This window comes from Sphaerimonospora cavernae (genome assembly GCF_042435035.1).
Taxonomy (GTDB): Bacteria; Actinomycetota; Actinomycetes; order Streptosporangiales; family Streptosporangiaceae; genus Sphaerimonospora; species Sphaerimonospora cavernae.
This window is the reverse complement of record NZ_JBHMQT010000039.1, coordinates 1-46,881: the sequence shown is the minus strand read 5'-3', so window position 1 is coordinate 46,881 and position 46,881 is coordinate 1. Positions and strand designations below refer to the sequence as shown.

32 protein-coding genes are annotated in these 46,881 nt (G+C 68.6%); 19 read left to right on the top strand and 13 right to left on the bottom strand.

Annotated elements, in window-relative coordinates:
* Positions 1 to 786 (top strand): carbohydrate-binding protein (locus ACFHYQ_RS18660; protein WP_394302441.1); only part of this gene is annotated, 786 nt, incomplete at its 5' end.
* Between the two features lie 275 nt (positions 787 to 1,061).
* Positions 1,062 to 3,464, top strand: a complete 2,403-nt coding sequence (locus tag ACFHYQ_RS18655) for a M4 family metallopeptidase (protein WP_394302440.1) — start codon at positions 1,062 to 1,064, stop codon at positions 3,462 to 3,464.
* A 104-nt stretch (positions 3,465 to 3,568) separates the two neighbouring features.
* On the opposite strand, the gene ACFHYQ_RS18650 is transcribed toward ACFHYQ_RS18655, so the two are convergent.
* The 4 genes from ACFHYQ_RS18650 to ACFHYQ_RS18635 form a co-directional block, all read right to left on the bottom strand.
* Positions 3,569 to 4,228: a hypothetical protein gene (locus ACFHYQ_RS18650; RefSeq protein ID WP_394302439.1), complete on the bottom strand. Its 660-nt coding sequence runs from the start codon at positions 4,226 to 4,228 to the stop codon at positions 3,569 to 3,571.
* A gap of 83 nt (positions 4,229 to 4,311) precedes the next feature.
* On the bottom strand, positions 4,312 to 5,010 hold the full coding sequence (locus tag ACFHYQ_RS18645) for a DUF4352 domain-containing protein (protein ID WP_394302438.1): 699 nt from the start codon (positions 5,008 to 5,010) through the stop codon (positions 4,312 to 4,314).
* 178 nt (positions 5,011 to 5,188) lie between these two features.
* Entirely contained in the window at positions 5,189 to 5,803 is a 615-nt protein-coding gene (locus ACFHYQ_RS18640; RefSeq protein WP_394302437.1) for an NYN domain-containing protein, read from the bottom strand.
* A gap of 176 nt (positions 5,804 to 5,979) precedes the next feature.
* Entirely contained in the window at positions 5,980 to 8,925 is a 2,946-nt protein-coding gene (locus tag ACFHYQ_RS18635; RefSeq protein ID WP_394302436.1) for a tetratricopeptide repeat protein, read from the bottom strand.
* Between the two features lie 429 nt (positions 8,926 to 9,354).
* Here ACFHYQ_RS18635 and ACFHYQ_RS18630 point away from each other — a divergent pair, with 429 nt between their 5' ends.
* The 5 genes from ACFHYQ_RS18630 (at position 9,355) to ACFHYQ_RS18610 (ending at position 19,441) form a co-directional block, all read left to right on the top strand.
* Positions 9,355 to 10,374, top strand: a complete 1,020-nt coding sequence (locus ACFHYQ_RS18630) for a serine/threonine-protein kinase (RefSeq protein WP_394302435.1) — start codon at positions 9,355 to 9,357, stop codon at positions 10,372 to 10,374.
* A 61-nt stretch (positions 10,375 to 10,435) separates the two neighbouring features.
* Positions 10,436 to 13,243, top strand: coding sequence for a DEAD/DEAH box helicase (locus ACFHYQ_RS18625; RefSeq protein ID WP_394302434.1), 2,808 nt, complete (start codon positions 10,436 to 10,438; stop codon positions 13,241 to 13,243).
* Entirely contained in the window at positions 13,240 to 18,504 is a 5,265-nt protein-coding gene (locus ACFHYQ_RS18620) for an Eco57I restriction-modification methylase domain-containing protein (RefSeq protein ID WP_394302433.1), read from the top strand. Before ACFHYQ_RS18625 ends, ACFHYQ_RS18620 begins: the two co-directional genes overlap by 4 nt.
* Before the next feature lie 44 nt (positions 18,505 to 18,548).
* Positions 18,549 to 18,674, top strand: coding sequence for a hypothetical protein (locus tag ACFHYQ_RS18615; RefSeq protein WP_394302432.1), 126 nt, complete (start codon positions 18,549 to 18,551; stop codon positions 18,672 to 18,674).
* Entirely contained in the window at positions 18,668 to 19,441 is a 774-nt protein-coding gene (locus tag ACFHYQ_RS18610) for an ATP-binding protein (RefSeq protein WP_394302431.1), read from the top strand. The genes ACFHYQ_RS18615 and ACFHYQ_RS18610 overlap by 7 nt, the downstream gene beginning before the upstream one ends.
* Before the next feature lie 1,655 nt (positions 19,442 to 21,096).
* On the opposite strand, the gene ACFHYQ_RS18605 is transcribed toward ACFHYQ_RS18610, so the two are convergent.
* The gene (locus tag ACFHYQ_RS18605) at positions 21,097 to 21,729 is read right to left on the bottom strand and encodes an NYN domain-containing protein (protein WP_394302430.1); all 633 of its coding nucleotides are present in this window, start codon (positions 21,727 to 21,729) and stop codon (positions 21,097 to 21,099) included.
* A gap of 113 nt (positions 21,730 to 21,842) precedes the next feature.
* Between ACFHYQ_RS18605 and ACFHYQ_RS18600 the strand changes: the two genes are divergently transcribed.
* The 3 genes from ACFHYQ_RS18600 to ACFHYQ_RS18590 are packed head-to-tail and all read left to right on the top strand — an operon-like array spanning position 21,843 to position 31,673.
* Complete coding sequence (locus ACFHYQ_RS18600) at positions 21,843 to 28,496, top strand: DEAD/DEAH box helicase (RefSeq protein WP_394302429.1); 6,654 nt, start codon at positions 21,843 to 21,845, stop codon at positions 28,494 to 28,496.
* A gap of 49 nt (positions 28,497 to 28,545) precedes the next feature.
* On the top strand, positions 28,546 to 30,783 hold the full coding sequence (locus ACFHYQ_RS18595; protein WP_394302428.1) for a UvrD-helicase domain-containing protein: 2,238 nt from the start codon (positions 28,546 to 28,548) through the stop codon (positions 30,781 to 30,783).
* Positions 30,780 to 31,673, top strand: a complete 894-nt coding sequence (locus tag ACFHYQ_RS18590; protein ID WP_394302427.1) for a serine/threonine-protein kinase — start codon at positions 30,780 to 30,782, stop codon at positions 31,671 to 31,673. Before ACFHYQ_RS18595 ends, ACFHYQ_RS18590 begins: the two co-directional genes overlap by 4 nt.
* Before the next feature lie 87 nt (positions 31,674 to 31,760).
* Here ACFHYQ_RS18590 and ACFHYQ_RS18585 read toward each other — a convergent pair whose 3' ends face one another.
* The 3 genes from ACFHYQ_RS18585 to ACFHYQ_RS18575 form a co-directional block, all read right to left on the bottom strand.
* Positions 31,761 to 32,978, bottom strand: coding sequence for a helix-turn-helix domain-containing protein (locus ACFHYQ_RS18585; RefSeq protein ID WP_394302426.1), 1,218 nt, complete (start codon positions 32,976 to 32,978; stop codon positions 31,761 to 31,763).
* Positions 32,979 to 33,168: 190 nt separating this feature from the next.
* Entirely contained in the window at positions 33,169 to 33,885 is a 717-nt protein-coding gene (locus ACFHYQ_RS18580; protein ID WP_394302425.1) for a 5-formyltetrahydrofolate cyclo-ligase, read from the bottom strand.
* Positions 33,886 to 33,900: 15 nt separating this feature from the next.
* On the bottom strand, positions 33,901 to 35,160 hold the full coding sequence (locus ACFHYQ_RS18575) for a helix-turn-helix transcriptional regulator (RefSeq protein WP_394302424.1): 1,260 nt from the start codon (positions 35,158 to 35,160) through the stop codon (positions 33,901 to 33,903).
* Between the two features lie 233 nt (positions 35,161 to 35,393).
* Here ACFHYQ_RS18575 and ACFHYQ_RS18570 point away from each other — a divergent pair, with 233 nt between their 5' ends.
* The 3 genes from ACFHYQ_RS18570 (at position 35,394) to ACFHYQ_RS18560 (ending at position 36,758) form a co-directional block, all read left to right on the top strand.
* Positions 35,394 to 35,630, top strand: coding sequence for a hypothetical protein (locus ACFHYQ_RS18570; protein ID WP_394302423.1), 237 nt, complete (start codon positions 35,394 to 35,396; stop codon positions 35,628 to 35,630).
* Between the two features lie 92 nt (positions 35,631 to 35,722).
* Positions 35,723 to 35,941 carry a hypothetical protein gene (locus ACFHYQ_RS18565; protein WP_394302422.1) on the top strand — a complete coding sequence of 73 codons (219 nt, stop codon included), beginning with the start codon at positions 35,723 to 35,725 and terminating at the stop codon, positions 35,939 to 35,941.
* A 370-nt stretch (positions 35,942 to 36,311) separates the two neighbouring features.
* Positions 36,312 to 36,758, top strand: coding sequence for a hypothetical protein (locus ACFHYQ_RS18560; protein ID WP_394302421.1), 447 nt, complete (start codon positions 36,312 to 36,314; stop codon positions 36,756 to 36,758).
* A 9-nt stretch (positions 36,759 to 36,767) separates the two neighbouring features.
* On the opposite strand, the gene ACFHYQ_RS18555 is transcribed toward ACFHYQ_RS18560, so the two are convergent.
* Positions 36,768 to 38,741, bottom strand: a complete 1,974-nt coding sequence (locus tag ACFHYQ_RS18555; protein WP_394302420.1) for a hypothetical protein — start codon at positions 38,739 to 38,741, stop codon at positions 36,768 to 36,770.
* A 43-nt stretch (positions 38,742 to 38,784) separates the two neighbouring features.
* The gene (locus ACFHYQ_RS18550) at positions 38,785 to 38,970 is read right to left on the bottom strand and encodes a hypothetical protein (protein WP_394302419.1); all 186 of its coding nucleotides are present in this window, start codon (positions 38,968 to 38,970) and stop codon (positions 38,785 to 38,787) included.
* 440 nt (positions 38,971 to 39,410) lie between these two features.
* Between ACFHYQ_RS18550 and ACFHYQ_RS18545 the strand changes: the two genes are divergently transcribed.
* The gene (locus ACFHYQ_RS18545) at positions 39,411 to 39,992 is read left to right on the top strand and encodes a TIGR03086 family metal-binding protein (protein ID WP_394302418.1); all 582 of its coding nucleotides are present in this window, start codon (positions 39,411 to 39,413) and stop codon (positions 39,990 to 39,992) included.
* 108 nt (positions 39,993 to 40,100) lie between these two features.
* On the opposite strand, the gene ACFHYQ_RS18540 is transcribed toward ACFHYQ_RS18545, so the two are convergent.
* The 3 genes from ACFHYQ_RS18540 to ACFHYQ_RS18530 all read right to left on the bottom strand — a co-directional run bounded on the left by ACFHYQ_RS18540 (position 40,101) and on the right by ACFHYQ_RS18530 (position 42,163).
* Positions 40,101 to 40,859: a peptidylprolyl isomerase gene (locus ACFHYQ_RS18540; protein WP_394302417.1), complete on the bottom strand. Its 759-nt coding sequence runs from the start codon at positions 40,857 to 40,859 to the stop codon at positions 40,101 to 40,103.
* 166 nt (positions 40,860 to 41,025) lie between these two features.
* Positions 41,026 to 41,325 carry a DUF2795 domain-containing protein gene (locus tag ACFHYQ_RS18535; RefSeq protein WP_394302416.1) on the bottom strand — a complete coding sequence of 100 codons (300 nt, stop codon included), beginning with the start codon at positions 41,323 to 41,325 and terminating at the stop codon, positions 41,026 to 41,028.
* A gap of 286 nt (positions 41,326 to 41,611) precedes the next feature.
* Positions 41,612 to 42,163: a hypothetical protein gene (locus tag ACFHYQ_RS18530; protein ID WP_394302415.1), complete on the bottom strand. Its 552-nt coding sequence runs from the start codon at positions 42,161 to 42,163 to the stop codon at positions 41,612 to 41,614.
* A 174-nt stretch (positions 42,164 to 42,337) separates the two neighbouring features.
* Between ACFHYQ_RS18530 and ACFHYQ_RS18525 the strand changes: the two genes are divergently transcribed.
* From ACFHYQ_RS18525 to ACFHYQ_RS18505, 5 genes are all read left to right on the top strand, one after another.
* A complete protein-coding gene (locus ACFHYQ_RS18525; protein ID WP_394302414.1) occupies positions 42,338 to 43,906 on the top strand; it encodes a hypothetical protein in 1,569 nt (522 codons plus the stop codon).
* A gap of 243 nt (positions 43,907 to 44,149) precedes the next feature.
* Positions 44,150 to 45,148, top strand: a complete 999-nt coding sequence (locus tag ACFHYQ_RS18520) for a Rieske (2Fe-2S) protein (protein ID WP_394302413.1) — start codon at positions 44,150 to 44,152, stop codon at positions 45,146 to 45,148.
* A complete protein-coding gene (locus ACFHYQ_RS18515) occupies positions 45,145 to 45,735 on the top strand; it encodes a hemerythrin domain-containing protein (RefSeq protein ID WP_394302412.1) in 591 nt (196 codons plus the stop codon). The genes ACFHYQ_RS18520 and ACFHYQ_RS18515 overlap by 4 nt, the downstream gene beginning before the upstream one ends.
* Before the next feature lie 11 nt (positions 45,736 to 45,746).
* A complete protein-coding gene (locus tag ACFHYQ_RS18510) occupies positions 45,747 to 46,244 on the top strand; it encodes a hypothetical protein (protein WP_394302411.1) in 498 nt (165 codons plus the stop codon).
* Between the two features lie 44 nt (positions 46,245 to 46,288).
* Positions 46,289 to 46,881, top strand: a 593-nt coding sequence (locus ACFHYQ_RS18505; protein WP_394302410.1) for a cytochrome b/b6 domain-containing protein, incomplete at its 3' end; no start/stop codon positions are given.

Sequence of the window (46,881 nt, the reverse complement as noted above, 5' to 3'; positions counted from 1 at the left end):
ACGGCAGGCCCGAGCAACGACTTCTCCGTTTCGGTGAGCCCGAGCTCCGGCAGCGTCCAGGCGGGCCAGTCGGTCACGACCCGGGTCAACACCGCCGTCACCGGCGGCAGCGCCCAGTCGATCACGCTGAGCACGCGTTCGCTGCCCAGCGGCGTGACCGCGTCGTTCAACCCCACCACCGTCACCGCCGGCCAGTCCTCCACACTGACCCTGTCCGCATCGTCGACCGCCCCGGGCGGCACCCGCCAGGTGACGATCGTCGGCACCGCCGGCTCGACCACCCACGAGGCGAACTACTCCCTCACCGTGGGCAACGACCAGCCGCCGCCGACGAACGACTTCTCGGTGTCGGTGAGCCCGTCGTCGGCCACCGTGCAGGCCGGTCAGTCGGCGAGCGCGACCCTCAGCACCCGGGTGACCAGCGGCAGTGCGCAGTCCGTGACGTTGTCGGCCAGCGCGCCCTCCGGGGTGACGGTGTCGTTCAGTCCGGCCACGATCACCGCCGGGCAGTCGTCCACGGTGTCGATCGCCACGTCCTCGACCACCACGGCGGGGAACTACACGATCAACATCAACGCGGCCGGCTCCTCGGCCACCCACTCGGCGGCGTTCTCGCTGACCGTCAACGGCGGCGGCGGCGGGGAGACCACCTGGGCGACCTGGACGCCGTACACCGCGGGCGACGTCGTGACCTACGACGGCGTGCGCTACCGGTGCATCCAGTCGCACACCTCGCTGCCCGGTTGGGAGCCGCCGATCGTTCCCGCCCTCTGGCAGCGGCTGTAACAACCGTGACCAGCGAATCTGATCGATGACGGGCGGGCGGCCATCCAGGCCGCCCGCCCAGGCCGTCAACGGACACGCCGCCATAGCGCCCGCTACATACCAAGCTTCGATATTTAGCGCCGAGTTTCGTACCTGTTGGTGCTTTTCAACAGGTTGATCCATATCTCGAAGATATGGAAAATTGGAGGGTTTCCTGACAGGTGATCTTGATGTCTGCTTGGGGGCTGGTCCGACTGTTCGGACCGTTCACCCCCCATGCAGAGGAGTCACCAAGCGTGAATCCCACGATGAGGTCGGGGGCCGTCGCGGTGCTGGCCGCGGTCACCCTGACCACCGCCTCGCTGACGGCGGTGCCCGCCGCCTCGGCGGCAACCGGCGCCAAGGCCGCCGGTGCTCAGGCCACCGCTCCCACGCCGCCGCCGGCCTTCGCTCCGCCGAACGCCCAGGAGCGCAGGAACGCCCAGACCAGCGCCGACAAAGCCCTGTCCGCGAACCCGTCCAAGCTGCTGCGTAAGTCGGGCAACGACAAGTTCAAGCTGCTGCGCAGCGTCGCGGGCACCCGCGGCCTGCAGTACCTGACCTACCAGCGCACCCACCGCGGCCTGCCGGTCTACGGCGGTGAGGTGGTGGTCGCCACCGACAAGACCGGTCAGAGCGTCGACACCGTCGTCACCGGCCAGCAGGCCACGGTGGACGTCGACACCAAGGCCACGGTGACCGCGGCGGCGGCGACGGCCACCGCCCGTGCGCAGCTGGCCTCCGTGGAGGAGGCGGCCACCCCCGCCCTGCTCGTGCACGCGACGACCGACACTCCCCGCCTGGCCTGGGAGGTCGTGGTAACCGGCACCTCCAAGCAGGGCGGCCCCAGCGTGCTGCACGTGTACGTGGACGCCAAGGACGGGTCGGTGATCGACACCGTCGACGACGTCCGCGAGGGCACCGGCAACGGCAAGTACAACGGCCGGGTGACGATCGACACCTCCGGGTCCGGCAGCTCGTACTCGATGACCGACCCCAAGCGGCCGGGGCTGCGCTGTGGCGGGCAGAACGGCGCGGCCTACACCAAGAGCAGCGACACCTGGGGCAACGGCTCGGGCACCGACCTGGAGACCGCCTGCGTCGACGCGATGTACGCCGCGCAGACCGAGTGGAACATGCTGCGCGACTGGCTGGGCCGCAACGGCACGAACGGCTCGGGCAGTTCGTTCCCGGCGCGGGTGGGCCTGGCCGACGTCAACGCCTACTGGAACGGCTCCTACACCAACTTCGGCCGCAACCAGGCCAACAACGGTCAGGCCACCTCGATGGACGTGGTCGGCCATGAGTACGGCCACGCGATCTTCCAGTTCTCCGGCTCGGGCGGAGCGGGCAGCGGCAACGAGGCAGGCGGGCTGAACGAGTCCACCGGCGACATCTTCGGCGCGCTGACCGAGCACTACGCCAACAACCCCAACGACCCGCCGGACTACCTGGTGGGCGAGTCGGTCAACCTCGCCGGGCGCGGCCCGATCCGCAACATGTACAACCCGAGCGCGCTGGGCGACCCCAACTGCTACAGCTCCTCGATCCCCAGCACCGAGGTGCACTCGGCGGCCGGCCCGCAGAACCACTGGTTCTACCTGCTGGCCGAGGGCAGCAACCCCGGCGGCGGCAAGCCGACCAGCCCGACCTGCAACAGCACGACGCTGACCGGGATCGGCATCCAGAAGGCCGGTCAGATCTTCATGGGCGGCCTCAACCTCAAGACCGCTCCGTGGACCCACGCCAAGGCGCGGGTGGCCACGCTGCGGTCGGCGCTGCAGCTGTTCCCGGGCGGCTGCACGGAGTTCAACGCGGTCAAGGCGGCCTGGGCCGCGGTCAGCGTCAACGCCCAGTCCGGTGAGCCGACCTGTACGGCAGGCCCGAGCAGCGACTTCTCCGTTTCGCTCAGCCCGAGCTCCGGCAGCGTCCAGGCCGGTCAGTCGGTCACGACCCGGGTCAACACCGCGGTCACCGGCGGCAGCGCCCAGTCGGTCAGCCTGAGCACGCGTTCGCTGCCCAGCGGCGTGACCGCGTCGTTCAGCCCGGCCACGGTCACCGCGGGCCAGTCCTCCACACTGACGCTCTCCGCCTCCTCCGGCGCGGCGGGCGGCACCTACCAGGTGACCGTCGTCGGCACCGCCGGCTCGACCACCCACGAGGCGAACTACTCCCTCACCGTCAGCGGCGGCCAGCCGTCGCAGAACGACTTCTCGGTGTCGGTGAACCCGTCGTCCGCCTCGGTGCAGGCCGGAAAGTCGGCCAGCGCGACCCTCAGCACCAAGGTGACCAGCGGCAGTGCGCAGTCGCTCACGCTGTCGGCCGGCGCGCCCTCAGGCGTGACGGTGTCGTTCAGCCCGGCCACGATCACCGCCGGGCAGTCGTCCACGGTGACGATCGCCGCATCCTCGGCCACCGCGGCGGGGACCTACACGATCAGCCTCAACGCGGCCGGCACGGTCAGTCACGCGGCGTCGTTCTCGCTGACCGTCACCGGCGGTGGCGGCGGTGGCGGCGGGACCGCCTGGGCGACCTACACCTCCTACAAGGTGGGCGACGTCGTGACCTACAACGGTGTGAGCTACCGGTGCCTCCAGGCGCACACGTCCATGCCCGGCTGGGAGCCGTCCAACGTTCCCGCCCTCTGGCAGCGGCTCTGAGTGTGGCGCTGAGCAGCGACGCTGACCAGAAGTGCTGATCAGCGGTTCAGATGAATGACTGGGCGGGCGGCCATCCGGGGCTGCCCGCCCAGGCGTTTCCCGGCTCAGTTCCGGGTCAGGGTCCAGGCGCCGTCGGCGCGGACGGTTACGAGGCGGGTGCCGGTGGGGAGCACGACCTTCCCCCGATAGCGGCCGATCTCGTTGATGAGGAGGTCGGAGAACGAGCCGAGCCGGGTGTGGCCGTGGACGATGAAGTTCGCCTCGCCGTCGTGCGCGGCGTGCATCGTGCGCAGGCCACGGGTGGGGGAGAGCTTGAGCACCTGGTCGCCCTGGCCGCGGATCGTCGCGCCGCACCAGCAGCGGGCCTTCTGGACAGGCAGGAAGGTCGCCGTCCAACGACCGTCGGCCCTGATCTCCAGCCCGATCGTGCCCTTGGTGCCGTAGTCGTTGTACAGGACCGTCCCGTCGTACCGGCCGATCTCGTTGACCAGGTACTCCCCGGTCTTGCCCCGGGGATCGATCGTGTGGACGATGAAGTTCGACTCGCCGTCGTGTGTGAGGCGGATGAGTCCGGGTTGCTTTGTGGCGCGGATGCGGATGACGTCGTCGCCGACGCCGCGGAACCGGGTGGCGGCCTGGGCGCTTGCCTCGGTGCCAGCCCGGGTGTTGATCTGGGTGTTGACCTGGATAGCGGCCTCGGCGGTGGCCGGGGTCGTGAGCGCGGCCGTGGTCAGGGTCAGTACGGCGATCATGCGGCGGATCATGTGCTTCTCCTCTGGGAGGGGGTACGGACGTCGCTTGGGTATGAGGGTCGCTCGGGTGGCGCGATCAGCGACTCGGGCAGGCGTCAGCGCAGGGTGACGGTGACCCCGCCGGAGAAGAACGAGTCGTGCAGCTCGATAGACTTGATCTTGAAGTCCTTCGGCACGTCGAAGATCAGGATGCCGTTCACGGTGTTGCCGGGGTTGATGTTGTTGAGGAAGGCGTTGGAATCCTTCATCCCGATGGCGGCGCCGGAGTCGGCGTCGAACTGCCGGCCCTGGGCGTCGATGAGCTTCTGGGCCGAGCCGGTGAACATCTGGGCCTTGTCGCCGATGTTCTTCACGTTCAGGTGGACCAGGACGTACTGCCCCTGCGCCTTGGAGACCATGAACCCCTCGCCCACCTGCGACAGGCCCTTCTCCACCTTGGTGACCTTGAAGGCGAACTTGCCGTCCTTGACCAGGTCGCCGATGCCGGGGGTCTTCGGCTTATCGGCCTGCTTGGGCTTGTCCGCCGCCTTGTCCGCCGCCTTGTCCGCCGGCTTGGCGGAGGTGCCGTTCGAGGTGGCGGTGGTCGTGGTGTCGCTGTCGCCGCCGGACCCGCCGCCGCTGAAGATCGCCGCCAGCACGATGATGCCCATGAGGACACCGGCGCTGATCAGCACGGCCTTGAGGCAACCGCCACCCTTCTTCTGCACGATCACGGTCTGCGGGTACGGCTGCGCGGCCTGCTGGTAAGGCTGCGCCGGGCCGTACGGACCGGGGTGTTGCTGGTTGCTGTGCACGAGGCCTCCAGAACGGGGGACGGGTATGGCGGCAGGGCCCTACGGCACACGCTGAGCGCCACGGCACAGCCACCATCGTGTAGACAACCAGCATTACAGCAGATTGTGAACTGAGAACACAAGTCAAATTATGGAAACAAGGAGACTGCCGCCATCAAGGGGTGGTTGGTGGGAGGCCTCAGGCGTGCGGTCTGCTGTAATCGGTGGGGTCGAGGAAGGCCCGGTAGTCACTCTCATCAAGCCAGCGACACCAGGGGCTCGACGTACCGTCGATCCGCAGCCGGCCTCCGCCGCCACGCCATGCCGCGACCTCGATGTGCCCGCACTTGAGCCCCTGCACAGCCTCGATCGCCGGCACCAGATCCGTGTCGCCGCTCAACACGACTCCGACGTCGTAGGAGTCGTCGACGGCGGCCAGCCTGAGGACGTCGACAGCCAGCGCCACATCGATGCCCTTCTCAACGGCAGGTTCATGCGGCCATCTGGTCGGATACCGCAGCGGTCGTCGTCTTACCAGCACTTTGGGGGAGCGGGTCCAAGCGTCCGATTGCCGATCGTTGGCGGCTGCCGCAGCAGGCTGCCGACGCGGGTTTGGTGCGCCACGATAGATCCGGACCTGAGCGAGTCGACTGGGGTAACCGTTTGTGGTGCGCTTTTGAACGATCAGTTGGCCGAGCCTGTATGGATCGATATGGCCGTTGGCGGGATGGGTGCCTCGCGGCCAGAAGGCTCGGAGAGCAGAACCATGAACATTTTGGTAGTCCATGAAGACTACGACACGTGCGGGGGCCACTACTCTGTGATACCAGAACGTGGCTCGCTCCACATAGAAAAGTCCCCGCCAGTCCCGGAGGAGGGCGGGGAAGAATCTCCTTCACGATACACCACTCGGCTGTCGGTGTCGAGCTGACCGGGACACTTCGTAGTCGACGTGTCACAGAATCGGCTGGTGGGCCTTGCCGTACGGGGTCAGTCCTCGGTGGGGAGGGCGGCGCGGAGGGTGGCGGTCCGGTCGCGGACGGCGTCCGCCTCGGCGTGGCCGAGGACGGTCAGCAGCTCGCCCAGGTGATCGAGCGCGGTGACCAGCGAGGGGCGGTGGCTCGGGTCGTGAGCGGCTCGCCGCTCCATGATCTCGACGCACCTCCTCTGGTACGGCAGCGCGTCCAGGTCCCGGCCGGCGTCGCGCAGATAGCCGCCCAGCCGGTCGAGCACCACGGCCAGCGCTCCGAGGAAGACATCCGGATCGGCCGAAGCGCCCGCCTCGAAGATCTCGACCACCTCGCGCTGCGCGGCGGCGGCCTCGCCGGGGCTGCCCTGCCGGGACAGGAGGGTCGCCATCGAGTCGAGCACGTGGGCGTACGGCATCGAGTCGGCGTCCGGATGCTGGATCACGTGGATTTCCCACAGCGCGGCGGCCCGGTCCAGGTGCCGCCGGGCATGGTCGAGCAGGCCGATGCCGAGGAGCTCCTGCGCCACGTCGTTGAGCGTCCGCACGGTGTGGGTCAGATCCTCCTGCACCTCGGTCAGCCGCTCCACCGTGGCTTCGGTGTCCCGGCCGAGGCAGGTCAGGATGAACAGCCGCCGGTGCAGCGAGCCGACGAGGCGATCGGTGTCGCCGAGCCCGGCCCAGATGTCGGCCGCCCGTTCGGTGTGCGGCAGCGCCTCCCGGTGAGCGCCCTTCTCGCAGAGGCGTTCGGCCAGGCTGTCGATGGTCTTCGCCAGCTTCGGCAGGTACGGCTCCGGCCGCTGGAGTGCCAGGTCCTCCAGGATCTCCATGGCCTCGTGCAGCATGCCGAGCGCGTCCTCGTCGTCGTTCTCACCGGTGTCGCCGTGTTCGTCGCCGTGTTCGTCGCCAGCCGCCTCGGCCGTACGATCGCTGAGCATGCGAAGCGCGTGCGCCAGCCCGGCGCGGTCGCCGGCCTCGCGGTAGAGGTCGACGGACAGCCGCAGCGTCGACAGGCACTCGTCGAGCCCGCCGGTACGCCACAGGTAGACGCCGAGGGAGAGCCAGGCGGAGGCGAGCCGGGACCGGAAGCCGACCGGGTCGTGCTGGATCAGCTCGCCATAGAGGGAGACCGACCGCCGCATCAGCGTCAGCGAGCGGTCGAGCCGATCCGTCATCTCGTGATAGCGGCTGAGACTGTGCAGCGTGGCGGCCAACTGCTCGCCGCGATCCGTGTCGCCCGGCCGGTAGGCCCGCTCCAGCAGGCTGACGGCCCGATCCAGGCTGGTGATCGCGTGCTCGAACTGGCGTGCCTCCTCCCAGATGCCGCCCAGCAGGCGCAGCGCGTCGGCGAGGTCGAGGTCCCACTCGGCGCCCCCCTCGTCGTACAGGCGCTGGTAGATCTCGGCGGACTCGCGCGCGCGGGCCAGCGCGTCGTCGATCCGCCCGCATACCCGCGAGGTGACCGCCGCGTTGAAGAGCACGTGCGCCAGCCCGGGCAGGTCCCCGGCCGTGCGGAACAGATCGATCGCGTCGGCCATGGCGGCGGCCGAGGCGTCGTGATCACCGTCCGTGTGCAGGTATGTGCCGAGTGCCCGGAGAGCGTCGGCCAGCCGTGGGTCCCCGGCCTGACGGTAGAGCTCGGCGGATCGCTTCGCCTCCGTGGCCGCGCGTGCCGCCTGGCCGTTCTCGGCGAGCCGCTCGGCGAGGCAGCCGTACGCCTGGGCGAGGTTGACCGCGTGTGATCCGTCCCGCTCGACCAGGTCCCGATAATGCTTGACCGCCTCCTCGGTGGCGTAGACGGCCTTGGCGCCGCGCCCGGCCGCGGTGTACCGGATGCCCAGGTTGACCAGGTCGATCGCCAGATCGGGCAGGTGCCGGCCGGGGTCGGCCGCGACGAGGTCGCGGTCGATGTCGACGGCCTCGAGCATGACCTCCAGCGCCTCCTCCACCTCCTGAAGGCGGCCGAGCACATCGGACAGCCGCCGCAGGTGGGCGGCCCGCAGGTCCGATCGGGGCGCGTCCAGGGCGAGCGCCTCGTCCAGGCAGTCGCGGGCCTGCGCCCACTGGCCGAGGTTGCCGTGCCGTACGGCGAGGCCGCCCCAGGCCAGGCCGAGCGTGACCTGGTCGGAGGGGTCGTCGCGCGCGGCGTCCAGCGCCTGCCGGGACGCCTCCAGCGCCGCGGTCAGGTCACCCGCCAGGTGGTGGATGTCGCTCAGGATGTTGAGCGTGAAGGCGACCTCGAAGGAGACGCCGACGTGACGGAACCACTCGACGGCCTTCTCGGCGACGGTGACCGCCTCCGCGTGGCTGCCCGTCTGGCTGAGCATCCGTGCCCGCAGCCGCAGCGCCAGGGCGTACGGCTCGGCGGACCACTCCTCCTCCAGCGGATCGAGCGCTTTCACGAGCCGGTCGGCGACCCGCAGCGCGGCGAGCGGCCGGTCGAGGCGGACGAGCAGTTCGGCGAGCGGCTCGGCCTCGGCGGTGGCCGCACGCCAGCGGGCCTCGCTGCGCCGGTCTTCCCGGAGCCGGTCTTCCCGGCGCGGGGCTTCGCGGCGTCTGGCGAGCCGGATCATGCCGTCGAAGGCCTGACGCCGCAGGGCCAGGGCCTCCTTCAGGTCACCGAGAGCGGTGAGGGGGGAGGCCAGCCTGCTCATCGCCACGGCGATCGCGAACTCGTCGCCCGTACGCCGATGGAGGTTCAGCGCCAGACGGCGTACGTCACGCTCGTCGGCGGCCCGATCTCGCGAGGCCAGACGATCGCCGAGCGCACCGAGCCACCCGAGAAGCTCGGCCTCCACGAACGCGGGCACCTCGATGACCAGCTGTTCGGGCCCGGCGATGTCGTCGTCGTCCAGTCGGGCGCACAGGTCGCCGAGCGCCCGTACGACGTCGGCGTCGAACCACTCGAACGACTCGGGCCGCTCGGCGGCGAGGTCCTGGTACTGGCGGATGAGGTGACCGATCGACATGCCCGGGGGACCTATTCCTTCTCACCTGGAACGTGATATTTGACGGATCATCGCGCAGATCACCACGAGATGTACAGATCCATCTGTAGCAGGAAGATTACCAGGTTGTTCATTGTGAATTCAATACACAAATCACCGTGATAGGGTTCCGCCTTGAGGGTGCCGGTGAAGCGGGGGAGCCGGAGCTTCGATGATGAGCCAAGGGTAGGCCATGGCCTGCGGCATAGATCGAAATCATATTGTTACTTCTGTTCACAGACGCATGTGTGTAGACCTGTCTGCACTGACCGGTTACTGTTGCCTGACGTGCGGTGAAGGTGGGGGCCTGATCACTTTGGGGCCGGAACGGACACCTCAAGGAGTGAGGCGGCGTATCCTGGGCGCGCCCTGGTGCGTTGCCCCCGGACGTCGCGGTAGAGGCAGGTGAGCATGGATCCCCTGGACCGCTCCGATCCCACCCGGATCGGCGGTGCCACCTTGCGCGGACGGCTCGGTTCCGGAGGCATGGGCCGGGTCTTCTACGGCGTCACCGACGATTACGAGCAGGTCGCCGTAAAGATCATCCGTGAGGATCTGCTCGGCCACGCCGAGCCCCGCGCCAGATTCGCCCGGGAGATCGACGCCCTGCGGACCGTACGGGGGCCGCACGTCGCCGCCCTGATCGACGCCTCCGGCGAGGATGAGGAGCGGCCCTGGCTCGCTGTGGAGTTCGTCCGCGGCCTGAGCCTGAAGGAGTTCATCGACAGCCGCGGCCCGCTCGGCGACGAGCACGCCGCGACGCTCGGCGTCCTGCTGGCGTCCGCGCTGGGCGACATCCACGCGGCCGGCCTGCTCCACCGCGACCTCAAGCCCGGAAACATCCTGCTCGGCAGGGACGGGGCGAAGGTCATCGACCTGGGCCTGGTCGCCCTCGCCGACGGCCCGACCGACCTGACCACGACCACCTCGACGCTCGGCACGCCCGCGTGCATGTCGCCCGAGCAGGCCAACACTCCCAAGAACGTCACCGCCGCCACCGATGTCTACGCACTCGGCGCGACGCTGATGTTCGCGTTGACGAAGCACTACCCCTACGACGGCAAGACCGTCGCGGCGCTGTTCATGAACATCATCAGCCCCGAAGTGGAGCCGGACCTCACCGGCGTCCCCGCGGAGTTCGCGCCGCTCATCGCCGCGATGCTGGCCCACGACCCGGCCGACCGCCCCACCGTGCCGGAGGCGTACGAGCGGCTCAAGGAGTTGGCGACCGCGGATGGGATCTCGCTGCCGGTGGCCGTACGCCGCTTCGCCGTGGCCACCTACGTCGAGCGGGAGACCGACCCGCAGGACCCCGCCCCGCCTGCCCGGCCGCGCCCTCGTGACCTGTCCGAGGTCGTCGTGCCCGGGTCGGTGGTCGCGCGGCTCGCCGACCGTCTCCGCGGCGCGTACGCCGCCGGCGCCCGCCTCTGACCAGCGCCCGTCTCTGACCAGCGCCCGCCTCTGACCAGTGTCCGTTTCCAAGAGGAGAACCGTGACCGAGACCTCGTTCCCGCCCGGCGCCCGGATCGAAGTCCGGGACGCCGAGTGGATCGTCCGGACCTGCGCGCAGCTCGCCTCGGGCGGCGACGAGCCCAGGTACAAGATCACGGCGGTCGGCGCCTCGGAGTTCGTCCGCGACGAGGACGCGGTCTTCTTCACCGACCTGGACGAGGTGGGCCTGCTTCGGCCCGAGGAGACCGTCTTGGAGCAGGACAGGACGCCACGCTTCGCGCAGAGCCGCCTCTTCATCGAGGCCGTCCTGCGCCGGACCCCGCTCCCACAGACGGAGAAGGGCCTCGCGCTCGCCGACCGGTTCCTCCTCGACCCGCTGCCCTACCAGCGGCGCCCCGCCGAGCTCGCGCTGAAGGGCCTGCGACCGCGCATCCTGATCGCGGACGTCGTCGGTCTCGGCAAGACCCTGGAGATCGGCCTCATCCTCGCCGAGCTGATCCGGCGCGGCCGCGGCGACCGCATCCTCGTCGTGACACCGCAGCAGGTGCTCGAGCAGTTCCAGCACGAGCTGTGGACGCGGTTCTCCATCCCGCTGATCCGGCTCGACTCGGTCGGCATCGAGCGGATCCAGCGGGAGATCCCGGCGGGCCGCAACCCGTTCACCTACTACAAGCGGATCATCGTCTCGGTCGACACGCTCAAGAACGAGGGCAGGTACGGCCAGCACCTGGAGAGGATGGACTGGGACGCGGTCGTCATCGACGAGTCGCACAACCTGATCGGCGAGAGCAGCCTGCGCAACAAGCTCGCCAGGCTGCTGGCCCGCAAGACCGACGCGCTGCTGCTGGCCAGCGCCACCCCGCACAACGGCAACAGCGAGTCGTTCGCCGAACTGATCCGCATGCTCGACCCCGCCGCGATCGCCGACGACAAGCACTACTCGGCCAAGGACATCGAGCACCTCTACATGCGCCGCACCAAGATCAGCCCTGAGGTGCGCGACCAGATGGGCGCGAAGTGGCCCGACCGCGGCCCCTCCGTCCCGGTGCGGTGCGCCGCCACCCCCGCCGAGGAGAAGATCTTCGAAGAGCTCACCCAGGTCTGGCTCGCAGGGGACCGGCGCGCCGGCGGCCCGGTCGTCGACGCCAAGCACCGGCTCTTCCCCTACACGCTGCTCAAGGCGTTCCTCTCCTCGCACAAGGCGCTGGCCAAGACGGTCGAGAACCGGTCCAAGAACGCCAAGGAGCCCCGCGAGATCGAGGCGCTGAAGACTCTCGCCGACCTGACCGCGCGGATGACCGACGACGACTCGGCCAAACTCGACGCCCTCGTCCGCGTGCTCCGGGACGAGATCGGCGTACGGGCGGGCGGCCAGACCCGGGCCGTGGTCTTCTCCGAGAGCGTCGAGACGGTCAGGTGGCTGGCCGGGGTCCTGCCCAAGCGGCTCGGCCTGACCGGTAAGGGCGCGGTCGAGATGATGCTCGGCAACGGCATGTCCGACCAGCAGCAGCAAGAGATCATTGAGCGCTTCGGGCTCTCCGACAGCCCCGTCCGCCTGCTGGTGACCACCGACGTGACCTCCGAGGGCGTCAACCTCCACCGGCAGTGCCACCACCTGGTCCACTACGACGTGCCCTGGAGCCTCATCCGGATCGAGCAGCGCAACGGCCGCATCGACCGCTACGGTCAGACCGAGCAGCCGCGGTTCCGGGCGCTCATCCTCACCTCGGGCGTCGAGGGAGCCAAGGACGACCGGACCGTCGCCGAGAAGCTCCTCGACAAGGAGGAGACCGCGCACCGCGGTCTCGGTACGGCCGAGGCCGTCACCGGCGAATATCGCGCCGAGCGCGAGGAGCGCCGCCTCATCCAGGACCTCCTCGCCGGCAAGTCCGTGGAACAGTCCCTCGCCGAGCAGCAGGCCGACGACCCCTTCGCCGACCTGTTCGGCTCCGTCGACGGCGGCGTCACGGGCGGCGACACCCTCCGCGCTGACGTGCCCCGGTTATTCGACGGCTCGGAGGCGTTCATCAAGGAGGCCGTCGACACGCTCGGGCTGCTCAAGGGCCTTGAGGACGACGGCACGATGCTCGCCTTCGAGCCGCCGCCGGACCTCGCCCACCGCCTGTCCGCGCTGCCCTCCGACTATCTGCGCACCCACGACGTCCGCAAGCGGATGAAGGTCACCTTCGACCGCGCGGAGGCCCGGCGGAAGCTCGACGAGGCCCGCAGGACCAAGACGATGTGGCCGGAGATCGCCTACCTCTCCGATCTGCACCCCATGGTCGACTGGGTGACCGACAAGGTTCTGGTACGGCTCGGCCGCCAGAAGGCGCCGGTCGTCACCGCCCAGGTCGACGAGCCGACCTTCCTCATCCAGGGCATCTACTCCAACCGGCTGGGGCAGCCGACCGTGGTCGAATGGATGGCGGTGACGTGTGGAGGCGCCTCCGCACGTGTGCTCGACCGGAAGATGACCGACGTCCTCGCCGCGGCCGGCGTCGGCCCCAAGATGATCAACACGGGCCAGGCGATCGACCTCCGGCCCCTCCAGGAGCGGGTGCCCCAGGCGGTCGCGACCGCCCGCGCCCACCTGGAGGAGCGCCGCTCGGCCTACGAAAGGCAGGTCGTCGGGCCGCTCGACTCCTACCGGAGCCGGCTCGATGAGTGGCAGCAGCTCACCCTCGACGGCGTGCACGCCTCCCAGCGCGGACGCAAGGAGCAGCGCGTCCGCGAGACCGTCGATCGGCAGCAGCGCCTGCTCGACTCCCTCAAAATCACCGGGGAGCCGCTGCTGCGGGTCCTCGCCGTACTCGTTCCTCAGGACGGACCACAGGACGGAAACCGATGAGCTTCGACTCGCTGGTCAACCGCGGCGACTACTTCTCGGCCCACTACCTGGCCGAGGTGCTGCCCAAGGACCTGAAGAAGTCCGGCGGCCTGTTCGCCCGCTGGAACGAGCAGGAGAAGGCCGGGCACCGCACCCCGCGCAAGGGGCTGCGCGCGCTCGCCAAGCAGTACTTCGCCGACCGGCCGTACTTCGCGGACATGGACGACCGGCTGCGCGACGGCGAGGTGCCGGCCCCTGACCTGAGCGCTGACGAGGGTGCCGAGTGGCGCAAGGAGCTGGGCGAGCTCCACGGCGCGGTGCTGCGCGCCCTCGGCTACGAGGCGAGCCCGCGTGAGCTGGCCGTGGAACGGGCGGGCAAGGACTACGTCGTCGAGGTCGCCTACGCCGACCGGCACCTGGTCGCGATCGAGTGCGGCTGGGCCGCCGACGTGGACGCCGCCCTCGACGACGACCGGGCCGGGCGGCTGCTCGCCCCGCTCAGGCTCGACAACACCGAGGAGATCACCTCCGGCACCAGGCTCGCCTCCTGGCTGCTGACCGCCGAGGAGGCGCCGCGCTACGTGCTCATCCTCGCCGGCGGCGTGGTCGTGCTCGCCGACCGCGCGGTCTGGGGCGAGGGCCGCTATCTCGCGGTCAGCCTCGACGTCGCGCTCGGCCGGGGCAACGAGGCCGAGCTGGGCACGATCGCCGCGCTGTTCGGCGCCGACTCGCTGCTGCCGCCGGAGGAGGGCGGCGCCGAACCGCTCGCCGAGCTGCTCGACCGGTCCCGCGGTCACGCGGTCGGCGTCTCCAGGGAGCTGCGCGACGGCCTGAAGGACTCGGTTGAGCTGATCGCCAACGAGGTGCTCGCCCGCGTCCGCGCCCAGGGCGTACGGCCCGAGCAGATCATGGAGTCGGCCGCTCTGGCGAAGCAGCTGGGCCGCGAGTCGCTGCGCTACCTCTATCGGATCCTGTTCCTGCTGTACGCCGAGGCCCGCCCGGAGTTGGGCATCCTGCCGACGGACGACGAGGACTACGTCAGGGGCTACAGCCTGGCCCGCCTGGGCGACCTGGTGGTGCGCGACCTGACGGGAGAGGAGGCGCGGGGCTCCTTCCATCTCTACGAGTCGCTCAACCTGCTCTTCCGCATGGTCAACCGCGGCCACCGGCCTCGACTGGGCGCCGAGCCCGAGGGCTCGGAGGGGGAGGGCCTGCGGTTCGAGCCGCTCCGCTCCGACCTGTTCGAGCCGAAGGCGATCAAGCTCATCGGCCGGAACGCGATCTCCCTGGATGATGACGACCCGGATGGGTTGCGCATCGACACCCGGCTGCGCAACGAGACGCTCCACGAGGTGCTGCGCAAGCTCATGCTCACCAAGGGGCGCAAGAAGGAGCGTGGCGGGTTCATCTCGTACGCCCAGCTCGGCATCAACCAGCTCGGTGCGGTGTATGAGGGCCTGATGTCCTACACCGGGTTCATCGCCACCGAGGAGCTGTACGAGGTCGCCAAGGGCGGCGACCCGAAGGACGGCTCGTGGCTGATCCCGGCCTCGAAGGTGGACGACTATCCGTCGGAGGTATTCGTACACGCGGTGGACGAGGACGGGAACAAGCTCGATGAGTACAAGCGCTATCGCGAGGGCTCGTACGTCTACCGCCTGGCCGGCCGCGACCGGGAGACCAGCGCCTCCTACTACACCCCCGAGTCGCTGACCCGGGTCACCGTACAGCTCGCACTTCAGCACCGCCTCGACCAGGACGACACGGTCACCCCGGCCCAGGAGATCCTGAAGTGGACGATCTGCGAGCCCGCCCTGGGCTCCGGCGCGTTCCTCAACGAGGCGATCAACCAGGTCGCCGCCGAGTATCTCAAGCGCCGCCAGCAGGAGCTGGGCGTCTCGATCGACCCGGAGCGGTACGAGGAGGAGCTGCAGAAGGTCAAGGCGTACGTCGCGCTGCACAACTCTTATGGCGTCGACCTCAACGAGACCGCGATCGAGCTGGCCGAGGTCTCCCTCTGGCTCAACGTCATGCACCCCGGCCTGCAGGCACCCTGGTTCGGCCTCCACCTGCGCCGCGGCAACTCGCTCATCGGCGCGGGCCGCCGCGTGTACGGCGCTGCTTCGTTGACCAAGGGGACGTGGCTGAAGGAGGCTCCCGAGGACCTGCCGTTCTCGGCGGGGGAGCTGCCGGCGGGCAAGGTCCACCACTTCCTGCTGCCCGCCGAGGGCTGGGGCGCGGTCTCCGGAGCCAAGGAGGCCAAGGAGCTGGCTCCCGAGCAGGTGAACCGGCTCAAGGCCTGGCGTAAGCAGATCCACAAGAGCGTCTCCGAGAAGAAGAAGCAGGGCCAGAAGCACACCCAGCTCGAGCGCCTCCAGGCGTTGTCGAAGCGGGCCGAATACCTGTGGGATCTGGTCATCCAGCGGTTGCAGCTCTCCGAGAAGGAGATCAGCCGCAGGATTGAGGTCTGGGGTGCTGAAGAGGGCTGGATCGAGCAGCCGGAGAACGCGGTGCCCAAAGAGAAGGTCTACGACGACCTGACCGCGCCGGGCACACCGTACTGGCGGCTGAAGAAGGTCATGGATGCCTGGTGTGCGCTGTGGTTCTGGCCGCTGGACAAGGCGGGTCTGCTCGACGGTTCGGATGAGGTCTATGCGCGCCCACTCCCGGCGGTAGACGCGCATCCGGCACCAACTGCGCTTACGGGAAGTGTTTTCGCTGCTTCGCATGGCGCAAACGGCGCAGCCATCGGCGTTTCGATGGGCGTCTCTGAGGCTGGGCAGGTTTATACGACGGCCTCCCTGTTCGATGACGGTGAGGGGGAAGAGACCGACCTCGGCCCGAACGCTGCGGCACTGCGGAAGTCCGCTGTCGTGACCACGCTCAGCAAGGCGGATAAGGAAGCCAGAGCCGCGCGTGCGGCAGCCAACGCGGCCAAGAAGGCGGCGGCGCTGGAACCTTTCCGTCCAGTGATCCCGCTCGCGAACCTCGACGACTGGCTTGACTTCGCCGAAGCCATGCTCGGCCGGCTGGACGTCGACTACGGCGAGACTGACGACCAGAAGGGTCTGGCCACCATCTTCACCAATCTGGCGGAGATGGAGCACCACGAGGACGACATCGTCGGCTGGATGCGGATGGAATCCCACGGCCGATTGTCGGAACGCTTCCCGTGGTTCGACGAGATCGAGGGCGAGAACGGCATCGCGAAGCAACAGGGCTTCTTCCACTGGGAACTCCAGTTCGCCCAGGTCTTCACCAACGGCGGCTTCGACCTCCAAGTCGGCAACCCCCCCTGGGTCCGTCCCCGTTGGGTTGAGGCATCTATTCTTGCAGAGCTCGAACCATGGTTTGTTCTGACGGAGAAGCCCTCTACGGCTGAATGGAAGCGGTATAAGGATTCGGCTCTCCTGGGTGAAAATGAGCGTAGTTACTACTTAGAAGAAGCCGCCTCGATGGCCGGAACTCTCGAGATGTTGGGTGCATCTTCGATGTATCCGCTCCTGGCGCGGACCCAGCCGGACCTATATCGAGCATTTATGTGTCGCATCTGGTCGCACCTCCACCGTTCTGGAACGGCGGGCCTTGTCCATCCTGATACCCACTTCAGTGGCGTCAATGAAGGTGCGTTGCGCGCCGCCGCTTATGAGCACCTCCGATTCCATGCACATTTCGTTAATGAATTGAATCTATTTGAGGAAATAGATCACCGCGTCCATTTTGGCATGCACATATATGGCGGCGCGCGGCCCATTGGATTTGAAACATTGAATTACATTTATAGGCCCGAGGCTATCCTCGCCTCTCTTCATCATGATGGAGGGGGGGAGGTGCCGGGGGTCAAGAGGCATGGTGTGTGGGATGTGCGCCCTCATCGAGCGCGTCTCATACGCGTAAACAGCGAGGTCCTGGCGGAATGGCGACGAGTTGTCGGAGCGGCAGGTGTGCCGGTAGATGAGACACCTCTTCTTTACCCTGTAACCATGGCGGAAGCAGGTGCGGCAGAAGCGCTTGCTAATTACGGTCATGCTCTAAATGATTATGGCCCGCAGGTCAGTCGTGGCTTTGATGAGGCGAGAGCGCGTGCAGCAGGACTAATTTGCTGGAATAATGAGGTGCCTGAGTCTCTGCAAAGTGTAGTTCTGCAGGGGCCGCACTTTGTCCAGGCAACTCCGTATAACAAGCAGCCGAACATTCCTTGTCGTAACAACTTGGACTGGTCGGCATGGGATCTCGCCGATCTTCCGCCCGATGCCGTTCCCGTCTCCAATTACGACCGTTCCTGTAGCGAAGAGAGGTATCGGGAAGCGAAGGATCGGTGGGTCGATCATTCCAAGCTAACTAAACTCCGGGAGGCCTCAACTGGGGCCCGAGAAACTGGGAAGCCAAGGGTGGGGCCAGGTGGGGCGCCCGACTCGAATGTGGAGACTGAACTAACCGAGCAGGCAAGGCGCCCATATACCGAGTTTTATCGACTGGCTTGGCGAGCTATGGTTCCCCTGACCAATGAGCGTTCGCTGTTCGCCGCACTCATCCCCCCTGGCCCTGCACATGTGCACACAGTTCATACCTTGGCGTTGCCTGATAATCGAGGTACCGTGCTCGCCGGGGGATTCTGGGCGGCGCTGCCGCTTGACTACATTTTGCGAATCACCGGGCGGGGGCACCTTCAGTACGCTGAGGCTAATGCGATGCCAGCCGCAGACCCCGACCATCCGCTGGCCGCGGCGCTGCTGCTCCGCACGCTACGCCTTAACTGCCTGACCAACGCCTACGCTCCGCTCTGGGCCGAGCTGTACGACCTGGCCTGGACCGACGAGCAGTGGGCTGCCGACTGGCCAGGGTTGAAGCCGCTCGGGGACCCGGCCGCCGTCACTCCGGAGTGGGTATACGCCACTCCGCTTCGTACCGAACGGGAGCGCCGGGCCGCGTTGGTCGAGCTGGACGCGCTGGTCGCGCTCTGGCTCGGTATGACCGCCGAGCAGCTCGTCGCGATCTACCGTTCCCGCTACCCGGTCCTTTCCGACTACGAGGCGCAGATCTGGTTCGACGCGAACGGGCGGAAGATCGCGGGCAACCACAACACCTACGGATACGGCCAGACCAAGCAGCACTTCGAGCAGCTCATGGCCCACCTCGACCCCGAGACCAACGGGCCCGTCCCCGAGGGGTACACAGCGCCGTTCTACAAGGCCGACCGGGAGGCCGAGTACCGCCAGGCCCACGCCGTCTTCTCTGAGCGCCTCCGCCAGGCCCGCGTCGCCCAAGTTGAGGCCCGGTGAGGGTCTCCTTACTGTTGTCGGACGGGGGCGGCACAATGAGTGCCATGACCACAGACCTCGCCGACCTGCTCGGGGACCAGGAGAGCACCGCCCTGGAGTTCGAGCAGTCCTTCTCCAGCCGAGACAAGATCGGGCAAGAGGTCTGCCGCGAGAGGACGAGCGCGTGCTGACGGAGCGTCGCAGTGCCCTCGACGGTCCGTTCGACGGACGGAGCGTTCCGGGCAGCATGGTTGACGATCTGGATCTGCGGCTGTTCCGGTCGACCTACTTGCCCTCTGTGGTCCCGGCCGATGCCATCGAGGAGGACGGCCGGCCGGAAGAGCTCAAGCTCGCATGCGTCCGAATGACCGATCTTGCGGGCACCCCGACGGTTCTTGGGCTGCTGGTTCTCGGGCTTGACCCCAGCGCGTTCATCCCCGGCGCATATGTGCAGTTCGTCCGATACGACGGCACCGGGCCGGAAGCCCCCATCGCCGACGATCAGGAAATCAGGCGCAACATCGTCGACATTGCCGGCCGTCTCGACGCTCTACTGCGCGGTCACATCCACACCCGGGTCGTCGAAGTGGACGGGTTCCGCGAGCGGCAGCAGCCGGATTATCCGTTCGCGGCCCTGCGTGAGGTCTGCATGAACGCGATCATGCATCGCAACTATGAGACCTCCCACGCCCCAGTACGCATCCTCTGGTTCACCGACCGGATCGAGGTGACCAACCTGGGCGGACCGTATGGGCAGGTGCGTCCGGACAACTTCGACCGGGTGTGCGATTACCGCAATCCTTCGCTGGCTGCCGCGATGAAGTCGCTCGGATACGTCAACAGGTTCGGCCGGGGGATCGGCCGGATCCAGGCGGCCCTCCGAGAGAACGGCAACCCGGACGCGGAGTTCCTCATTGACGACGTGTCGTGGTCGGTGATCCTGAGGAGGGCCACATGATCTCGGTGGCGCTCTCCAACAACAAGGGCGGCGCGGGCAAGACGGCCCTTACGAAACACACTTGCTCGATCACTTTCAGTGAGGCATGCTCTGTGATGCCGCACCCCCGGTGGGTGCCGGAAGCAGGGGTCGGGATCACCGATGGAATCGGGTGCCCGGCCCCCGCGCCCTACCCGTCACTCCGGATCTCAGGGTCGGTTTTCAGGAAGTGCACGTCAGGGGAGGCCCTGACCAGTGCAATTGCACTTCCCGGGAAACGATCCCGTGTCTTCGGCAGGGCTTTCCCCGCCTCTGGGCCCCTTCCGCCCCTCGGCCATGATCTGCCGGTAACGGGCGGACAGCTCGCTCTCTCCACTTTCGCCTTTCCCCACCCAGGGGAAGCGCCGCCGTACGGCCTCGTAGTCAATGGGTTCGTCATCGTTCATTTCTTCAGCGTAGACAGGCGACTCACGCAAAGTGAGTTGACGGATACGCATGGAAGCCGGTTTGCTGGTGTCAACCGCGCCACCGAACTCGTGTCGGTGGTTGAAGGCCTCGCCCACCGGACGGGGCCTCACTCCTTTTTCCTGGCCGCGCCGACCTGTGAAGTCGATGCGGAGACGCCGGCCGGACTGAGGGAGACGGAGCGCGGCCCGTTCGGGGCCGTGAAGTGGGGCCGTGTTAACCTCCGCAGGTGGTGGCCCGGCTTCCGCGCCTCTCATCTGTTGATTGGTCTCGTCCCGGACGCCGCTTGCCCGCCCGCGTCCGGTCCTGCATCTTCTGAGCCAAACAATGGCTCTCGTGAGCATGTCGTGACGTCCCGATTTGTTCCGCTTTCGGACCCCCAAGCGGCAGTGATATCAGAAAGTCAGTTGCCGGCCACGTTCAGTTCTCGGTCTAATGGGGTGCAGATACTGCTCATCCGTTTCGACGGATGGGCGCCGGATACAGTACGCAGTCCGTCTGGCGTGCTTGGTGTATCCGGTGGATCCCCCGCCATGCCATGGCCGTGGACGAGATCCCGTCGATCCTGTGCGCACAGGATGGGATGCATCCACGCGGTCAGGGGGAGGGGGTGGGGGCGTCTGGACGGACGCGGAGATGGGCACCCCACCCCTTGGATGGTCTTCCGGCCGGCTCTTCGATCGGAAGTCGGTTACCCGACCTTCGCGCTTGCGCTTATGGCTCAATGTGCTTGCCTGATCACCCTTGGTGAGGCAGGCTTGGTGATGCCGCGCCCTCGGCGGGTGTCGGAAGTGAGGCCGGGCCTCCCGATGGAATCGGGCGTCCGGCCTTCGCGCTGTCGTGCCACGCGCGGCTCGCAGGCTGGGTGGCTTGATCTCTCCTCTGCCTCGGCGGCAGTGGAATCCGCTTGCCCGGTCACGCCGTCTGCGGGATCCTCGTCTGTGCCGCACCCCTGGGAGTGTGGAAGTGGGGCCGGGACTACCGAGGGATATCGGGTGCCCGGCCTTCGCGCTGTCTTCGCGTCCCTGGATGATGGTGCTGGGCGTCTGGCCTGCGTGTCGCTCACGGCCTGGGGTGAGGCTAGAAGCGCATCTGTTACATGGAGTGAGTTGACAGACACGGAGACGGTCCTGTTTACTGTCCTCGACTGCACCACTCATTTCGATGGGTGGCCCGGAGCCCCGTTCCTTGGACGGGGCTCTATGTTTTTCTCACCATCGCCCAGGGCGCCTGATCTTCCCGTGGGCATCCTGGACCAGGTCGGGCAGCTGACAAGCCCTCAGCATGCCGGGGTTGATCTGCCTGAGGAATGTGGGGCGTGCGGCGATGAGGTCAATGGCTCGCCTCTCGTAGGGGTAAGGGTTGGCCACTCCGATCGAGACTCCAAGGTCGTGGCGGACCGCCCAAATCGGTTCCGCGAGATCGGCATCGTTGCTGATGACGAGGGCGCTGTCGCAGTCCCGCCGGAAGGCGTCAAGAAGAAGAGCCGTCGCCAGGTTGACGTCCGATCCCTTCTCCTCGGTTTTGATGACCTCGACCGTTCGATGGGCGCCGGGCTCCGGGAAGGCCAGTGGCATGCGCGTGATGCGTTCCTGGAAGCGTCCGAAGTGGATGCTGAGATGGGGGATGGTCAGCAGGGCGCGCAGATAGGTGTCTTGGCGTTTATGGGCTCCCGGATCGTCGGGTCGCGCCGTGACTCGCGCGGTGAAGTAACGGATCCGGTTAACGCGGCCCTGCCGTACCAGGCGACGGGCGAGGGCGTCGAGGTCAAGCCACTTGTACGGGGTGTCCTTCAGACAGCCGTAGTAGAGGTTGAACCCGTCAACGTAGACGTTGGTCAGCATTGCGTAAAGATATCGTCACTGAGGGTTAGATTGCTCAGGGTTGGTCGAACAGGAGTGCGGGTGCGGAGCGGGTTCAGGTGTGGGCGGGCCGTACGAGTTCGGGAGGGGGCGCGGTGAGGCCGACGTTGGCCGCCGAGGAGTTGCGGCAGAGCCTGACGCAGTACCTCACGACCACCTTCGCGCTGGCCGACCGGCCCGTTCGTGAGGCCTTGGAACGCTTCCTCAACCATCCCGAGCAGGGCATCTTCCGCGGGCCGTACCTGCGGATCCGCACGCCGTTCCGGACGGCCGAGGACGGCTGGCGCAAGACGCTGGAATGGGCGCCGGCGGGCTTCTCGCCGTACCGGCACCAGGCGAAGGCCTTCGAACGCCTCAGCACGCTCGGTAAGCGGGCCGAACCGACGCTGATCACCACCGGCACCGGCTCGGGTAAGACCGAGTCGTTCCTCATTCCCGTGCTGGACCACTGCCGCCGGGAGCGGGCCAAGGGGCGCGGCGGTGTCAAGGCCGTCCTGCTCTACCCGATGAACGCCCTGGCCACCGACCAGGCGCACCGCATCAACGGCTACTTACAGCAGCCGGAACTGCATGACGTGACCGCCGCCCTCTACATCGGCGACACCCCCGAGGTCGCCTACCCGAAGGTGATGACGCAGCGCTCGGAGATCCGGCGCAACCCGCCGGACGTGCTCATCACCAACTACAAGATGCTCGACCTGCTGCTCCAGCGCCCCGACGACCTGCCGCTCTGGCAGAACGCCGAGATCACCTACGTGGTGGTCGACGAGTTCCACACCTACGACGGCGCGCAGGGCACCGACGTGGCCATGCTGCTGCGCCGGCTGGCCGCCGCGACCGGGCATTCGCGGCCGGGCCGGCCGCTCGGCGACATCTGCCCGGTCGCCACCTCCGCCACCCTGGGGGAGAACACAGGCCTGGGGGAGAACACGGGTCTGGGGGGGAACACAGGCCAGGCGGGGAGCGGCATCCGCGAGGTCGCCGAGCAGGTCTTCGGCACGCCGTTCCCCGAAGACGCCGTGGTCGGCGAGGACCGGCTCACCGTGGAGGAGTTCGTCGGCGACATCGACGTCACGCTTCCGCTGCCCGGCCCCGACGACCTCATCGCCTGCGGCGACCCGCTGCGCGACCCCGCCGCGATGGAGCGGCTCGCCACGGTCGTCACCGGGCGGGCCGGGCTCGACCCGCAGGAGCTGGGGAAGGAACTGCGGCGGCACATCCTCACCCAGGCCGTGCTCGACGTGCTCGGCGGCGAGCCGCGCACCTCCGACGAGATGCTGGATCTGCTGCCCCGGCGCGGCGCCTACAACTGGGGCGCCGCCATCCGCGCCAACCCGGACCGGGCGGCCACCGCGCTGGCCCGGTTCGTCGCGCTGCTCTCGCACGCCCGCGACCCCGAGGACTCCGAGGATCACGAGGACCCCGAGAACAACGACGCCGAGAGAGCTGAGGACGCCGACGGCCCCGAAGGCCGCCCGAGGCGGCCGTTCCTGATGATCGAGACGCACATGTGGGTGCGGGCGGTCTCGCGGCTGCTCCGCGTGGCGCACCACACCGCGGCCTTCGCCTGGATCGGCGAGCTGCCCGTGGTGGACGCCGACTCGACGTTCAGCGTGCTCGGCAAGACCCTGCTCCCGGCCGTCTACTGCCGCCACTGCGGCCGCTCCGGCTGGGCCGCGTTATCGCCGGAGCGTGACCCGGAGCAGCTGGTGACCACGCCGGAGCGGATCTACCGGGCGAACGTCGGCGCGGAGAAGAAGCGGGTCCGCCCGCTGATCCAGGCGACCGAGCGCGAGGTGGAGGCGGCGGTGCGCGGCCTCGCCGTCCTCGACGGGGAGCGGGTCCGGCCGTACGACCCGGCGCGCGACACCTACGGCAAGGGCGACATCGTCTTCGTGCTGACGGACCTGCGCACCACGCAGGAGGCGCTCTACGCCGCCGAGCAGGACCGCTGCCCGGCCTGCGAGATGGACGAGGGCATCCGCTTCCTCGGTTCGGGCCTGGCCTCGCTCGCCTCGGTGGCGATCACGCAGCTGTTCGCCGGCGGCCAACTGGAGCCGGAGCAGCGCAAGACCCTGCTCTTCAACGACTCGGTGCAGGACGCCGCGCACCGGGCCGGGTTCGTCGCCAACCGGTCCTACGCCTTCTCGCTGCGTCGGCTGCTCACCTCCCGGCTGGACGAGGAGGCGCCGATCCTGCTCAACGATCTCATCGGCGACCTGGCGGCGGCGGCCAGCGAGGCCGGGGTGCTGCCCGCGGTGGTCCCGCCCGACCTGCACGACCGCCCGGAGATCGACGCGATCCTCGCCGGGGAGGCCGAAGGCGGCGCCGACGCGTGGAACCTCATCGGGGAGCGGCTGGCGTTCGCCGCCGTCATGGAGCTCGGCCTGCGCTCCCGGCAGGGCCGTACGCTCGAACTCACCCGGACGGCCGCCGCCGAGGTCGTGCTCGCCGACCCGGTGAGGATCGCCGCGCTGGCCCGGGACGCGCACACCGCCACCTCCGGCATGGTCGAGATGCGGAGCGACGCGCGCTACCTCGTCTTCGTCCGCGGCCTGCTGGAACGGCTCCGCTATCGGGGCGCGGTCAAGCACGCCTGGCTCGACAGGTGGATCGGCAACGCCGGGACCAGCCGCTACAACGGCGTCTGGGGCCGCCGACCTGACGGCATGCCCGCGTTCCCGCGCGGGGTCAGCGCGCCGACCTTTCTGCTCGACCGGCTCAAACGGAAGTCGGAGTTCGACCGGATCGACGCCGACCAGGGCTGGCCGCAGGACTGGGCCGCCCGCTGCCTCGGCCTGACCCGGGGCCAGGCCGGTGAGTACCTGTCGCGGCTGCTGCCCCTGCTGGCCGCCGAAGGCGTCGTCGCCAAGCGGACCGCCGACGACGGCTCCACCGGCGTGTACGGCCTGCGGCCCGGCCACATCCGGGTGCACCTGCTCGGTGACGAGCATGTCAACGACGCCGGGGTCGGCTGCGATCGGTGCGCCTGGCAGCAGACCGTCCCGCCGCATCTCGTCGCCGGCTGGTACGGCCAGCCGTGCCCCCGCTACCGATGCGGCGGCTCGCTGACCGGCGGCGACACCCGGGAGGACATCCGCGACCACCGGGCCGACTACTACCGTCGGCTCTACCGGGGCGAGGGGGTGTTCCGGGTCGTCACCGCAGAACACACCGGCGCGCTCACCCGCCGTCAGCGTGAGCTGACCGAACAGCGTTTCCGCGAGGGCGCCCGCTACAGCGACCCGAACGTGCTGTCCTGCACGCCGACGCTGGAGCTGGGCATCGACATCGGTGACCTGTCCGCGGTCATCCTCGCCTCGCTTCCGCCGGGACCGGCCAACTACGTGCAGCGGGTCGGCCGGGCGGGCCGCCGTACCGGGAACGCGTTCCTGGTCACGATGGTCGGCCGGTCCCCGCGCGACCTGTACTTCCTCGAGGAACCACGCGACGTGATCGCCGGTGAGATCGTGCCGCCCGGCAGCTATCTGTCGGCGGTGGAGATCCTGCGCCGGCAGTACGTCGCTCATCTGGTCGACCTGTGCGCCCGCGACCGGCTCCCCGGCAGTACGGCGCTGCCCCGGCGGGCGTCGGTGCTGTTCGGGGAGACCGGCTGGCTGGCCGCCTTCACCTCCGCGGCGCTGGCATCCGGCGCGGCGCTCGCCGAAGGGTTCCTCGACCTGTTCGGCGAAGCGGTGAGCGAGGCGGCCGCCGCCGACCTGCGCGCCTTCGCCGCGGGCGGGCTGAAGGAGGCCGTGACGGAGGCCGAGCGGGTGTGGCACCGGCGCCTGGACGACCTGCGCGAGCGGCTGAACGTGATCAACGCGGCGTCCGAGACGCTGGTGGAGTCCGACCCGAGCCAGCAGACGATCAAGCGGTCGCTGGCGGCCGAACGGCGGGCCGTCGCCAGGCTCATCGGCGACATCGGCCGCCAGAGCGCCCAGGCCGCGCTGGTCGAGCTCGGCCTGCTGCCGAACTACTCTCTCATCGATGCCACCACGGACCTGGAGGCGACGATCACCTGGGACGAGGAGGTCCCGGGCGGCAGGCACTACCACAGCGAAGTCCGGGAGTACCGGCGTCCCGCCAGGCTGGCCCTCACCGAGCTGGCGCCCGGCAACTCCTTCTACATGCGCGGCTACCAGCACCAGATCACCGGCCTGGACATCGGCACCCCGTCCCGCCCGGCCTGGGAGCACTGGCGGGTCTGCCCCGGCTGCGGCCACGTGCGGACCTTCCGGGCCGTCGAGGACACCTCGCCGTGCCCGCGCTGCGGCAGCCGGGACATCGGGGAGCTGGGCTCGCTGCACAAGGTGCTGCGGCCCACCCGCGTCACGGCGCACGACCGCCGCGACGACGTGCAGATCCGCGACGACCACGACGACCGGAAGCGGCGCTACTACGAGCGCGCCGTCGCGGTCGACGTCGACCCGGCCGACATCGCGCCGGGCTCGTGGCGGCACGCCACGGCCGTCTTCGGTGTCGATTTCACCCGCCGGGCCGTCATCCGCCGGTTCAACCTGGGCACCACCCGCTATGACCGGCCGGCGGGCGACCGGTTCGCGGGTGAGCTGGTCCGGCTCAACCCCTTCCACGCGTGCCCGTCCTGTGGCGGGACGACAGTGGACGGCCCCCCTGCCTCCGGCGAGTCCGACGGGCTGGTCGCCACCTCGTCGTTCGACCGGTCACGCAGCCACCACCGGCCGTGGTGTCCCTTCCGGCGGGCCGCCGGTGACACCGAGCACGTCAAGCTGATCCTCGCCCATGAGCTGCACACCGAGGCGCTGCGCATCCTGCTTCCCGTCGCCACGCTGATGATCGAGCAGCGCACCGCCTCGTTCCGCGCGGCGCTGATGGCGGGGGTGGCGGCCAGGTACGGCGGCGACCCCGACCACCTGGACATCGTCACCGCCACCATGCCCGACCCGGCCACCGGGCGGGAGCGGCGCTTCCTCGTGCTGCACGACACGCTGCCCGGCGGCACCGGCTATCTGCACCGGCTCTCCGCACCGGACGGCTTCCGTGAGGTGCTCGCCGAGGCGTACCGGATCGTGGCGGAGTGCCGGTGCAAGGAGGAGCGCGACAAACGGGCCTGCCACCGCTGCCTGCTCTCCCACGTCCCCGGAAGCCTGTACGACAAGGTCAGCCGGGCCGACGCGCTGGAGATGCTCGCCGAACTGCTCGAGAAGTGGGAGGCCGCGCGGGTCGCGACCACGGCCGACATCTCACTGTGGGACCAGGTCGAGAGCGAGCTGGAGGCGCGATTCCTCGACGGGCTGGAGGCGTGGGCCCGCCGGCCCGACACGCGCGCCGCGCTCGCCCGCGGCGAGGTCGTCGACGGCAGGAAGACCGCCGACCTGCGCATCGAGGCACCGGACGGCACGATCCGGCACTGGCGGATGACCCTGCAGAACACCATCAGGGGCACCCGGCCCGACGTGCTGTTCCGGCTGGTGGGCGACGAACCGCGGGAGGTCGCGGTCTACCTCGACGGCTACGCCTACCACGCCACCGCGGAGATCAACCGGCTGTCCGACGACGCGGCCAAGCGGGCCCGGCTGCGCGCCCACGGCCGATTCGTCTTCCAGCTGACCTGGGAGAACCTCGACGAGTGGGAGGGGCGAAGCTTCGCCCCGGACCTGTCCGTCGAGCCGCTGCGCAAGCCGTACCGGGGCATCGCCCAGGAACAGGCGCGGACGTTCTACCGGCGCTTGGAACCGGAGCGCGACCCGGTCGAGTTGGTCCGCACGATGTGGACCAACCCGGTCGAGACGCTGCTCGCCTTCCTCCGCGAACCCGACCGGGGGTTGTGGCTGCACCGGGCCGAGGCGGTGGTCGCGGGCACGGTCAAGGAGCCCCGCGCCGTGAGCAGGTGCGACGCGGGCGACGTCGCGGACCGGGTGGCGGCGTCGCTGCGCGGCGAGGACCTCCCGGCCGGAACGGCGGGCCCGATCACGGTCTGCTCCACGGCCGACCTCGACGGCTGCCCGCTCACGGTCATCCTGGACCGGCGTGCGGAACCCGCGTGGAGCGGGTTCACCGTGGTCGACGACCGAAACGAGACGATCACCGCCGACGAGGAGACGCACCGGCGCCGCTGGGCCGCCTGGCTGTACTGGGGCAACCTGCTGCAGTTCCTCGACGTCGGCGCCGGCGACGGCGGGCAGCTCGCCCGCACCGGCCTGGACCTCCTCGACCCGGCCCTGTTCGATCCAGGCGTATTCGACCCGGCGCAGCTCGCTGCGGCCGGCGGCGATGGTCTCCTCAGCGTGCTCAGCAGGCTCCCGCTCGACGAAGAACTCGCAGGGGACCTCGCCGGGGATCTCGCCGACGTCGCGGCGTCCGTACCGCGACCGCCCGCTGTGGCCGCGGAAGCCGTACGGCCCGCGCCAGAGGAGGCCGGGACACCCGCCGGGGCGGGGGAGACGGCCGTGCCGCAGGACTGGGAGGACGTGCTCGACCTCCTGGACCCCGAGGACCCGTTGCTGGCGCTGCTCGCGCACGCCCTCACCGATCTGGGGGTGTCCGCGCCCGAGGCGGGTTACGAGCTCGGCGAGCAGGCCTGGCAGGCCGAGCTGGCCTGGCCGCAGGCGAAGGTGGCGGTCGTGCTCGCCGGAGACGACGACGAGGCGCGCAAACGCGACGCCGCCTACGCGCAGGCGGGCTGGGACGTACGGATCGCGAGGGGCTGGACGGCCGAGGAGCTGGCCGAGCGGATCGGCGCCGACAACAGGGGAGGGGCCCGGTGAGTGACGACCGGTACAGCGGTACCGCGCACGCGTCGATGAAGGAGGCCGTGTGAGTAGGGCGACGTTACGGCTTCTCGACAAGGCCGACAAGGAGATCCTCAAGCTCCCGCGGGCGGTCAAGGGCGCCATCTACGACTTCCAGCACAAGTTCCGCCAGGACCCGGAGAGCCCCGGTCTGCGGTTCAAGCAGCTCAAGGGGCACCCCCGGCTGTACTCGGCGCGGGTGAACCTGGACTACCGGGCGCTGCTGCTGCACGCAGGGGGTGGCGACTACATCCTGGTCGCGGTCAAACCACGCCAGGAGGTTTACGACAATCTGGACAAGTTCGCCTACCAGATCAACCCGGTGACGGGCGGCATCGAGTTCCTCGATCTGCTGACGATCGAGGAGACGGTCGTCCTCGCACCGCCGGTGTCCCCGCTGTCCCCGGTGCCGCCGGTGCCGCCGGTGTCCCAGGCATCCCCGGTGCCGCCCGCGCCGGGTGAGGAGATCCCGGCGCGGCCGGAACCGCTGTTCGCGAAGTTCTCCGCCGAGACCCTGCTGAGTCTGGGCGTCGCCGGGCCGCTGCTCGGCCTGATCGCCAAGATCGCCACGGAGGACGAGCTGCTCGGCCTGACCGCCTACGCGCCGCAGCTCACCGCTGAGGTGCTGCTCGCGCTGTACGACGGCAAGACGGTCGACGAGGTCATGGACCAGGTCACCGCGCCGGTCGCGGTCGAGGAGAACGTCGACGCCGACGACTACCAGGCGGCGCTCGCCCGCCCCGCCACGGTCGTGACCACCGAGGACACCGCCCTGCAGGAGGTGCTGGAGGAGGGCGACTTCGGACGCTGGCGGGTGTTCCTGCACCCCGCCCAGCGGAAGATCGTGGAGCGCGCCTACAGCGGCCCCGCCCGCGTCAGCGGCGGCCCCGGAACGGGCAAGACGATCGTGGCGCTGCACCGCGTCAAGCACCTGGTGGAACGGCTCGGACCAGGCCAGGGCAAGGACGTCCTGCTGACCACGTTCAACAAGAACCTCGCCGCCGACCTGCGGCGGCGGCTGTTCGACCTCGCCGGGCAGGAGGTCGTCAAGCGCGTCGACATCGTCAACATCGACAAACTGGCCAGCGGCCTCGTCTCGGCCACCCAGGCCGGCTCCGGACGGCAGTGGATCGACGACACCAAGGCCGTCATCGAATGGCAGGGGCTCCTCGACGAACTGGGTGAGCACCGGTGGGACCCCGAGTTCCTGCACGACGAGTGGTCGCAGGTGATCCTCGGTCAGGGCGTCGCGACCCGGGCCGAGTACTTCCGCGCCCGCCGGGCCGGACGGGGCCGCGCCATCAGCAGGCAGGACCGGGCGGAGATCTGGAAGCTCATCGAACGCTACGTGATGCGGCTGGACGACAGGAAGCTGTGGACCTTCCGGCAGGTCGCCGAGCGGGCGGCGCGGCTGGCGATCGAGCGGGCCAGGGCGGTCGCCTCCTACCAGGCCGGACAGGTCAGCTCGGTGAAACTGCAGCACGACTCCGGCATCTGGTACCGCCACCCCTACCGTCACATCGTCGTCGACGAGGCGCAGGACCTCAGCGCGGCGCACTGGCGGATGCTGCGCGCGATGGTCCCCGAAGGCCCCGACGACCTGTTCATCGCCGGCGACACCCACCAGCGGATCTACGCCAACCACATCTCCCTGGGCAGCCTGGGCATCAACATCCGGGGCCGGTCGTCGAAGCTGAGCCTCAGCTACCGCACAACCCATGAGATCCTCCGTACGGCCTGCCGCCTGGTCGGCGAGGATGAGTGGGACGACCTCGACGACGGCAACGACGACCTGACCGGCTACCGCTCGGTGCTGCGCGGGCCCGAGCCGGTGCTCACGCCGTACCCGACCTGGGCCGCCGAGCTGGACGGGATCGTCGAGCGGGTCAGGGAGTGGGGCGGGGGCTCGATCGCGGTCTGCGTGCCCGAACGGCAGATGGTGGCCGAGGTCGAGAACCGGCTGGGCAGGGCCGGCATCATGGCGGCTTCCATCGGCCCCGACGGGCCGAAGCTCATCGAGGCGCTCGTCCACGTGGGGACGATGCACCGATTCAAGGGACTGGAGTATCAGCGCATGATCCTCGCCGGTGTCGCGGAGGGGCTGCTGCCCGGTCGGCGGGTCCTCGCGTTCGAGAAGGACGACCCGCTGCGCTTCCGCCGGGAGTCGCAGCGTGCCCGGTCACTGCTCTTCGTGGCCGCCACGCGGGCACGCGACAGCGTTGTGATCAGCTGGCACGGCGCCAAGAGCAGGTTCCTGCCATGAGGACCGTCGCCGACCGTTACCGGATCACCTCACCCATCGGGCGGGGCGGCATGGGTGAGGTGTGGGAGGGCACCGATCTGCGGCTCAACCGCCCGGTCGCGATCAAGCTGATCAGCTCCGCCGACCTGGTCTCGGAGAAGGACGCACGACGGCGCTTCCACCGCGAGGTCCGGATCACCGCCCGGCTCCGTCATCCCGGAGTCCCGGTCGTCTACGACTTCGGCGACGACGGCGACCTGTTCATGGTCATGGAGGCGCTGCGCGGCGACTCGGTCGGGAAGCTCAAGGACGAGGAAGGCAGCCTGCCCGTGGCGTGGGCGGCCTTCGCCTGCGCCCAGGTGTGCGCCGTACTGGCCGCCGCGCACGAGGTCGGGCTGCTGCACCGCGACGTCAAGCCGGAGAACCTGGTGCTGTGCCGGAACGGGGCGGTGAAGGTCATCGACTTCGGCGTGGCGGCCTCGCTCGGCGCGAGTGAGTTCTCCCGGATCACGCAGACCGGGCAGATCCCGGGCTCCGCCTGCTACATGGCGCCCGAGCTCGTCGACGGGGAGGACGCCAGCCGGGCCAGCGACCTCTACACTGTCGGCTGCGTGCTGTACGAGCTGCTGACCGGCGCACGGCCGTTCCAGTCCCGCGACCTGCTGCGGGAGATCGCCCGTAGCAGGGAGGAAGACCCGCCGCCGATGGCGGGAGTGCCCGGTGAGCTTGAGGAGCTGACACGACGGCTGCTCGCCAAGGAACCGGCTCAACGCCCCGATGACGCGACCGGGGTCTACCGGAGCCTCCTGCCATGGATCCGGGACCTCCCGCCTCTTCCCGGCTGGATCGACCAGAACCTGTCCGCCGACCCCGCCCACATGTACTCAACGGTGATCTCGAGTTTGGGGTGATCCAAGCCTGACGACCATGATTGTCCCACGCGGCCGGGCGATAGCGCCGGACTCATGACACGCCTGGTGGCGCTCAAGAGTGTTCGGTCATGGGCTGTGCAGTTCCCGGTATGCCTCGCGTAGCTCGGCGGCCTCGGGTACGCGCCGCGATTCCAGGGCGGTGATGACCTCGGCTGCCCGCCAGTAGTTCGAGGGCACCAGAAGCCCACTCGTGACGGCGGTGAGCGTCGCGTGCCCGGCCTCGTCGGGTTGGTCGGCGGCCAGGAGCGCGAGCGCCAGGTCGAGCCGTGCGGACACGGCCCTTCGTGGGCGCGGTGGGCCGTCGGTCGTGGACTCCAGCCGGGCGAGTACGCCGCGGGCGTACGGCTCGGCCGCCGGGTCGCCGAGCCACGACAGGGTGGTCGCGGTGTAGGCGTCCGACTTGGCGGGGTCGTACCGGTAGTGGTGTTCAGGCTGATCCGGAGTTGGCAGTGGCTCCACCAGGTGCGCGACCCGGCTCAGCGTGACGCGGGTCTCCTTGGCGGCGCCCAGGCGTGCCCAGGCTCGGCCCTCCTGGGCGGTCGCCTGGATGTACGCCGAGCTGCCCCGCGGTGCGACTCGCTGCGCTGTCTGGGACAGCTCCAGTGCTCGCCGGAAGTCACCGGTGGTGAGGACCTGCCATGCCTCCGTTTCCAGGCACCAGGCCGCGATCTCCCGGTGCTCGGTGTCCCTGGCGAACTGGGCGGCGGTACGAAGCCGCGCCGCCGCTCCCGGGAACCGGCGTAGGTCGATGAGGCAGGTCGCGGCCAGCAGCGAGAGCCAGCCCCCGGCCACGAGGAGCCGGCGATGCTCGGTGAGGGTCTTCTTCGCGTTGACGAGCTGGGAGACGTAGGTGAGATGACGGCGCACCCGCTCCAGCAACTCGCGTGGCGGCGTCCCGGGATAGGCGACCGCGAGATCGTCGACGGCCAGCTCCAGCCGTTCGAGTGTCGATCCTCCGATATCGCTCGCGGCAGCTCGGCGGCCCAGCTCCAGAGCGTCCAACTCGTCGTCGCCGTCGGCAGCGCTGCTGCTGTCGCCGAACAGTTCGGCCTCGCTGGTGCCGAAGGCCCGGGCGTACAGCATGCGGTAGGGATCGCGCGGCTCGTTGTGTCCGGCCTCGTACGCCTTGATCCGGCGCACGATCGTCTCCCGAACGGGAAGTCCTCTACGGGTTTCCTCGTCGGCGGCCTCGACGAGTCGGCGGGCCATCTCCTTCTGGCTCCACAGCCGATTGCGCCGCTCGGCGCGCAGCCGTACGGCCCATAGGGGGAGCTCGGCGACCATCGCGTTCACCTCTTCGTCGGACTGGGGGTGTCTTGACCATCCCCAGTGTCCCCCGATCACATTTGTGATGTGGGAGTTACGCACTGTTGTTATTGGAGGTGGCGATGCGGAGATCAGCCTCGTAGCCAATGGGAATCGTCGTCGCTCATGCCCCCAGCGTAAAAAGGCGATACACGCAAAGTGGAGTCCCTCACGTGTTCGTACGGCGAGCCGCGAGCGCTGGGATTGCGGTGATCATTTCCTGGGGCAGGTTGTCCCAGTAGAGACCACGCGGTCTGCGTGGCGGCCCGCACTCGATGATCTCGTCAGGTGTCACGATGAGATCAACTCTGAAATCGTGCTCGGCCTCGGGCGGGTCTTCGTCGACGACCTGCAAGGAATGCACTGTCGTCACGATGGTGGTGTCCGGGCCGATCAGCCCGGCCTCTTGGAGTAGCGCCACCTCGATGTCGGAGTAGCCGGCGCCCTTGCCGAGCCGTACGCCTTCCCGATTGACCGCGACGCTGCCGCACACGATCAGGTCGACCGGCTGCATCTCCGCTACGTCGACTTTGCGTGCCACGGTTGCGGCGACCTTGCTGGAGGCGGCCTCATGAGCGGGCACGGCCAGCGTCGCCGGATCGAGGAGGTAGAACGGCTTCGCTTCGGCCAGTCTGGGCACGGCCATGTAGACGAGCTTGCCCTCGGTCAGCGCCCGCGCCCGTACGGGAAGCTGGGCCTTGTCCGGCACAGCCTTGATGACCGCCGCCTCCCGCCAGACCGCTAGCTCCGCGAGCCGATCGGCGGCGGCGTCGGCTCCGAAGAATGTCGGGATGCGGCCGCGGACACCGGGCGGAACAACTCGCTCCCGTTCCAAAAGTACCCAGATCCGTTCCCGGACCGCCTGCTTGGCCTGGTCCTTCTCCATGCTGATCACGTCTCCTCATGCAGCAGCGACAAGGGCGAACAACCGGTCGTACACGTCCCGGATGACTGGAGCTTCCCGCCATGGCCGGAGCTCCCGGCCGACGCTGAACACGATGTTGAACCCCCCGCCGCCCCGTGTCCTCGCCACCACGTCGATGGCGCTGTTCAGCGATGCCGCCGCCATGTCAAGCTTCCCCTGACGGACGCGAGCGAGAGCCAGATTACCGAGCACGATCGCTTTCGACTTGGGTCGACCATGGAGGGCTTGAGCGGTGCTCTCCAGGATCGACTCCGCCCGCTTGGCGTCGTTGAGCAGCAGGTAACACGAGCCCGCGAGCCGGCCATGCTGGGCAGGCGAGAACATGTCGATCGCCGCATCCACTGTGCTGATCTGCTCGAAGCAGGTCTCGGCTTCGCCCAAGGCATGTTCGCAGTCCGGTTGTCGCCGTCCGAGCGTCGCGTAGGCCTCTGCGGCATGGAGTAGCCCCAGGCCACGCAACACCAGGCTGCTGTGCCCGGCGCGCTGGGCCGCCTGTAACGCCAGGTCGAGCGCGGCTTGTGGGTCCTTCTCGGTGTAGAGCGCGACGAAGCTGGTTCGTAGAAGCGCGTGTCCTTCGGCGGCCAGATCGTGAATCTGCCGGGCTGCCGCCACCGCCTGGGCAAGGTAAGCCCGGGTAGTCGCGTGATCGCGTCGCTGGGAGGCATCCCAGACCAGTTGCCCCATGAGCGTGGCCGCCTCGGCCTCCACGGTGCACAGCTCGCGCTGGACGAGACTGGATGACGCCTGAGTTCTGAGGAAGGCCACCTGGCCGAAGTGCTGCCCCGCGTCCACCAGCAACGATGCCGCCGAGACGTTGTCGTACCGCGCACCCAAGGCGTGAACACGCTCGCGTATGCGTGCGACGGCAACCAGGTCGACGCTGCCGGGATGCTTGATGGCGTAGTTCAGCCGCTCGTCAGCCAATGCCCCGGACTCGTCGGGCAGGCCCTCCCGCGTTTCCTTTCCCTTGCTGGATGCTACGTGCTCTCCGAAGAGATCTTCCTCGCTCACACCGAACGCTCGTACGTACAACAGCCGGTACGGATCACGCGGTTGATTATGTCCGGCCTCGTATGCCTTGATGCGGCGGACGATCGTCTCTCGAACGGGAAGTCCTCTTCGTGTCTCCTCGTCGGCGGCTTCGACGAGGCGGCGGGCCATCTCCTTCTGGCTCCACAGCCGGTTGCGCCGCTCGGCGCGCAGCCGTACGGCCCATAGGGGGAGCTCGGCGACCATCGCGTTCACCTCTTCGTCAGACCCGGGAGTGTCTCGACCACCCTTAGTGTCCCCCGTTCACATCTGTGATGCGGGGGTTACACAGTGTTGTATCTGGGGGTGACGACGTGAACAAGCGGGGTCCGCAGGCGCTGCAACGCCGTACGGACCCCTGAACCAGGAATCGAGGTCCTGATCCTGTGACAGACGATAGAGCCGTTTCCCCTGCTTCGGGGTTCGCCGGATGGCGGATCATGCGTAGCGACGCCGGTCGGTTGTGGGCCTCGCGGGAGCGGTCTTTCCCCGTGGCCGCCGAGCGGGCGGGGGCGTGGCGTACGGTCGACGCCGACGATCTGCGTGAGCTGGGCCAGGCCATCGCGCAGCAGGAGAGCATCGCCGAGCAGGCCGGCCCTCCCGGGCAGGAGAGCACGCCCAGACAGGAGAGCCCGGTCGGGCTGGGGAATGCGGCCGGCCTGGCGGCGACGGCGTGAGCGGTTGGCGGCCGGACCCGGGTGAGTTTCCTCCGTACTGCCTGGGCCTGCATCTGCCGCCAGAGTAGTCCGATTGTGTGCGGTTGCGGTGGATGCCCGACCCAGATCGCACGTCGTACGCGCGGGTCGTCCAGCACACATGTGACGACTGCATGCCCGTCTCGTGCGAGCTGTGCGCGGCCGGGGGGTTGAGGTTCATCCGCCGGACCGACCGCAGCCGGGGCAGGCCGGTGGTGCGGGAGAGCGAGCGGTTGATCACCTGCCGGGCGCGTGGCCTGTGGCGGGATCTGCTGCTGGGTCTGGCCCGCTGAGAGCTGCCTCGCCGGTCGCTGTTGACCGCGATCGGCGGGGCTCGGGGCGGCCTTCCCGGACGCCGGCCACCGCTGCCCGGCAAGTTGAGCCGGCCGCCTGCCGTACTTCCCCCGTGGCGGCAGGCGGGCCACGACGCGGCCCCGAGGTCTGAAGGCATGCACCTCGGGGCCGCCGTCCAGTGCAGACGAACCCGGAAACAAGGCGGAAAGGCGCCGATTATTTCGGCTGGCGAGCAGGGCTTTCGGCTATGGGCTATACCTCGCTGGGCGAGAAGCCTGCTCTGGGTATTTCCGCAAATCAGACGTACGATGGGCCGGTTGCTTGACATGATGGAGTGTGATACGTGGACCAGGTTGTCTGGAGGATCGCATGGGGCTTCACGCGTGGCGCATCGTATCGATTTCCCTGGTAGCCGGGCTGGTTCTGTCTGGATGCGGCGATCCAGAGCCCACTGTGGCCGAGGCTGAGAAGGTCCTCAAGAGTCATACCGGCCAGATTTTGAAAAATGTATTTGCTGTTGACATCGAGGTGACCGACCTCGGCGATAAGAATATCCCCTGCGGAAACGATAGGTACAAGCGAACCTACGCTGTCAAGGCAAGGGCGGGCGCAGGATCAGGGGATCCCGAAATCGTGACTCTCATGCTGATCGGCACCCTGGACTCAGTCAGCGACTATAAGCTTATAAAAGATGGCATGACTCAGACCTATCAGCAGGCAGTCAGCGTCAAATACCGCCACCGACTCGTGCTTTCCTCTCCGGGTAAAGGCAGGATTGAGGTGCGAGGTGAGACAGAATGCTTGCCGTTAACATGAAGCCGAATATCATGAGTAGGGTGATGGGCCTCGAACTTCTACGACTTTTCTTGCTCCTAGAAATGTCTCCTTGGTTACTGATTGCGCTTCGCCGAGTTGGGTTTTGTCCGTTCCGCCGGAGCCGTTGGCGATGAGCCAGTTGTCGAAGTTCCGTACGGCTTCCTTGTTCTTGGCGATCTCGGTGAAGGGCAGCAGGGCGCCGTCGTCGCCGACGATGGGCGCGTTGGCGAAGCGTGGGTCGTCCGGCGGGACCTTCGGTTTGAAGCCGTTGGACATCAGCACGTTCGCCAGCCAGGTTTCGCGGGCCATCGACGCGATGCGGTCTTTGGCCTCGAGCTCGCTCAGCCGGCTCTTGTCCGGGGTGAGCAGGGGCTCCACGCCGAGTGGGCTGAGGCTGGAAACGCCCACCCACAGGGCCTGCCCGGTCAGGCCGGGGATGCCCATCCCCAACACGCCGAGCGCCGCGCCGTAGGCGAACATCTCCTTCTTGACCCAGGCCTGGTCGTCGGCGTCGAGTTTCCCCTGGACCTCTCGCTCGGTGGTGAACTGCATCCCCGCGACATACCCCAGCGCCCGCATCGTCCGTTCGAGATGGTCGGTGCTCTTGCCGTTGTCCAGTTTCGCCGCGGCGTTGACGATCCTGCCGGTGAGATTCCCCATCCCCTCTTCGAACGGCTTGATGCCGGCCGGGGAGTCCGCGAACGTCTTGACGAACTCGTAGGTGTCTTTCGGGCTGAGGCGAAAAGCCGGATTCAAGCCCGGCACGATGGTCTTCACAGGTTCGAAGGCGCTGTCCTGGGTGCGGTTGGCGTCGCTGAGGTTGGCCCCTTCGGTGATTTCCGTGGCGTACGACCCGGCGATCTCGGCCATGTGCGTCCGCATCGGCCGCAGCACGCCAAGTCCGGGCAGCTCCCGGATCACCTCGAAGGCGAATCGCGAGGCCTCTGGGGAATGGGCCCCGTCCTTCTCCTCGTACGCTCCCGACGCGGTCGCCAGCACCTTGCCGAAGACGCCGGCGACATCGTCGCCCGCACCGGCTCGTCTGGCGTAGTCCAGGAACAGTTTCATCGTGTCGACCTGGCTGAGCTTGACCTCCTCGCCGCCCAGCTGGGCGAACGCGGCCCGCGCGGCCTCGCCGTCCCCGGCCAGCAGCTCCAGCGCGAGGGCGACCACATCGGAGGAGTAGCCGTACGTCTTCGTCTCGTGCGGACCCGCGCCACCCCAGTCCCGCCTGGGGTTCTTGGCGAAGTCGTCCAGTGCGAGTGCGCGGGCCGCGGCCACGCGGTAGGCCGTGGGCGCTTTCGCCCCCGCCAGCAGCGCCAGCCGGTCCCACGCCCCCGCCGGACTGGCGGGTTTGTTCAGCAGCTCGGCCTTCACCTTCTCAAACGCGGGGATGCGACCGGGTGCGCGCAGCGCCGCCCCCAGCACGGCGCTGAACGCGGCCAGGTCCTGTTTCGCGCTCGGGCTGCCGGTGTTCATCAGGAGGTTGGGCAGCGCGTCGCGCACCGACGCGGGCAGCGTGGCGAAGAACGCCGCCGCGGCCGCGGGATCCTTGGCCAGCCGGGCGAGTTCCTCGATGTGCGCGTGGACCAACTCGCCCTTGGACTCCGCGCTGATGTTGTCGCCGGCCAGGATGCCCCCGCCCCCGAGGTTCACGTCTCCGCCGTACATCAGGGCCAGGTTCCGGCCGGCCGCGAGACTGTCCAGCGCGTCGGGCAGGTGGGCGAAGGTGTGATCGTCGGTACCGTTCAGCGCTTTGATCAGTTCGGCCCGCTCGGCGAGCATCGGGGTCTGGTTTCTGCCCCAGTCGGCGATGGCGGCGATCTGCGCCAGTGGCGCGGTGCTGATCTCGTTGGCCCGCAGGCGCCCTTCGAACTCGGCGGTGAACTCGGTGAGCCGGTCGGCCGCCCGGCGCAGGTCGGTCGCCATGGCGTGCATCGCGGCGGGGTCGATGCCGCAGAAATCGCCGGTGGGAGATGCCATCGCGGGTCCTGTTCTCGAAACCGGGGCCATGGGGTCAGGGATGTCAGGTCAGCTGCCGCCGGATGAGCTCGGCATGGGAACGTGGCACCGACGCGGGGTGCCGCTGCAGTTCCTCCTCGATCGCGTGGACGATCTGCCGTACGAGCCGACCCAGACGGTGGTGGCGGTCGCCCACCTCGTCCGTCCACTTTTTAGCGGTCGGTCCTGTCCAGACCTTTTCCGACTGCATCGACGCATAAGGGTGCTGGTATGCCTGTTCGACCTCTTGAGAGCGGTTATGTACTTCTCTGAGAAGTTCCACCAGTTGCACGTGGCGAGGATTGGGCACCATCTCCTCAGCCACGCCGCCCCCCCGTTCCCGTCTTCCCGTGCCCGCCCCCGCGTCACAGTAGATGTCAAAGGTAGGCATCACCCAATAGCACCGGCAACCCCGAAATATCAGGACACCTTGGCGGCAGCACGCCCCCGGAACGGCTGAGGCTTTATCACATCCGAGACGGACAGGTTCCATCCCAAGTGGAATCTTATCCACACCGAAATCGCGCCACCCTGTGATGGGTCAATTACTTGGGGTTACAGGCCGTCGTTCTGTCGATTCTGGGCGGTATGGATCGACATGTAAGTAGGGACACTCTTTCAGGACCCACTGACGCGTGAAAAGGAACCACCATGGGTGAGTACGTAGATCCCCTCGGCATGCTGGTGCGGGCCCTCGACCAGGCCGGCACCGTCATCGCCAAGGTCCAGCCCGAGCAGGCGGCGCTCCCCACACCGTGCCGTTCCTGGGACGTACGGGCGCTGGTCAACCACGTCGTGGACGAGGTGCACCAGTTTGCCGTGGTGACAGCGGGAGGAAAGCGGAACCATCTCGGCGTCGACGTCATCGGCGACGACTGGACGGGGGCGTACCGCGCGGCGGCCGACGAGCTGATCACCGCCTGGCGACAGCCGGGTGCCCTGGAGCGGCCGCAGCGCCTGCCGTTCGGCGAGATCCCGGCCACATGGGCGGTGGGCCAGCACGTCACCGAGTTGGTCATTCACGCCTGGGACATCGCCAAGGCCACCGGCCAGCCGACCGACCTGGACCCCGAGCTGGGGCGGGCGGCGCTGCGGTGGGGGCAGGACAATCTCCAGCCGGAGTTCCGCGGTGACGAGGCCGACGGGCATCACATCGGCCCCGCGGTGCGGGTGCCCGACGACGCGCCGCTGTACGACAGAGTCGCCGCCTTCGGCGGCCGCGACCCCAACTGACCCGCCGGCGGGGCGCCCCACCTCGGTGCGGCGGAGATGGGGCGCGTCCGACGTGAGAAACGCGAACACCGGGCACGCCGGCGACGGCCGGGCGGCGCGTGTGATCGACTAGCGGCAGATCCGGGCGTGCTTGATGTCGACCGGAAGGACGGGCTTGCCGTCCACCGGCGGTGTCGGGCCTTCCGGGGTGGCCTCGATGCCGCCGGCGGCGATGCGATCCAGGGCGGCGAGCCCGGCGGCGTCGACCGTCCCGAAGACCGTGTAGTTGGGTGGCAGCCCCGAGTCGCCGTAGACCAGGAAGAACTGGCTGCCGTTGGTGTCCGGTCCGGCGTTGGCCATGGCCAGCACGCCGCGCGCGTACGTCTTCCGCGTCCCGGTGGTGTCACCCGGCCACGGGGGCAGATCGCCGGGCAACTCGTCCTTGTATTGATAGCCCGGCCCGCCCTCGCCGGTGAAGCTCGGGTCGCCGCACTGCAGCACCTTCAGCCGGTCGTACGCCGTCAGGCGGTGGCATGAGGTGACGTCGTAGAACTTGTGCCGGATCAGGTGTACGAAGCTCTGCACCGTGCAGGGCGCCTTGGCCGGGTCAAGCCTGAGCCCGATGGCGCCGTGGTTGGTCTTGAGGACCGCGGAGACTCGCCGGGTGGGAGTGCGGCGCGGGTCCGGCGGCAGCGGCACCTTCCGTACGGCCGGATCGTCCGGAGTCGCGGTGTAGTGACAGGGGCCCTTCGTCGTCCTCGGCGGTTTGCCTCCGGCCGCGTCCGCGGCCGCCGAGGCGGGCATGACTCCGAACGCGACCAGTGAGCCCGTCGTCGCTGCGGCCATCGCGGCGCGCGCCGCGAGTCGTAAGACTGCTCTGTCAGACATGTCGTCCTCTCGGGGGGTGATCCACAGGCTCTCTGTGGTTTAGACGATCTGACAAATGCAGTCAAGAGGATGTGGCCATCGACAGTGTCGACGCGGTCTGGCGCGTGGGCAAACCGCTGGGCGAGGAGGCTCGCCGGACGCAGGCTTCTTCCCTGATCGCCCAGGCTCAACGTGGTTCGCGCAGGTGCTCCGCGACCCGGCCCCGTCCCCCGGCGGACCGTTCCCTCGCCAGCCTGGTCTCCTCGTCCGCCGTGAGGCCGGCCTCCTGTGAGGGATCGCGTGGAATCGAACGCAGGACCTCGTCCAGGTTGTCGTAGCTGCCGAGCGGCAGGGCCGCGAGCACACGGATCACGGGCTCGTCGGCTCCGGTCTCTTCGGCGCACCGTACGACGTCGTGCTTGTCCGCGGGATAGTCCAGTGAGGACAGAGCGCGGCGGACGGATTCAACATCGGTGCCTCGTGTCATGTCGTCCCCTCCTTCGCCGACGGCCCGCCGTCTCGCGGACATGCCGCCCAGGGCGAGTCCGTCGTCTCTCCGGCTCTCGTTACCCGGCCCTGGCCGGTGAACACCGCCAATCCGGCACGGCAACGTCCTGAAGGGTCGTGGTCTTGGAGATGGGCCGAGCCCCAACGCGGAAACACGAATGCCGGGCTCCCGGATTTTTCGTCGGGAGCCCGGCACTGGCGACGATGTCCGCAACGACCTGGGGATGCGGCTCAGTCAGAAACGGGCCACTGGAGTGATGTGGGTTTCAGGTGAAGAGTTCCTCGGTGGAGTTCACGGTGACGGCGCGGCGAACCCAGGTCGTCAGCAGATCGAGGTCGTTGCAGCGAGTGATCCGGTCGCGGGTCTCGGGGGAGATCTCCATGCCGCGGGCATCGAGTACGGTCAGGATCGCCTTCGCTTCGCCTTCCGCGAGCCCTTCTTGCCGCCCTTGGTCGATCCAGTCGGTCACGTACGGGCGGGCGAGGTCCTTGGCGCGCTTCAGCAGGTCGCTGTTCATGATCATGAGCTCCTTCAGGTACTTTTGCGCCACGTCCGGTAGCTTGTCGAGCACGTAGTGCAAATATAGCTCGGCCTGCTCCGCTTCCAGAGTGCTCAGTCCGGCGAGCATGGCCTGGAGCGCGGCCGGTTCGATCTCGCCGGTCTTGGCGTTGAGGATGGTCGACAGTACGGCGAGTTCCGGGGATGCGCGGGCCCGGTCGGGGTCGGTGATCGACGCGATGCGGCCGGGATGGATGACCAGCGGGGTGATGATGCCGCTGGGGCCCAGGGTGATGGGCTGCTCGCTCCAGCGGCCCACCGCCGCATCCCCACCTCGGGAGGAGTTCTCTGCGTCCGGGGCTGAAGTGCGAACTGGTGGAGGGCGGTCCGAACTCGTAACGTCTGCTGCCGACTCTGACGATTTACATGTGGTATGGCTGCAGAGCGACCGGTGTGATCGTCCAACGGGACGACGAGACCAGGCGAGGCGATCGTGACCACTCAAAGCCCCCGGGCGACCACCGGCGGCGGGGACGGCGCGGCGTACGGCAAGGCGGCGGTGACGGCGACCGCGTGGCTCGGCCACCCGGTGACGATGGCGGCCGTCGCCCTGCTCATCCTCAACGATCACCTGTTCAAGCGCCTGTGGCCTGGTGTGGTCACCGGCAAGCTCAGCGACTTCGCCGGGATGCTGGTCGCGCCCCCGCTGCTGGCGCTGCTGCTCGAGTCGGCGATCCTCGCCGCGCGAGCGGTGGGCCGGGCCGTACGCCGGATTCCCGCCCCGCGCCTCGAAGCGGGGAAGTGGATCGCAGCGGCGGCGATCCTGCTGACCGGGGGACTCTTCACGCTCATGAAGACGACCGCGGCCGGAGCCGAGGCGGCGGCCGCCGTGTGGGGCCTGTTCACGCCATCCGCCCAGGTGATCGCCGACCCGACCGACCTGGTCGGACTGCCGTTGCTGGCCGTGGCCTGGCTGGTCCGGGGTCGTGCCGCACAGGGCCTGGACGCGTACCGGGCGGTTCGGCGGGCCCGGACCCTGGTCGTGCTGCCCGCCGCCGTCTTCGCGGTGGCCGCCACCTCCGCCGGACCCCCGGCGCCGTCGGCCCGGCATGTCGAGGTACACGGCTCGACGATCGTTGTGTTCCTCGGCTCGGAGAGGGGCGAGGGCCTCGAGGAGGGGTGGGCTCTGGCCACGAGTGATCAGGGCCGGTCGTGGCGCGAATGGAAGGGTGCGCCGTCGGGGCACCGGAACACCAGAGCGTGCGTGCCCGGTGAGCCGCGGCGCTGCTACCGGGTCGTCCCGCTGCGGCTGAAGGTCGAGCAGACGGCCGACGGCGGAGCCACCTGGTCGACGGCCTGGGAGATCTCGCGGGGACGGCAACGGCTGCTGGACCGGCACTACGAGAACCCGGACCGGTACGGCATTCCGTCGGACCCGGCCGCCTCGGTGGCCGTGGCGGTCCTGCCCGTGACCGGGGGGCACCTGGTGGCGGTCGCCAACCGGACAGACGGGGTCGTGCTGCGCGACGTGGCAGAACGGTGGCATCGGTTCGGCTTCGTCGATTACGGCAGCGGGCTGTCCGAACGGGCGGCCGTACCGCTCGCCGAGCCCGGCGAGAGAACCGGCAGTGAGATCAAGGCGGCCGGGATGGCCGCGCTCGCCGTACTGCTCGTCACCCTCGGGTTCGCCGGAGGCGCGCGGCGCCGACCGGCCTGGTTCGTCCTCTCGGGGCTGACGATGTGGTCCGGCGCACTGCTCATCGCGATGAGCGGAAGAGATATCGCCGACATGATGTCGGCGGGCGCCGGCATTCTGCTGATGCTGCTCGGCGGCACGGGCGTGCTGATCGTCTACACGCTCAGCCAGCCACTGCGAGGGGTGCCCGCCCTCGTCGCCGCACCGTTGACGTTCGCCGCCATCTACCTGCCGTTCCTGGGCTGGAGCGCCGGATGGCCCGATGACTACGGCGTCGCCGTACTGTTGGCGATCGCCCTGTGCGTCGCGGTCCTCGCCTTGGGCGTCCGCCTGATGAAGCGGGCATGGCGGGACGATTCCCCCTGAATCGACTCCCAGGAGTTCTGCCGCACATCGTCACGTGCCCCCGTGCCCGCCCGTACTATGTCTGGTTTCAGGTCGTTTGGGGTTTATGTGCCGATCTGTAGGGCACCAGCAATAAGCGCCGTGCCCGCCTGGGGCTGACGGTACGGCGCAGCATGCCACGGCTGGCCGGTCCGGCCGGCGACATCTCCTCGGATCCTCCCGGTGCGTCCCCGGGGGATCCGATGCACGAGATTGGAGTCAGGAATGGCTCAGCACGCTCTCGAACGGCTGATGCGGAAGATCGAGGGCCAGGAGTGGCTCGACAGACCGGGCCACACGCTCGAGCACGGCTACGCGTTCGTCCAGAACGTGTTCGGCCTCTCCCAGGGACCGGTCCGCGGATTCCTGCACGGCGTGTGGTTCGGGCATCCGCTGCACCCGGCGCTCACCGACGTGCCGATCGGGTCTTGGACGACCGCGATGGTCCTCGACGCCATGGGGGCGGGGAAGGGCCGGCGTGAGCGTGAGGGATACCAGCGGGCCGCGCGGCGGGCCGTCGGGCTCGGGGTGGTGGGCGCCCTGGGGGCCGCGGTGACCGGTCTCACCGACTGGCAGTACACCCATGACTACGCCCGGCGTCTCGGCCTCGTCCACGGCGCGCTCAACGCCGTCGCCCTCGGACTGTACACATGGTCCTGGTGGGAACGCAGACGGGAGCGCCACGGGCGGGGGCGTCTGGCGGCCATGCTCGGTTATCCGCTGGTGGCCGTCAGCGGATACCTCGGCGGCGGCCTCACCTTCCGCCACCTCATCGGAGCCGACCAGTCGGAGCAGGAGGCGGACCGGCTCCTTCAGCCGCGCGATTTCACACCGGTGCTGCGTGCCAACGAACTGCAGGAGGGGACCCCGCGCCGCGTGGAGGCCTGCGGCGTGGGCGTGCTGCTCGTCCGGTCGAACGGTCAGATCCACGCCCTCGGCGAGACCTGCCCCCACCTGGGCGGCCCGCTGTCCCAGGGCTGGCTGCGGGACGGTTCGATCGTTTGCCCCTGGCACGGATCGGCGTTCGATCTGGAGACCGGGGAGAGCCAGAACGGCCCGGCCATCGCACCGGTGCCGCGATTCCAAGCCCGCGTCCGTGACGGCCGCATCGAGGTGCGCCGGGTGCCGCCCGTGGTGAGCGCCCCCCCGGGGAGCGCCCTGACGCGCCAACAGGAGATGCCGGTTCAGCCGCCGCGGCCTCGCCAACGGGAGATGCAGCCATGAAGAAGGGGACACAGGTTCTCACCGACCGGAAGAAGCAGACCACTGAGGTGATCACTCCGCCGAAGACGGCGACACGGATGCTCTACGAGCATCACGGAGTCCTGCGCGGGATCGTGGAACGGCTCTCGCGCACCTCTCGTGACGACATCGAGCAGCGGCGGTCGCTGACCGACGAGCTGTACAGCGAAGTGCAGATGCACGAGCGGATCGAGGAGCACATCTTCTACCCCGCGATCAGCGACTTCCATCCGAAGCTCGACGCCGCGTGGTCGGAGCACCGCCAGATGACCGACCAACTCGCCGCGCTGTTGCGCGCCGATCCCGGCGGCGCCCGGTTCGAGGAGGAGCTGCGGCTGATGCACGACGTGCTGGAGGCCCACGCCCATCTGGACGAGGAACTGGAGATGTTCCCCGAGGTGGAGAGGCTGATGGACGAGGCGTGGCTCGTGGAGATGGGCGAGAGGCTGCAGGACCGCCTGGATCGGCTGCGGTCGTCCAGGACGCTGCGGGCACGGCACCGGCTGGAGCGCATGATGCTGCGCGGACCCGGGCGGCTGATCGCGCGCACCATGCGGCGCGGGTCGTAGGAGCGTGAGCGGTGACCACAGAACAGATTCGCCGGTCGGGACCGCTCCGCTGGACGGGAACGGGAAAGCTCGTCTCGTTCTACCGGTACTTCGCCTTCAACGCGCCGAAGACGACGACGGCCGGGGGCATGGCGCTGCTGGCGGCCACCGCGGTGGCCCAGATGTTCCTGCTGATCCGGCACTCCGCCGCTCCGGCCTACGTCGTCGTCTGGTTCCTGCTGATGATCATCGGCTCGCTGCTGGCCGCTTTCGCGATGTCGGTGGGGTCCGTTCCGGCGCTGACGCGGTCGGGGTGGGCCCTGGGCAGCGCGGTCTCGCTGGCGTCGATCGCGATGTACTTCGTCAGCCGTGCCGTGGGGCTGCCCGGCCTGCCGCAGATGCTCGGCCACTGGCACTATCCGCTCGGCAACGTGACGCTGGCGATCGGCCTGTTCTTCCTGGGCCTGCACTTCTCCGTTGTCACCGGGATGAACGTCGCATACCCAAAGACCCGGGGCTGGCATGACTGACGACAGGTCTATCTGACAGCCGATCCGATGAGGGGGCCATCGCGATGCACAACGACTTTCCGGCCTGGCTGCGGATCGAGCACTGGCTGAACGTGCTGTTCGTCACCCTGCTCATCCGCAGCGGGATCGAGATCCTCGCCACCCACCCGAGGCTCTACTGGCGCAACCACAGCAGGCCGGGCACGGAGTGGGCGAGGTTCACCCGCAAGACCATGCCGAAGGACAAGCTGTACGACACGATGGACGAAGAGGAGGACTACTCCCCGATCGTGTCGTTGCCCGGCCACAAGAAAATCGGGATCGGCCGGCACTGGCACTTCTTCACCGTGATGGGCTGGCTCCTGCTCGGCATCTCGTACTGGGTCCTGCTGTTCGCCACCGGCCAGTGGCGCCGCTATCTCCCCACCTCGTGGGACATCTTCCCGGCGGCCTGGCACGACCTGGTCACCTACGACGCGTTCCGGCTGCCACCGATGATGCCGGGCCAGCCGTTCGACGCGCTGCAGAAGCTGAGCTACGCCGGGGTGATCTTCCTGCTGGCACCGTTCCAGATCCTCACCGGACTGGCGCAGGCTCCGGCGATCGAGGCGCGGTTCCCGTGGTTCGTGCGGATGTTCGGCGGCCGGCAGGCGGCGCG

Bases quoted from the DNA above. Each gene is read 5' to 3' on its own strand.
- ACFHYQ_RS18585 (WP_394302426.1), bottom strand. From the start codon at position 32,978: ATGGTCGCCGAGCTCCCCCTATGGGCCGTACGGCTGCGCGCCGAGCGG.
- ACFHYQ_RS18575 (WP_394302424.1), bottom strand. From the start codon at position 35,160: ATGGTCGCCGAGCTCCCCCTATGGGCCGTACGGCTGCGCGCCGAGCGG.
- ACFHYQ_RS18550 (WP_394302419.1), bottom strand. From the start codon at position 38,970: ATGCAGTCGGAAAAGGTCTGGACAGGACCGACCGCTAAAAAGTGGACG.
- ACFHYQ_RS18535 (WP_394302416.1), bottom strand. From the start codon at position 41,325: ATGACACGAGGCACCGATGTTGAATCCGTCCGCCGCGCTCTGTCCTCA.
- ACFHYQ_RS18565 (WP_394302422.1), top strand. From the start codon at position 35,723: ATGCCCGACCCAGATCGCACGTCGTACGCGCGGGTCGTCCAGCACACA.
- ACFHYQ_RS18650 (WP_394302439.1), bottom strand. From the start codon at position 4,228: ATGATCCGCCGCATGATCGCCGTACTGACCCTGACCACGGCCGCGCTC.
- ACFHYQ_RS18620 (WP_394302433.1), top strand. From the start codon at position 13,240: ATGAGCTTCGACTCGCTGGTCAACCGCGGCGACTACTTCTCGGCCCAC.
- ACFHYQ_RS18605 (WP_394302430.1), bottom strand. From the start codon at position 21,729: ATGCTGACCAACGTCTACGTTGACGGGTTCAACCTCTACTACGGCTGT.
- ACFHYQ_RS18560 (WP_394302421.1), top strand. From the start codon at position 36,312: ATGGGGCTTCACGCGTGGCGCATCGTATCGATTTCCCTGGTAGCCGGG.
- ACFHYQ_RS18520 (WP_394302413.1), top strand. From the start codon at position 44,150: ATGGCTCAGCACGCTCTCGAACGGCTGATGCGGAAGATCGAGGGCCAG.
- ACFHYQ_RS18515 (WP_394302412.1), top strand. From the start codon at position 45,145: ATGAAGAAGGGGACACAGGTTCTCACCGACCGGAAGAAGCAGACCACT.
- ACFHYQ_RS18570 (WP_394302423.1), top strand. From the start codon at position 35,394: ATGCGTAGCGACGCCGGTCGGTTGTGGGCCTCGCGGGAGCGGTCTTTC.
- ACFHYQ_RS18635 (WP_394302436.1), bottom strand. From the start codon at position 8,925: ATGTCGATCGGTCACCTCATCCGCCAGTACCAGGACCTCGCCGCCGAG.
- ACFHYQ_RS18615 (WP_394302432.1), top strand. From the start codon at position 18,549: ATGACCACAGACCTCGCCGACCTGCTCGGGGACCAGGAGAGCACCGCC.
- ACFHYQ_RS18545 (WP_394302418.1), top strand. From the start codon at position 39,411: ATGGGTGAGTACGTAGATCCCCTCGGCATGCTGGTGCGGGCCCTCGAC.
- ACFHYQ_RS18630 (WP_394302435.1), top strand. From the start codon at position 9,355: ATGGATCCCCTGGACCGCTCCGATCCCACCCGGATCGGCGGTGCCACC.
- ACFHYQ_RS18540 (WP_394302417.1), bottom strand. From the start codon at position 40,859: ATGTCTGACAGAGCAGTCTTACGACTCGCGGCGCGCGCCGCGATGGCC.
- ACFHYQ_RS18590 (WP_394302427.1), top strand. From the start codon at position 30,780: ATGAGGACCGTCGCCGACCGTTACCGGATCACCTCACCCATCGGGCGG.
- ACFHYQ_RS18580 (WP_394302425.1), bottom strand. From the start codon at position 33,885: ATGGAGAAGGACCAGGCCAAGCAGGCGGTCCGGGAACGGATCTGGGTA.
- ACFHYQ_RS18555 (WP_394302420.1), bottom strand. From the start codon at position 38,741: ATGGCATCTCCCACCGGCGATTTCTGCGGCATCGACCCCGCCGCGATG.